Annotated in this window: 56 protein-coding genes (2 of these 56 only partly in view); 19 read left to right on the forward strand and 37 right to left on the reverse strand. The window is 76.0% G+C overall.

Annotated features, from left to right (window positions below; translation table 11 throughout):
* Both ACI8AB_RS05655 and ACI8AB_RS05660 read left to right on the forward strand, forming a co-directional pair.
* On the forward strand, positions 1-269 hold the 3' portion of the coding sequence (locus tag ACI8AB_RS05655; RefSeq protein ID WP_456949287.1) for an antibiotic biosynthesis monooxygenase. 334 nt of this gene lie to the left of the window's left edge; the window shows 269 of its 603 coding nt (coding positions 335-603); its start codon lies off the left edge, out of view; its stop codon occupies positions 267-269.
* A 126-nt stretch (positions 270-395) separates the two neighbouring features.
* A complete protein-coding gene (locus ACI8AB_RS05660; RefSeq protein WP_456949288.1) occupies positions 396-1043 on the forward strand; it encodes a LysE family translocator in 648 nt (215 codons plus the stop codon).
* Between the two features lie 69 nt (positions 1044-1112).
* Here ACI8AB_RS05660 and ACI8AB_RS05665 read toward each other — a convergent pair whose 3' ends face one another.
* The gene (locus ACI8AB_RS05665; protein ID WP_456949289.1) at positions 1113-3068 is read right to left on the reverse strand and encodes an MFS transporter; all 1956 of its coding nucleotides are present in this window, start codon (positions 3066-3068) and stop codon (positions 1113-1115) included.
* A 665-nt stretch (positions 3069-3733) separates the two neighbouring features.
* Complete coding sequence (locus ACI8AB_RS05670; RefSeq protein ID WP_456949290.1) at positions 3734-4591, reverse strand: ABC transporter permease; 858 nt, start codon at positions 4589-4591, stop codon at positions 3734-3736.
* Between the two features lie 70 nt (positions 4592-4661).
* On the opposite strand from ACI8AB_RS05670, the gene ACI8AB_RS05675 reads away from it, so the two are divergent.
* Together ACI8AB_RS05675 and ACI8AB_RS05680 are read left to right on the forward strand one after the other, a co-directional pair.
* Entirely contained in the window at positions 4662-5615 is a 954-nt protein-coding gene (locus tag ACI8AB_RS05675) for an ABC transporter permease (RefSeq protein WP_456902993.1), read from the forward strand.
* Positions 5616-6165: 550 nt separating this feature from the next.
* Positions 6166-6405 (forward strand): hypothetical protein, encoded by a 240-nt coding sequence (locus ACI8AB_RS05680; RefSeq protein WP_387988193.1) that lies wholly within the window; start codon positions 6166-6168, stop codon positions 6403-6405.
* A 33-nt stretch (positions 6406-6438) separates the two neighbouring features.
* On the opposite strand, the gene ACI8AB_RS05685 is transcribed toward ACI8AB_RS05680, so the two are convergent.
* On the reverse strand, positions 6439-6864 hold the full coding sequence (locus ACI8AB_RS05685; protein ID WP_456949291.1) for a hypothetical protein: 426 nt from the start codon (positions 6862-6864) through the stop codon (positions 6439-6441).
* Between the two features lie 105 nt (positions 6865-6969).
* Here ACI8AB_RS05685 and ACI8AB_RS05690 point away from each other — a divergent pair, with 105 nt between their 5' ends.
* The 6 genes from ACI8AB_RS05690 (at position 6970) to ACI8AB_RS05715 (ending at position 12058) form a co-directional block, all read left to right on the forward strand.
* Positions 6970-7746: a glycerophosphodiester phosphodiesterase gene (locus tag ACI8AB_RS05690; RefSeq protein WP_456949292.1), complete on the forward strand. Its 777-nt coding sequence runs from the start codon at positions 6970-6972 to the stop codon at positions 7744-7746.
* Entirely contained in the window at positions 7743-8642 is a 900-nt protein-coding gene (locus ACI8AB_RS05695; protein ID WP_456949293.1) for a lysophospholipid acyltransferase family protein, read from the forward strand. The genes ACI8AB_RS05690 and ACI8AB_RS05695 overlap by 4 nt, the downstream gene beginning before the upstream one ends.
* A 61-nt stretch (positions 8643-8703) precedes the next feature.
* Complete coding sequence (locus ACI8AB_RS05700) at positions 8704-10050, forward strand: MFS transporter (RefSeq protein WP_456949294.1); 1347 nt, start codon at positions 8704-8706, stop codon at positions 10048-10050.
* The gene (locus ACI8AB_RS05705; RefSeq protein ID WP_456949295.1) at positions 10047-10790 is read left to right on the forward strand and encodes a thymidine kinase; all 744 of its coding nucleotides are present in this window, start codon (positions 10047-10049) and stop codon (positions 10788-10790) included. Before ACI8AB_RS05700 ends, ACI8AB_RS05705 begins: the two co-directional genes overlap by 4 nt.
* Positions 10791-10982: 192 nt before the next feature.
* On the forward strand, positions 10983-11327 hold the full coding sequence (locus ACI8AB_RS05710) for an RNA polymerase-binding protein RbpA (protein ID WP_456929647.1): 345 nt from the start codon (positions 10983-10985) through the stop codon (positions 11325-11327).
* Between the two features lie 176 nt (positions 11328-11503).
* Positions 11504-12058, forward strand: coding sequence for a dihydrofolate reductase family protein (locus ACI8AB_RS05715; protein ID WP_456949296.1), 555 nt, complete (start codon positions 11504-11506; stop codon positions 12056-12058).
* 4 nt (positions 12059-12062) lie between these two features.
* Here ACI8AB_RS05715 and ACI8AB_RS05720 read toward each other — a convergent pair whose 3' ends face one another.
* The 4 genes from ACI8AB_RS05720 to ACI8AB_RS05735 all read right to left on the reverse strand — a co-directional run bounded on the left by ACI8AB_RS05720 (position 12063) and on the right by ACI8AB_RS05735 (position 16745).
* Positions 12063-12569: an FxsA family protein gene (locus ACI8AB_RS05720; protein WP_456949297.1), complete on the reverse strand. Its 507-nt coding sequence runs from the start codon at positions 12567-12569 to the stop codon at positions 12063-12065.
* Positions 12570-12608: 39 nt separating this feature from the next.
* A complete protein-coding gene (locus tag ACI8AB_RS05725; protein WP_456949298.1) occupies positions 12609-13400 on the reverse strand; it encodes a polyprenol monophosphomannose synthase in 792 nt (263 codons plus the stop codon).
* Positions 13397-15025, reverse strand: a complete 1629-nt coding sequence (gene lnt, locus ACI8AB_RS05730; protein ID WP_456949299.1) for an apolipoprotein N-acyltransferase — start codon at positions 15023-15025, stop codon at positions 13397-13399. Before lnt ends, ACI8AB_RS05725 begins: the two co-directional genes overlap by 4 nt.
* A 196-nt stretch (positions 15026-15221) precedes the next feature.
* Positions 15222-16745: an amidohydrolase gene (locus ACI8AB_RS05735; RefSeq protein WP_456949300.1), complete on the reverse strand. Its 1524-nt coding sequence runs from the start codon at positions 16743-16745 to the stop codon at positions 15222-15224.
* An 82-nt stretch (positions 16746-16827) separates the two neighbouring features.
* On the opposite strand from ACI8AB_RS05735, the gene ACI8AB_RS05740 reads away from it, so the two are divergent.
* On the forward strand, positions 16828-17361 hold the full coding sequence (locus tag ACI8AB_RS05740; protein WP_456949301.1) for a GNAT family N-acetyltransferase: 534 nt from the start codon (positions 16828-16830) through the stop codon (positions 17359-17361).
* 7 nt (positions 17362-17368) lie between these two features.
* On the opposite strand, the gene ACI8AB_RS05745 is transcribed toward ACI8AB_RS05740, so the two are convergent.
* Entirely contained in the window at positions 17369-18229 is an 861-nt protein-coding gene (locus ACI8AB_RS05745) for a lysophospholipid acyltransferase family protein (RefSeq protein WP_456949302.1), read from the reverse strand.
* 30 nt (positions 18230-18259) lie between these two features.
* Entirely contained in the window at positions 18260-19396 is a 1137-nt protein-coding gene (locus ACI8AB_RS05750) for a carboxylate-amine ligase (RefSeq protein WP_456949303.1), read from the reverse strand.
* A 123-nt stretch (positions 19397-19519) separates the two neighbouring features.
* Here ACI8AB_RS05750 and ACI8AB_RS05755 point away from each other — a divergent pair, with 123 nt between their 5' ends.
* Together ACI8AB_RS05755 and ACI8AB_RS05760 are read left to right on the forward strand one after the other, a co-directional pair.
* A complete protein-coding gene (locus ACI8AB_RS05755; protein ID WP_456949304.1) occupies positions 19520-20353 on the forward strand; it encodes an AMP-binding protein in 834 nt (277 codons plus the stop codon).
* A gap of 165 nt (positions 20354-20518) precedes the next feature.
* Positions 20519-21370 (forward strand): hypothetical protein, encoded by an 852-nt coding sequence (locus tag ACI8AB_RS05760; protein WP_456949305.1) that lies wholly within the window; start codon positions 20519-20521, stop codon positions 21368-21370.
* Between the two features lie 77 nt (positions 21371-21447).
* On the opposite strand, the gene ACI8AB_RS05765 is transcribed toward ACI8AB_RS05760, so the two are convergent.
* From ACI8AB_RS05765 to ACI8AB_RS05785, 5 genes are all read right to left on the reverse strand, one after another.
* Positions 21448-21744, reverse strand: a complete 297-nt coding sequence (locus tag ACI8AB_RS05765; RefSeq protein WP_456949306.1) for a DUF1540 domain-containing protein — start codon at positions 21742-21744, stop codon at positions 21448-21450.
* 224 nt (positions 21745-21968) lie between these two features.
* Positions 21969-23876, reverse strand: coding sequence for an intein-containing Rv2578c family radical SAM protein (locus tag ACI8AB_RS05770; protein ID WP_456949307.1), 1908 nt, complete (start codon positions 23874-23876; stop codon positions 21969-21971).
* 379 nt (positions 23877-24255) lie between these two features.
* On the reverse strand, positions 24256-25140 hold the full coding sequence (locus ACI8AB_RS05775; RefSeq protein WP_456949308.1) for a DMT family transporter: 885 nt from the start codon (positions 25138-25140) through the stop codon (positions 24256-24258).
* A 15-nt stretch (positions 25141-25155) separates the two neighbouring features.
* Positions 25156-25623: an Lrp/AsnC family transcriptional regulator gene (locus tag ACI8AB_RS05780; protein ID WP_387988213.1), complete on the reverse strand. Its 468-nt coding sequence runs from the start codon at positions 25621-25623 to the stop codon at positions 25156-25158.
* Complete coding sequence (locus ACI8AB_RS05785) at positions 25598-26737, reverse strand: M24 family metallopeptidase (protein ID WP_456949309.1); 1140 nt, start codon at positions 26735-26737, stop codon at positions 25598-25600. Before ACI8AB_RS05785 ends, ACI8AB_RS05780 begins: the two co-directional genes overlap by 26 nt.
* 89 nt (positions 26738-26826) lie before the next feature.
* On the opposite strand from ACI8AB_RS05785, the gene ACI8AB_RS05790 reads away from it, so the two are divergent.
* Positions 26827-27744, forward strand: a complete 918-nt coding sequence (locus ACI8AB_RS05790; RefSeq protein ID WP_456949346.1) for a 5'-3' exonuclease — start codon at positions 26827-26829, stop codon at positions 27742-27744.
* Between the two features lie 49 nt (positions 27745-27793).
* Here ACI8AB_RS05790 and ACI8AB_RS05795 read toward each other — a convergent pair whose 3' ends face one another.
* The 8 genes from ACI8AB_RS05795 to ACI8AB_RS05830 form a co-directional block, all read right to left on the reverse strand.
* A complete protein-coding gene (locus ACI8AB_RS05795) occupies positions 27794-28444 on the reverse strand; it encodes a DUF4333 domain-containing protein (RefSeq protein ID WP_456949310.1) in 651 nt (216 codons plus the stop codon).
* A gap of 151 nt (positions 28445-28595) precedes the next feature.
* Positions 28596-31442 (reverse strand): DEAD/DEAH box helicase, encoded by a 2847-nt coding sequence (locus ACI8AB_RS05800; protein ID WP_456949311.1) that lies wholly within the window; start codon positions 31440-31442, stop codon positions 28596-28598.
* 151 nt (positions 31443-31593) lie between these two features.
* On the reverse strand, positions 31594-32481 hold the full coding sequence (locus tag ACI8AB_RS05805; RefSeq protein WP_456949312.1) for a diacylglycerol/lipid kinase family protein: 888 nt from the start codon (positions 32479-32481) through the stop codon (positions 31594-31596).
* 142 nt (positions 32482-32623) lie between these two features.
* Positions 32624-33559: a twin-arginine translocase subunit TatC gene (tatC, locus tag ACI8AB_RS05810; RefSeq protein ID WP_456949313.1), complete on the reverse strand. Its 936-nt coding sequence runs from the start codon at positions 33557-33559 to the stop codon at positions 32624-32626.
* A 20-nt stretch (positions 33560-33579) separates the two neighbouring features.
* A complete protein-coding gene (gene tatA / locus ACI8AB_RS05815; protein WP_456949314.1) occupies positions 33580-33885 on the reverse strand; it encodes a Sec-independent protein translocase subunit TatA in 306 nt (101 codons plus the stop codon).
* 85 nt (positions 33886-33970) lie between these two features.
* Positions 33971-34183, reverse strand: coding sequence for a hypothetical protein (locus ACI8AB_RS05820; RefSeq protein WP_387989699.1), 213 nt, complete (start codon positions 34181-34183; stop codon positions 33971-33973).
* Between the two features lie 23 nt (positions 34184-34206).
* Positions 34207-35172, reverse strand: a complete 966-nt coding sequence (locus ACI8AB_RS05825; RefSeq protein ID WP_456903010.1) for a helix-turn-helix transcriptional regulator — start codon at positions 35170-35172, stop codon at positions 34207-34209.
* The gene (locus tag ACI8AB_RS05830; RefSeq protein ID WP_456949315.1) at positions 35169-36146 is read right to left on the reverse strand and encodes a helix-turn-helix transcriptional regulator; all 978 of its coding nucleotides are present in this window, start codon (positions 36144-36146) and stop codon (positions 35169-35171) included. Before ACI8AB_RS05830 ends, ACI8AB_RS05825 begins: the two co-directional genes overlap by 4 nt.
* 161 nt (positions 36147-36307) lie before the next feature.
* On the opposite strand from ACI8AB_RS05830, the gene ACI8AB_RS05835 reads away from it, so the two are divergent.
* On the forward strand, positions 36308-37366 hold the full coding sequence (locus tag ACI8AB_RS05835; protein WP_456949316.1) for a DUF3866 family protein: 1059 nt from the start codon (positions 36308-36310) through the stop codon (positions 37364-37366).
* 48 nt (positions 37367-37414) lie between these two features.
* Here ACI8AB_RS05835 and pafA read toward each other — a convergent pair whose 3' ends face one another.
* The 7 genes from pafA to dop form a co-directional block, all read right to left on the reverse strand.
* A complete protein-coding gene (gene pafA, locus ACI8AB_RS05840) occupies positions 37415-38773 on the reverse strand; it encodes a Pup--protein ligase (RefSeq protein WP_387989687.1) in 1359 nt (452 codons plus the stop codon).
* Between the two features lie 64 nt (positions 38774-38837).
* Positions 38838-39740 (reverse strand): proteasome subunit alpha, encoded by a 903-nt coding sequence (gene prcA, locus ACI8AB_RS05845; protein ID WP_456949317.1) that lies wholly within the window; start codon positions 39738-39740, stop codon positions 38838-38840.
* A 5-nt stretch (positions 39741-39745) separates the two neighbouring features.
* Positions 39746-40588: a proteasome subunit beta gene (prcB, locus tag ACI8AB_RS05850; RefSeq protein WP_387989681.1), complete on the reverse strand. Its 843-nt coding sequence runs from the start codon at positions 40586-40588 to the stop codon at positions 39746-39748.
* Positions 40589-40745: 157 nt separating this feature from the next.
* A complete protein-coding gene (locus ACI8AB_RS05855) occupies positions 40746-41378 on the reverse strand; it encodes an endonuclease domain-containing protein (RefSeq protein ID WP_456949318.1) in 633 nt (210 codons plus the stop codon).
* Between the two features lie 33 nt (positions 41379-41411).
* Entirely contained in the window at positions 41412-41621 is a 210-nt protein-coding gene (locus ACI8AB_RS05860) for a ubiquitin-like protein Pup (protein WP_387989676.1), read from the reverse strand.
* Between the two features lie 72 nt (positions 41622-41693).
* Complete coding sequence (locus ACI8AB_RS05865) at positions 41694-42677, reverse strand: acyl-CoA dehydrogenase family protein (RefSeq protein WP_456949319.1); 984 nt, start codon at positions 42675-42677, stop codon at positions 41694-41696.
* Complete coding sequence (gene dop, locus ACI8AB_RS05870; RefSeq protein WP_387989670.1) at positions 42677-44182, reverse strand: depupylase/deamidase Dop; 1506 nt, start codon at positions 44180-44182, stop codon at positions 42677-42679. Before dop ends, ACI8AB_RS05865 begins: the two co-directional genes overlap by 1 nt.
* A gap of 43 nt (positions 44183-44225) precedes the next feature.
* On the opposite strand from dop, the gene ACI8AB_RS05875 reads away from it, so the two are divergent.
* Positions 44226-45083, forward strand: coding sequence for a hypothetical protein (locus ACI8AB_RS05875; protein WP_456949320.1), 858 nt, complete (start codon positions 44226-44228; stop codon positions 45081-45083).
* A gap of 58 nt (positions 45084-45141) precedes the next feature.
* Here the strand turns inward: ACI8AB_RS05875 and arc are convergent, their stop codons facing one another.
* A complete protein-coding gene (arc, locus tag ACI8AB_RS05880; RefSeq protein WP_456949321.1) occupies positions 45142-46923 on the reverse strand; it encodes a proteasome ATPase in 1782 nt (593 codons plus the stop codon).
* 100 nt (positions 46924-47023) lie between these two features.
* Complete coding sequence (locus ACI8AB_RS05885; RefSeq protein WP_456949322.1) at positions 47024-47959, reverse strand: tRNA (adenine-N1)-methyltransferase; 936 nt, start codon at positions 47957-47959, stop codon at positions 47024-47026.
* 86 nt (positions 47960-48045) lie between these two features.
* On the opposite strand from ACI8AB_RS05885, the gene ACI8AB_RS05890 reads away from it, so the two are divergent.
* Together ACI8AB_RS05890 and ACI8AB_RS05895 are read left to right on the forward strand one after the other, a co-directional pair.
* Positions 48046-48993: a RecB family exonuclease gene (locus ACI8AB_RS05890; protein WP_456949323.1), complete on the forward strand. Its 948-nt coding sequence runs from the start codon at positions 48046-48048 to the stop codon at positions 48991-48993.
* A 249-nt stretch (positions 48994-49242) separates the two neighbouring features.
* Complete coding sequence (locus ACI8AB_RS05895) at positions 49243-50421, forward strand: amidohydrolase family protein (RefSeq protein ID WP_456949324.1); 1179 nt, start codon at positions 49243-49245, stop codon at positions 50419-50421.
* A 4-nt stretch (positions 50422-50425) separates the two neighbouring features.
* Here ACI8AB_RS05895 and ACI8AB_RS05900 read toward each other — a convergent pair whose 3' ends face one another.
* The 5 genes from ACI8AB_RS05900 to ACI8AB_RS05920 all read right to left on the reverse strand — a co-directional run bounded on the left by ACI8AB_RS05900 (position 50426) and on the right by ACI8AB_RS05920 (position 56011).
* Positions 50426-51148 carry an HAD family hydrolase gene (locus ACI8AB_RS05900; protein ID WP_387989656.1) on the reverse strand — a complete coding sequence of 241 codons (723 nt, stop codon included), beginning with the start codon at positions 51146-51148 and terminating at the stop codon, positions 50426-50428.
* A gap of 103 nt (positions 51149-51251) precedes the next feature.
* Entirely contained in the window at positions 51252-51461 is a 210-nt protein-coding gene (locus ACI8AB_RS05905) for a dodecin (RefSeq protein ID WP_387989654.1), read from the reverse strand.
* 74 nt (positions 51462-51535) lie between these two features.
* Positions 51536-52054 carry a hypothetical protein gene (locus ACI8AB_RS05910; protein WP_456949325.1) on the reverse strand — a complete coding sequence of 173 codons (519 nt, stop codon included), beginning with the start codon at positions 52052-52054 and terminating at the stop codon, positions 51536-51538.
* Between the two features lie 104 nt (positions 52055-52158).
* A complete protein-coding gene (locus ACI8AB_RS05915; RefSeq protein WP_456949326.1) occupies positions 52159-53481 on the reverse strand; it encodes an ATP-dependent 6-phosphofructokinase in 1323 nt (440 codons plus the stop codon).
* A 205-nt stretch (positions 53482-53686) separates the two neighbouring features.
* Complete coding sequence (locus ACI8AB_RS05920; RefSeq protein WP_456949327.1) at positions 53687-56011, reverse strand: transketolase-like TK C-terminal-containing protein; 2325 nt, start codon at positions 56009-56011, stop codon at positions 53687-53689.
* A gap of 89 nt (positions 56012-56100) precedes the next feature.
* On the opposite strand from ACI8AB_RS05920, the gene ACI8AB_RS05925 reads away from it, so the two are divergent.
* Positions 56101-56469 (forward strand): nuclear transport factor 2 family protein, encoded by a 369-nt coding sequence (locus ACI8AB_RS05925; RefSeq protein ID WP_456949328.1) that lies wholly within the window; start codon positions 56101-56103, stop codon positions 56467-56469.
* A gap of 40 nt (positions 56470-56509) precedes the next feature.
* Here the strand turns inward: ACI8AB_RS05925 and ACI8AB_RS05930 are convergent, their stop codons facing one another.
* Positions 56510-56997: the end of an NAD(P)-dependent alcohol dehydrogenase gene (locus ACI8AB_RS05930; protein ID WP_456949329.1), read on the reverse strand. The gene runs 538 nt beyond the window's last position; the window shows 488 of its 1026 coding nt (coding positions 539-1026); the start codon falls outside the window, past its right edge — the gene reads right to left on this strand; it ends in the stop codon at positions 56510-56512.

Here is a 56997-nt window from a genome sequence, read left to right on the forward strand (position 1 = left end):
CGGTCAGCACGGAGGTCGCCACCCCTGCCGGGCCGCCGGCGCCGCCGCGGTGGAAGCAGGCGACGACGATCTGGCTGGTCTTCTACCCGCTCAACCTGCTGGCCACGGTGACCCTCGGGGCGCTGCTGGCCGACGTGCCCGTGGCGCTGCGGGTGCTGGTCGTGACGCTGGCGCTCACCCCGGTGATGACCTACCTGCTGCTGCCGTGGATCACCCGCCGGCTCGAGTGGTGGCTGCACGGCCGGCCCTGGCGCGACCGCCGGCGCTGAGCGACCTGGACCCGTCCGGTCTCGTCATCAACCGTTATCCCCAACTACCTGTACCACACGTAGCTGGGGACGACGGGAGACGAAAAAGCCGGCGACGCCGGGAGGGGTCCCTGCCACGCTGGTCGGGTGGACGTCCCGGCGCTGCTGCTCGCGCTGCCCGCCTTCCTGGGTGCGGTGCTGCTGATCGCCGCGACCCCGGGACCGGCCGTCGCGCTCGTCGTGCGCCGGGCGGCCCTGCGGGGGAGCGCCGCCGCGGTGCCGACGGTGCTGGGGCTCGAGGCCGGGCTGTTCGTCTGGGCGCTGCTGGCCGGCGCGGGGGTCGCGGCCGCGGTCGCCGCGTCCGAGGCCGGCTTCCTCGTCCTGCGGGCCGTCGGGGCGGCGGTGCTGCTGTGGCTGGGCGGCCGGGCGCTGTGGCGGGCGCTGCGCGCCGGTCCCGTGGAGGAGCCCGGCGCCGCGGCGGGGCCGGTGCGCCGGCGCTGGGGTGGGGCCTTCGCCGAGGGGCTGCTGGTGCAGCTGGCCAACCCGAAGCTGGCCGTCTTCATGATCGCCTTCTACCCGCAGTTCGTCCCGGCCGGCAGCTCCCCGCTGCCGACCGCCGCGCTGCTGGGGCTGCTGCAGGTGGCCGTCGAGACGGCGCTGTACCTGGGGCTGGCGGCCGGCGTCGGCCGGGCCGGCAGCTGGTTCCGGCGTCCCCGGGTGCGCCGCGGGCTGGACGCCACCTCCGGCGCGGTGCTCGTGGGTCTGGGCGTGCGGGTGGCGGCCGCCTCCCGCTGAGGGCGGGACGGGCCGGGGACGCGGGCGGGCCGGGGAGCGTGCGCTCCCCGGCCCGCCGTGCGGCGGTGCTCAGGCGTCCGTGCGCTGCAGGGCCGCCAGCTCCCGGGCCACCATCTCCTCGTGCGCCTGCTCGTCCTGGCGTGCCCGGCGCGGGCTCCACCGGCCGGCCATCACGAAGACGAACGGCAGGAACAGCACCTGCCCGGCGACGCACACCCACCACCAGCGCTGCCACTGGTGCGGGTTCTCCTCGGCGGCGGTGGCGACCTCGTCGCCGTGGGCCGCGAGGTAGGCGAGGTCGTCGGCCGGGATCGCGGTGTTGGCGTCGGTGAGCACCGTCGCGTAGCGCTGCACGAGCGCGAGGTCGGCCTGCACCGCCGGGTCGCCGAGGCCGACCAGCAGCTGGGTGGCGGTGCCGGCGTCGACGCCGAGGGCCTGGGCGATCTGCCCGACGGCGGCCGCACCGGCCGCGGCGTCGGCCGGGTCCTCCTGCAGCGCGGCCAGCGTGGCCGGGTCGACCGCCTGCGCGGCGGCCAGCTGCGGCGCCCGGTTCCGCACCGCCTCGGAGACCGCGGCGGCCTCGTCGGCGTCGGCGCCCTGCTGGGTGGCCACGGCGCCGAGGGCGGTGGCCAGCGCGTCGACGTCGGTGGGGTCCGCGGCCAGCGCCTCGGACGCCTCCGGCGGGACGGCCGACAGGACGGCGACCTCCTGCGGGTGCGCCTCGACGATCTCGGTGACCCGCGACCCCTGGTCGACCAGCACCGAGGTGGCCGGCACGACGAGGGTGAAGACCGCCAGCGACGCCGTCACCACGATCCGCAGCAGCCAGCCCCAGATGGCCAGGCCGGTCGCCGTCGCGGCCGGGTTGTGCCGCTCGACGGTCTCGGTGAAGGAGGCCATCCAGGCGACGTAGGCCATGCCGCCGCCGGCCGCCGACAGGATGAAGTAGACCGCGATCGTGTAGTAGCCGGTCTCCGGCTTCGTCGCCGACAGCGCGAAGAGCACCGAGCCCACCAGGCCGACGAGCGTCCCGACGACCATGAACGGCTTGCGCACCCGGAACCGGTCGGTGAGCACGCCGGTGACCACCAGCGCGATCGCGTTGGTCACCCAGTACCAGTTGGCCAGCGCGTTGGCGCGCTGCTCGGAGTAGCCGAACACGGTCGCGAAGTAGACGACCGCGAAGCCGACGAGGATGTAGTAGAGCAGCAGGAAGATGCTGATCGCGAAGGCCGACCCGACGACGTCGAAGCGCAGCATCTGCCGCCAGTGGCCCTTCAGCGCCTGCTCGGTGTCCAGGCCGCGGGCCCGGGCCTCGATGAGCGCGCGGTCGCGCATGCTGACCATCAGCTGGTCGCGCAGGGCGGGGGAGAGCTCGCGCAGCCCGACCAGTGCGACGAGGAAGACGACGAGGCCGGCGATGCCGCAGACGTAGAACTGGAAGCGCCAGTCGGGGTGGTCGTCGAGGGTGTTGCTGGAGACCGTGGTGACCACGAGGCTGCCCAGCACCGGGCCGAGGGTCCAGAAGCCCATGGCGACCCCGCGGCCGACCTGCGGCGAGAAGTCGCGGATCAGCGCCGGGGTGGCCACCAGCACGACGCCCTCGACGAAGCTCAGCACCGCGAACAGCACGGTGAAGGCCGTCTTGCCCGGCGCGTGCGGCAGGCCCACCAGGAGGATCAGTCCGGTGATGAGCAGGCCGCCGACGACGAGGTTGGCGCGGCCCCAGCGGTCGGCGAGGCCGGCGAACAGCGAGGCGAAGGCGCCGACCAGGTTGCCGATGACGGAGACGAAGACGTAGCCGGTGAACGAGTAGCCGAGCTCGGCGATGATCTGCGTCGCGACGGCACCGCCGACGTAGAGCTCGTAGTACAGGACCACCGTGGCCAGCACGGTGATCCCCAGGTACAGCGACCGGGGGCCGGTGTCGGGGTAGCGGTCGAGCTTGCGGTCCCACAGCCGGCGCAGGCCCCCACCGCGGGGCGGTGTGGGCGTCTCGCTCGGTCGGACGTCGGTAGCGGTCACGTGCGGTCCCTTCCCGGCGCAGCGCCGAGCACGGGGAGGAGGCGGCCCGGCCGGGCCGCCGGTGTGGCGCGGAGCACACCGGCGCGGAACGTAGCGGCGAACTGTTGCAGGCGTCAACGGAACCGTCGGGTGCCGTCACCGGACCGTGACCGACGGCCGCTGACCCGTTATCCCCAGCTAACCAATCGAAAAGAAGACGGAACGGAATGCGACAACGAGAGGAGGGGTCCGGGGGCAGGGGCGCAGGAAGCGACCGCGCGAGGGCCGTGACCGACGGCCGCCACGTGCGGACCGGGAGCCCTCGAGGGGCAGCCGACACGCCGTCGGGGCTCGTAGCCCTGGGGTCGCGGCCCTGGGGTCGTGGCCGGGCGAGACTGTCCGCCGCCGGTACCCGGTCGGGCAGGACACCGGCGGCGCGGGCTCGCAGGCGTCGCGGGTGCTCGCGACGGCCGGGTCGAGGCGCACTCCGGGAGGCCGGTCCCCGAGAGGTACCGTCATCCGTTATCCCCAACATATGAAGGACCTCGATCACAGGAGAGCCCGAGAACGGCTACAAGGCGGGAACCCGGTTGCCGTGGGGTCTCCGGGCCTCTCACGCCGACGGGGGAGGGCGGTGTGGTACCCGGGGCCCGGTACGGGGCCGGGAGCCGACCGGGGGAGCGGGCTCAGTGCCCGCGGGCGGCCCGGCCGGCCGCGCGCAGGCCCTCGCCGAGGAGGACGAAGGCGGCCACCGCGACGACGAGCACGAGGCTCGGCGCGACGAGGGCGTGCGGCGCCCGGGACGCCGCCTCGCCACCCTGCTGCAGCAGGATGCCCCAGGACTCGGTGGGCCGCTGCAGCCCGACGCCGGCGAAGGTGAGCACCGCCTCGGCGGAGACGAGGACGCCCGCGTAGGCGCTGGCGAACACCAGCAGCGGGCGGACGGCGTCGGGCAGCACGTGCCGGAGGACCAGCCGCAGCGGCCCGGTGCCCAGGGCGCGCGCCGCGGTGACGTACTCGAGCGCCAGGACCTGCCGGGTGGCGGCCCGCACGACGCGCACCATCGGCGGCCAGCTGAACGCCGTCAGCACCGCGACGACCTGCCACACCCCGCGCCGGTCGGTCGCACTCAGCAGGACGACGCCGCCGAGCACGAGCGGGATGCCCGACCAGACGTCGGTGAGCCGGGAGACGACGCCGTCGACCCAGCCGCCGGCCGCGCCGGCCAGCGTCCCCAGCACGACGGCGAGCAGGCCGCTGAGCACGATGACGGCGACGGCCAGCAGCAGCGACGTCCGCGCGCCGTACATCGTCTTGGCGAGCAGGTCGCAGCCGAACAGGTCGAACCCGAAGGGGTGGTCCCGGGACGGCGCGACCAGGGAGTCGGCCAGGTCGCAGGAGCGGGGGTCGGCGTCGGTGAAGGCGGCGGGCGCCAGCGCCGTCGCGGCGAGCAGCCCCAGCACGGCGACGGCGACGACCAGCGGTGCGTTCCAGCGCCCCGCCGCCGGACGGACCTCCCGGGGGTCCGGGGACGAGGACGGCACCGGCGGAGTCTGACCGAGCGGGTGCCGCGCCGTCGACCGGGATGATCACCGTCCTGCCACGATGTCGCCCGTGGTCGCCTTCGCCGCCCGCCGGTCCGGGCAGATGCTGCTCAGCCTGTGGGCGGCGGTGACCCTGGTGTTCGTCGCCGTGACGCAACTACCCGGGGACCCGGTGCGGGCGCTGTTCGGCTTCCAGCCGCCGCCCCCGGTCCTCTACGCCCGCATCCGCAGCGAGTACCGCCTCGACGAGCCCCTGCCGGTCCAGTACGGCCTCTACCTGCGCGACCTGCTGACCGGCGACTGGGGCCGCGGGCTGCCCGCTCTCCGGGGCGACGCCGTGGTGCCCGGGCCGGCCGTGCTCGACGTCGTCGCCGCGACCGCGCCGGTGAGTGCGACCCTGCTCGCCGGCGCGGTCGTCGTCCAGCTCGTGGTGGGCGTCGTCGCCGGCGCGCTGGCCACGAGCGGGCGGTGGGCGGGCGCGGGCGTCGCCGCGGCGGCCACGGTGCTGGTGGGCACGCCGGTCGTCGTGGCGGCGTACCTGCTGCACTTCGTCTTCGTCTCCGAGCTCGGCTGGGCGCCGTTCCACGGGCGCACGGGGGAGCCGGCGGCCTACGTCCTGCCGGTGCTCGCCCTGGCGGCGCTGTCGACCGGCTACGTCGCGCTGATCACCCGGGCCGAGGTCGGGGACACCCTGCGGGCGCCGTTCGTCCAGGCCGCGCGCGGCCGCGGGCTGTCGCCGTCCCGGGTCGTCGGCGTGCACGCGCTGCGGCCGGCGCTGACGCCGGTGGTGACGTTCGTGGCCGCGAACCTGGGTCAGCTGTTCGTGGGGCTGATCGTCGTCGAGGGCGTGTTCGGCATGCCCGGCGTCGGGGCGGCGATCCTGGGCGCGATCGAGGCGCACGACCGGGCGCTGCTGGTCGGACTCACCACGGTCGTCATCGCCGCGGTGATCGTGGCGAACGCGGTCGCCGACGTCGCCGCGGCGGCGGTCGACCCGCGGGTCCGCCTGAGCCCGGCGACCTGATCAGGTGTCTGGGGAGCGGGCCCCCGCCACACTGGTTGACATAATGTGCATTATCGGCGGTGGTTCGGAGCGCCGGAGAGGGGCTGCTCGGACGGCCGGCGGGGCCTCGATCCGGGTGTCCGGCCTGCCCGTTGACGACGGGTCGTCCCGTGCACCGACGGGTGGCTCGTGCCGCCGCGTCGGGTCGCCGGTTCCCACGACGCCGCGCCGGCCACACCCGGGCGTTCTCCTCGGTCCGCATGTCCCGACCCGGCGCGACTCTGCCGTACCCGTCGCCGCTCGCTCACCTGCACCCGACCGTCGGCCGGTCGCTCGCCCCGGTCCGGCCGGGTCCCCGACGTGGCCCGCCGACCCGACGTGGCCCGCCGACCCGACGTGGCCCGCCGACCCTGCGGGTCCCGGTCGACCGCCGATCCGGGGCCCCGATCCGGCCGGCGCCTCCCCCTCCCCACCCGCCGACACCTGCGTCGTTCCGTCACTGTGACGTTACGCGGGTGGTGTCGGCGGCTTCGACGGGCGCCCGGCCAGGTGCCTGCTTAGGGTCGAGGACATGGAACTCCGACGCCCGATCGCCGCACTCATGACCGCGCTGGCGCTGTTCGGGGGCGGCGCGACGCTCACCGCCTGCAACGCGGCCGGGCAGGACCAGAACGACGGCACCACCGACGACAGCGAGAACACCAGCGGCAACGACCCGTCCGGCGAGTCGCAGGACAACCTGCCGGACAACAGCAACCCGGACCAGGACGCGCCCGAGGACCAGGACGACGACACGCAGGACCCGGACTGACCCGCCGCTGACGGGCCGGCCCGGACGGCGGGATCAGCCCGCGGCGCGCTCGGAGACCCAGAGCTTGTCGAGCCGGCCCGTCGAGTGCACCAGGTCGGCCAGGGACCGCTCGAGCTCGGCCTTGGTGTGCCGCTCGCCGAGCAGCGTCTGGACGTCCTCGAGCGCGCAGCGCAGCTGGAACAGGCGGTCCTGCAGCCCGTCGAGCTCGGCGCGGCGCACGAGGACGACGTCGTCGGAGAGGCCGGCCTTGGCGACCGCCGTGCGCTGCTCGTACGCGCGCTGCCGGCAGGCCTGGCCGCAGTACATCCGGGGGCGGCCGACCGAGCCACCCTGGGGCAGCACCCGCCGGCACCACCCGCAGCGCCGTTCGGCCCCGCTCCCCTGCCGTCCCGTCGTCGTGTCCGCCTTCCCTGCCGTCCCGTCCGTCCCGACCACGCGGTCGGCGTGCTGCTTGCCCACGCCGGGCACGCTAGACGCCGCCACCGACAGTCCCGGCGGACACGCCCGACCCGCCGGGAGAAGGGGCTGGTGAGCGCGTCGGAGCCGCCGGTTAGCGTGTCGCCCGTGCCTCCTGCCCGGTTCGCCTTCCTCGACGCGCCGGCGCCGTTGGCGATGGCGCACCGTGGCGGGGCGATCGAGCACCTGGAGAACTCCATGCCGGCCTTCGAGGCCTGCGTGAAGATGGGCTACCGGTACATCGAGACCGACGTCCGGGTGACCGCCGACGGCGTGGTCGTCGTCTTCCACGACCCGGCGCTGGACCGGGTCACCGACCGCACCGGCCGGATCGAGCAGCTGCCGTGGTCGGAGGTCGCCGCCGCCCGCATCGGCGGCCGGGAGCCGATCCTGCGGCTGGAGGAGCTGCTCGGCGCCTGGCCCGACGTCCGGTTCAACCTCGACATCAAGGCCGCCGGCGTGCTCGCGCCGCTGGTGCGCGTGCTGCGCCGGATGGACGTCCTCGACCGGGTCTGCCTGGCCTCGTTCTCCGACGCGCGCGTCGCGGCCGCCCGGCGCCTGCTGGGACCGAGCGTGTGCACGTCGCTGGGTCCGCGGGGCGTGGCGGCGCTGCGGCTGTCCTCCTACTCCCCCCGCGCGGCCGGGCTGGTGCGCGTGCAGGCCGGCTGCGCCCAGGTGCCGCTGCAGCTCGGCGGCCGGGCGCTGGTCGACGAGCGGTTCCTCGCCGCCGCGCACGCCCGGGGCCTGCAGGTCCACGTGTGGACCGTGGACACGCCGGAGGAGGCGACGGCGATGCTCGACCTCGGCGTGGACGGGATCATGACCGACCGCCCGGCCATGCTGAAGGAGATCCTCGAGGCGCGCGGCCGGTGGGTGGGCCGGTGACCGGATGGCTCGAGCGGCTGGCCACGGGGGTGAGGGAGTGGCGGCCGGCCCCGCCGCCGCTGCCCGACCACCTGGAGGCGGTCCTGCACGACGGCGACCCCGAGTGGTTCGCCCGTGAGCTGGCCATCGCCGCCGCGCCGCCGTGGGACGTGTGGCTGCTCCTGCTGCGCCGGTTCTCCTGGCTGGTCGACCTGTTCGGCCGGGTGGAGGTCACCGGGTGCATCCCCGAGGAGCTGCGCCGCGGGCCGCTGCTGCTGGCGGCCAACCACGTCGGCGACTTCGACCCGTTCGTGATCGCCGTCGCGCTGCACCGGCTGGGCGTGGTGCCGCGGATCATGGCCACCGGCGGGATCATCTCCGCGCCGGTCGTGGGGCCGCTGCTGGAGCGCGCCGGCGGCATCCGGGTGGAGCGCGGCACCGAGGTCGCCCGGCACGCGGTGCGGGTCACCGAGGTGGCGCTGGTGCACGGCGGGCACGTCGTCGCCTATCCCGAGGGGCGGGTGGGGCTGGCGCCCGACGGGTGGCCCGAGCGCGGCCGCACCGGGATGGCGCGCCTGGCCCTCGGCGTCGGGGTGCCGGTGATCCCGGTCAGCCAGTGGGGCGCGCAGGAGGTGCTGCAGTACGGCAACGACTGGGGGAAGCTGCGCACGCTGGCCCGCTCGCTGGTGCAGCGGCCGGTGCTGCGGGTGCACGTCGGCCCGCCGGTGTACCTGGAGGACCTGCGCCTGGGCCGGGTGGGCGACGCCAACCGGGCGCGGACGCGGATCGCCGCGGCGATCACCCGCGGGCTGGTGCCGCTGCGCGCGGCCAGCCGGCCGCTGCACCCGGACCCCACCCGCCCGACCGACGGCGCCGCGGCGTTCCCCGGCGGCGTCGTCCCCGAGGACATCCCGTGACCGGACATCCCGTGACCTCCCGGTGCTGGAACGGACGGGGCCGGGCTGACACCCTGCGCCCGTGACCGCCCCCCACGTCGACGCCGCGCGGCCCGTCGACCGCGCCCTGCGCCGCGAGCGCTTCGGTTGGTACTCCTACGACTGGGCGATGTCGGTGTTCAACACCAGCGTCACCACGGTCTTCCTGGGCCCGTACCTGACCACCGTCGCCGAGGACGCCGCCGGCGCCGACGGCCGGCTGCCCTTCCTCGGGCTGTCCATCCCGCCGGGCAGCTGGTTCTCCTACGTGCTGTCGTTCTCCGTGGTCCTGCAGGTCGTCGTGCTGCCGCTCACCGGCGCCGTCGCCGACCGCACCGGGCGCAAGCGGCAGCTGCTCGGCGGGCTGGCGCTGCTCGGGGCGCTGGCCGCGACCTGCCTGTTCTTCGTCGCCGACGGCCGCTACCTGCTGGGCGCGGGGCTGTTCGTCGTCGCCAACGTGGCCTTCGGCGCGGCGACGGTCGTCTACTACTCGTGGCTGCCCGACCTCGCCGGTCCCGACGAGCGCGACGCGGTGTCCAGCCGCGGGTGGGCGTTCGGGTACGTCGGCGGGGCGCTGCTGCTGGCCGTGCACCTGGGGCTGTTCCTCGGCGCGGAGTCCCTGGGGCTGACCAGCGGCGAGGCGGTGCGCATCTGCCTGGCCACGGCGGGGCTGTGGTGGGGGCTGTTCACCCTGGTCACCGTCTCGCTGCTGCGCGACCGGCCGCCGGTCGCCGGGCACGGCGGCGCCACCAGCGGCTTCCGGCAGCTGGCCGCCACGCTGCGCGGGATGCGGGCGTTCCCGCTCACGCTGTGGTTCCTCGGCGCGTACCTGCTGTTCAACGACGGCGTGCAGACGGTGATCTCGCTGTCGGCCACCTACGCCAGCGAGGAGCTGGGGCTGTCCCAGTCGGTGCTCACCGGCGCGATCCTCATGGTCCAGGTGGTCGCCGTGTTCGGGGCGCTGGGCCTGGGCCGGGTGGCGGCCCGCTACGGCGCCAAGCGGACCGTGCTGGGCTGCCTGGTCGCCTGGACGGCGGTGCTGGTGGCGGCGTACTGGCTGCAGGAGGGCGCGGTCGCGCAGTTCTACGCGCTGGCCGCGGTGATCGGGCTGGTGCAGGGCGGCACGCAGGCGCTGTCCCGGTCGCTGTTCAGCCACCTCATCCCGGCCGGCCGGGAGGCGGAGTACTACAGCTTCTACGAGATCAGCGACCGCGGGACCAGTTGGCTGGGGCCGCTGGCGTTCGGCCTGACGTACCAGCTCACCGGCTCCTACCGGTACGCGATCATCAGCCTGGTGGTGTTCTTCGTCGCCGGGTTCCTGCTGCTGCTGCGGCTGCCGATGCGCCGGGCCGTGCAGGCCGCGGGCAACACCCCGCCGGAGCGGCTGTGAGCGACCCGTCCGTCCCGCCGGCGTCGGTCCCGGCGGCCGGGGACCGGCGGCGCGCCCCGGCCCCGGCGCACCTGCGGTTCTTCCACGGGCCGATGGACTGCGGGAAGTCCACGCTGGCGCTGCAGGTCGACCACAACCAGAGCCGGCAGGGCCGCTCGGGGCTGCTGCTCACCCAGGGTGACCGGTCGGCGCGGCCGCGGATCAGCTCCCGGGTGGGGCTGTGCCGCGACGCCGTCGAGGTCGACCCGGGCACCGACCTGCTGCTGCTGGTGCGCAGCCACTGGGCCGACGGGCGGCGGGTGGACTACCTGATCGTCGACGAGGCCCAGTTCCTCACCCCCGGGCAGGTGGACCAGCTCGCCGAACTCGTCGACGCCTCGCACGTCGACGTCTACGCCTTCGGGCTGACCACCGACTTCCGCGCGCGGCTGTTCCCGGGCACGCAGCGGCTGCTCGAGGTCGCCGACGACGTGCAGCGGATCCAGGTCGAGGTGCTGTGCTGGTGCGGGCTGCCCGGACTGCTCAACGCCCGGGTCGTCGACGGGCAGATGGTGCGCGAGGGCGCCACCGTCGTCGTCGCCGACACCGCGCCCACCCCGGCCCCCGGTGAGGCGGAGGGCGCCGGGGTGGGCCCGGAGCCCGGCCCGGAGGTGCACTACCAGGTGCTCTGCCGGCGGCACCACGTGCTCGGCCAGCTGGGCCCGACCGCGGCGGGCCCGGGGCAGCTCGCCCTCCCCTGAGCCGGCCGCTCTCCCCCGGCCGAGGGGGCGCGCGTGGCCCAATACCACCCCATGCGATGATGGGGAACCGACTCAGCGGAATCTCTCCGCGAAATCCGCCGTTGGTCTCTTTCGACACCCTCCCGCAGTGGGTACCCCCTGCCGCGACGAGGAGTCCTGACCGACACCACCAGCACGAGAGGACGGTGTGCCATGGGCGAGCGTTCCCTGCGGGGCAGCCGACTGGGCAGCGTGAGCTACGAGACCGAGCGGAACACCGCGCCGATCGAGCGGCAGTACGTCGAGTACAGGTGCACCTCGGGTCACCAGTTCACCGTTCCCTTCGCGGACGACGCCGAGGTGCCCGACACCTGGGAGTGCAAGTTCGACGGCTCCTCGGCCAAGCTGGTCGGCGGCTCCGAGCCGGCGCCCAAGAAGGTCAAGCCGCCGCGGACGCACTGGGACATGCTGCTCGAGCGGCGCTCCGTGGAGGACCTCGAGGAGGTCCTGGCCGAGCGTCTCGAGGTGCTGCGCGGGCGGCGGACCCGCGCCAGCTGAGGAAGGACCCGCCTCCCCACCGCTCGCGAGCGCGCGGCGGGCTCCGGGAGGTGGGCCGTTCCAGGACCGTCGACGGCCCCGGTGGGACTCCCCACCGGGGCCGTTGCGCGTCCGGGGACCGATGAGTTCCCGCCCCTCCCCCGGTCAGCCCCGCAGGACCCGACCGAGGAGGACCCGTGGCGCACCTGATCGCCGGCATGACGATGTCCCTGGACGGCTACACCGCCGACCCCGACGGGGACTTCGGCGTGCTCTACGCCGACCTCGGCACCCCGGCCGGCGAGGAGTACCTGGCGGCGTCCCAGGCCGAGACCGGCGCGGTGCTCATGGGCCGGCGCACCTACGACGGCGCGCCCGACCCCGACTCCTACGCCGACGACTACGAGTACCAGGTGCCGATCGTCGTCCTGACCTCGCACCCGCCGGCGACCCCGCCGCGGCGCAACGACCGGCTGTGGGTCACCTTCTGCGGCGACCTCCGCGAGGCGGTGGACACCGCCCGCGAGCTGGCCGGCGAGAAGGCGGTCACCGTCGTCGGCGGCGCGGACCTCAACCGCCAGCTGATCGACACCGGCCTGTTCGACGAGCTGCGCGTCGACGTCGTGCCGGTGCTGCTCGGCGGCGGCCTGCGGGCCTTCGACGGCGTCGCCCGCGGCCGGCTGGAGGTCGCCGGCGTCGAGCGGGTGGGCGAGCGCACCTGCCTGCGGTTCCGGCCCCTCCGGCGGGACTGAACGGTCAGGCGCGAGGGCGGGTGTCGAGCACGACGGGGCCCTCGACGACCTCACCCTCGACGACCTCCCCCTCGACGATCCGCACCGGCGGGCGGGCCGCCGTCGCGCCGGGCACCCGGGCGCTGCGCACCCGCACCGGCGCGGACAGTCCCAGCCGGGCGCCCAGCCCGCGGCCCACGGCGGCGCGCACCAGCGGCCGGGTGGGCGGCAGCAGGCACAGCAGGCCGACGACGTCGCCGAGGAAGCCCGGCAGCACCATCAGCGCGCCGCCGACGGCGACCAGCCCGGCGTCGGTGGCCGCGGTGCCCGGCGCGCGGTGCTCCCGGGCGCGGGCGCGCAGCTCGTCCAGCGCCCGGGTCCCCTGCCGGGCCAGCAGGGTCCAGCCCAGGACGGTGGTGGCCAGCGCGGCCAGCAGCGTCCAGCCCACGCCGATCCACGCGGCGACCAGCGCGAAGACGACGACCTCGGCGAGGGCCCACAGCCCCGCCAGCACCCGTACCCGGTGTCCCACGGCACTCCCCGGCCCGGCTCGCGTGCGGCCCGGGTCCGCCTACCGGACCTCGCTGGACCGCCCGCGCTCGCGGACCCGTCCCGGCACGGGCGGTGGGACCCGGCCCGGCAGGCGGTCGGCCAGCCGGTCCAGCAGGCCCCAGAGGGTGACCCGTGCCAACGCCTCTCCAACGATCGAGGGCGTCATCTTGCTCCTGCCGAACTCGCGTTCGCTGAAGGTGATCGGCACCTCCACCACCCGGGCGCCCTCCCGCCAGGCGCGCCAGGCCCAGTCGACCTGGAAGCAGTAGCCCTGGCTGGCCACGCGGTCGAAGGGCAGCCGGTCCACCAGCTCCCCGCGGACGGCGCGGAACCCGCCGGTGGCGTCGGCCAGGGGCAGCCGCAGCGCGCGGCGGGTGTAGACGTTGCCCAGCCGGGACAGCAGCAGCCGCCGGCGCGGCCAGTCCTCGACGCTGCCGCCGGGCACGTAGCGGGAGCCCAGCACGAGGTCGGCGTCGGCGAGGGCGGCCAGCAGCAGCGGCAGCTGCTCGGGGTGGTGGGAGCCGTCGGCGTCCATCTCGACCAGCACGTCGTAGCCGCGCTCGCGGCCCCAGCGGAAGCCGGCGACGTAGGCCGGGCCCAGGCCCGCCTTCTCGGTGCGGCGCAGCACGTGCACCCGGTCGTCCCGCGCGGCCAGCTTCTCGGCCAGCTCACCGGTGCCGTCGGGTGAGCCGTCGTCGACGACCAGGGCGTGCACGTCGGGGACGGCGGCGTGCAGCCGGTCGAGGACCGGCTCGAGGTTCTCCACCTCGTCGTAGGTGGGGACCACGACGAGGACCCGCGCCGCGCTCACCGGGCGGCCCGGCGGGCCCGCTGCCGGCGGCGCAGCGCCGGGGCGGCGACCGCGAGCACCGCGCCGGCCCCCAGGGCGGTCAGCACCCACTCCGGCGCCGCGCCCAGCCGCTCGGCGACGGTGGTGGAGTCGCGCTGGGCGACGTCCTCGACGAACACCGCGGGGGTGAACAGCTCCGAGCGGCGGGCCAGCGACCCGTCGGGCGCCACGACGGCGGAGATGCCGCTGGTGGCCGCGACGACGACGGTGCGGCCGAACTCCACCGCGCGCAGCCGGCTGGCGGCCAGCTGCTGCTCGCTCTCGTCGGTGTAGCCGAAGGTGGCGTTGTTGGTCTGGACGACGAGCATCCCGGCGCCGGCCCGCACGGTGTCGGCGACCAGGGAGTCGTAGACCACCTCGAAGCAGATGACGTCGCCCACCGGCGCGCCGCCGACGTCGAGCACCCCGACCTCGGTGCCGTGGGCGAAGTCCCGGCGGACCAGGTCGACCTTGTCGCTGAAGAAGCGGAAGAACCCCCGCGCCGGCACGTACTCGGCCAGCGGGACGGGGTGCCGCTTGACGTAGGTGTCGCCGGGCCCGGTCTCGGGGTCCCACACGATGCCGGTGTTGCTCAGGTACCGGCCCGGCCCCTCGACGACCGCGCCCACCAGGATCGGCGCGCCGATCGCCTCGGCGGCGCGGCTGATCTGCCGGGCGGCGTCGGCGTTGCGGTAGGGGTCGATGTCGGAGCTGTTCTCCGGCCAGACGACCAGGTCCGGCTGCGCCCGGTCCCCGGCCGCGACCGCGGCGGCCAGCTGCACCGTCTGCTGCACGTGGTTGTCCAGCACCGCCCGGCGGCGGGCGTTGAACTCCAGCCCGGCCTCCGGGACGTCGCCCTGGATGACGGCGACGGTCCTCGTGGGGCCGCCCGCGGTGAGCGAGGGGCCGGGCAGTGGCGTCCCGGCCAGCGCCCCGAGCAGCGGGACGGCGAGGACGGCGGCGACCAGCGCGGCCGCGGTGCGCAGCGCCGGCCCGCGGGTCGCGCCCTCGCCGGCCGCGCGCCGGGCCCGGGCCAGCGCGAGCAGCGCCGCGGCCAGCAGCGTGCCGGTGAGCGCGACGGCGAAGGACACCAGCGGCACCCCGCCGTAGGCGGCGAGGGAGAGGAAGGCGCCGTCGGTCTGGCTCAGCCCCAGCCGGCCCCAGGGGAAGCCGCCGAGCGGGAGGCGGCCGCGCAGCGCCTCGTCGGCCACCCACAGCGCGGCGGTCCACAGCGGCCACAGCCGCAGGCCGGACACCGCCGCGCCGGCCGCGCCGAGCAGCGCGAGGAAGAGGGCCTGGGAGACCGCCAGGGCCAGCCAGGGGAACGCGCCCACGTAGATGCCGGTCCAGGACAGCAGCGGCACGAAGAACGCCAGGCCGCACACCAGGCCCAGCCACGCGCCGGACCGGGCCCGCTGCCCGCGCACGGCCAGCGCCAGCGCCGCGGGGCCGAGCACCGCCAGCGGGGGCAGCGACCAGCCGGGGAAGGCCAGCAGCATCGCCAGGCCGCCGGCGGCGGCGAGCGCGGTGCGCCACGGCAGGCGGCGGGTCCGGCGCCGGCCGGTCCCCGCGGGCGCGCCGGAGCCGGTGTCCCGCTCCTCCGTCACGGCTGCTGGCGGCACCCACGACCTCCCCGCGACGTCCTGCCGCGGGCGGCGCCCGGGCGTCCGGCTGCACCCGTCCGTGGCGGACGGCGTGCGGGCCACGGTCGTGGCCCATCCACGAGCATCCCACCCCGCACCCCGTCCTCCGGGACGCGACCGGCGCGGGGTCCCCCGGGTGTGCCGTCCCCGGACCGGGTGGTTACAGCGACCGCAGCGGCCGGCCCCCGACCAGCAGCTGCCGGCACGCCGGCCGCTCCCGGCGGTCGAGCACCGCCGACAGGCCGGCGTCCGTGGCCCACAGCGCGAGGTCGGCCGGGGCGCCCGGCGCCAGCGGCCCGGCGGCGGTCTCCGCGCGGACGGCGTGCCAGCCGCCGTGGGTGGCCGCGTCGAAGGCGTCGAACGGGCGCAGCCCGGCGCCGGCGGTGCGGTGGTCGACGGCCGCGTGCACGCCGCCCCAGGGGTCCATCGGCGTCACCGGGGCGTCGCTGCCCAGCGCCAGGGCGACACCGGCGTCGGCGAGGTCGGCGAACGGGTTGCACCCGGCCGCGCGCTCGGCGCCCAGCCGCTCGGCGTACATGCCCGCCGGGCCGCCCCAGGCCGCGTCGAAGGCGGGCTGGACGCTGGCCACCATCCCCCACGAGCGCATCCGCTCGACCGCCTCCGGGCTCGCCATCTCCACGTGCTCGAGCCGGTGCCGGCAGGCCCGCACGGCGGCCGGCCCGAGCTCGGCCACCACCGTCCCGACCGCGTCGAGCACCTGGTCGACGGCGGCGTCGCCGATGCAGTGGAAACCGGCCTGGATCCCGGCGGCGGTGCAGGCGCGCACGTGGTCGACCAGGGAGGCGGTGTCGAACCGCAGCGCCCCGGCGGTGCCCGGCCGGTCGGCGTAGGGGGCGTGCAGCGCGGCGGTGTGCGAGCCGAACGCGCCGTCGCAGAACAGGTCACCGCCGGCGCCGGCCAGGCCCAGCTCGCGCACCAGGTCCAGCCCGCCGCGCTCGGCCAGCTCCCCCCAGTAGCCGGTGACCCGCGGCGCCGGCCGCTGCCGGGCCAGGTCCAGCAGCGCGCGCAGGTCCGCGGCGCCGGACACCTCGGGCCCGGCCATCTCGTGCAGGCTGCCGACGCCCAGCCGCACCGCCTCGGCGAGCGTGGCGGCCTGCGCGGCGGCCCGTTGCGGCGCGGTCACCGCCCCGTAGGCGGCCTGCCGGGCGGCGTGGTGGGCGTCCAGCCGCAGCCGCCCGTCCGGCGAGAAGCCGGGCAGGCCGCGGACGCCGGGCACCCGGTCGAGCAGCGCGGTGGAGACGGTCGCGGAGTGCACGTCGACGCGGGCCAGGTAGGCCGGCCGGTCCCCGACGACGGCGTCCAGGTCGGCGCGGGTGAGCCCCCGGCCCTCGGGCCAGCCGGTCTCGTCCCAGCCGGTGCCCAGCAGGATGCCCGGCGGCGCGCCGCGCACCGCCTCGGCGACGGCGGCCACCGCCTCCGCGAGGCTCGACCTCGAGTGGAGGTCGAGGCCGGTGAGCGCCAGGCCGGTCGCGGTGGCGTGCACGTGCGCGTCCACGAACGCCGGGGTGAGCAGCGCCCCCTCCCCCGCCAGCACCCGGCCGGCCCGCGGCGCGTCGGCGGCCGCGCCGGTCCAGGCGATCCGCCCGTCGACGACGTGCAGGGCACGGCCGGGACGGTCGCCGACGGTCACGTCGGTGAGCAGCAGGTCGGTCGGGGGCGTCACGGCCCCGAGCATGACGGCGCGCCCGGGCCGCTCCGGCGCCGGGTCCGCGGGTAGCGCGGGGCGCGCCGGGTAGGCAGTCGCGATGACCGTGCCGGACGGGGAGCTGCTCACCGACCGGCTGCGGCTGCGCCCGTGGACCACCGGCCGCGACGACCTGGCCCGGCTCGCCGACATCTACCGGCGCGAGGAGGTCACCCGCTGGCTGGGCGGCCCCCCGTCGGTGGGCCCGGTGGAGCTGGTGGGCCGGTGGGCGGAGATCCGGCGCGCGGACCCGGTGCACGGCTGCTGGGCGGTGGAGGTGCGCGCGCCGGAGCCGGTGGTGGCCGGCACGGTGCTGCTCAAGCCCCTGCCCGGCGGCGTCGGGGAGGTCGAGGTGGGCTGGCACCTGCACCCGGAGTGCTGGGGCCGCGGCTACGCCACCGAGGCCGCGCGGGCGGTGGTCGACCACGCCTTCGGCGCGGGCGTGCCGGAGGTCTACGCCGTGGTCCGGCCCGGCAACGAGGCCTCGCGGGCGGTGTGCCGGCGCCTGGGCATGGAACCGCTGGGCCGGCTGCGCCGGTGGTACGACGTCGAGCTGGAGGCGTTCCGGCTCATGGCCCCGGTGGTGGTGGAGTAGCGGGTCCTCAGCCGCGGCGCCGGAGGCGGCGGGCCAGCCGCGCGCGGCGCGGGGTCCGCGCCCTCACCCGGTGCCCGGCGGCGTCCTGCGCGTCGCGGGCCGTGGCCTCCTCCAGGGTGGGCGCGGTCCCGCCCAGGTGCGCCGGCACCCACCACAGGTCCGCGGGCCCCGAGGGCTGCTGCGGATAGGTGCGCTGCGCCTCGTCCAGCAGCGCCTCCATCGCCACGCGGGTGCGGGCCAGCAGCGCCGCGGGCTGCTCGCCGGGCAGGGGGACGACCGGCTCGCCGAGCAGCACGGTCACCGCCCGGCCGCGGGTGAGGTCCACCGGGTGCTTCTTGGTGGCCACCCGGTGCCCGCCCCACACCGCGGCCGGGACGATCGGCACCCCGGCGTCGAGGGCCATCCGGGCGGCGCCGGCCTTGAGGTCCTTGACGGTGAAGCTCTGGCTGATCGTCGCCTCGGGGAAGACGCCGACGACCTCGCCGTCCTTGAGCGCCCGCACCGCGGCGTCGAAGGCGGCCGCGCCGGCCTTGCGGTCGACCGGGATGTGCCGCATGGCGCGCATGAACGGCCCGGCGAACCAGTGCGCGAACACCGAGGCCTTGGCCATGAACCGGACCAGCCGGTGCCGCGGCAGCGCGGCCAGGCCGAGGAAGGTGAAGTCCAGGAAGCTGACGTGGTTGCTGCAGACCACTGCGCCGCCCGACGTCGGCACGTGCTCGGAGCCCCGCACGTCGAACTGCAGTCGCAGCAGCCGGAAGACCACCAGCGCCAGCCGCACGACGAACCGGTAGGGGCGGTCCCGGGGATCGGGGGACGGCCCGAACAGGTCGCGCCGCACGACGTCGTGCCAGCTCGCGGTGTACATGGCGGGACGATATCCGCCCTGCCCGGCAGCTCACCTCCCGGTCGTGAGCTGCACCGCCGCGCGGACGACGGCGGTGAGGTCGCCGGTGTCGGCGTGCACGCGGCGCTGCAGGTCCGCGCCGGTGCCGCGCTCCAGGATCGCCGCCACGCCGTCGGTGACCCGCTGCCGGTCGCCGCCGGCCGCCAGCGCCGGGCCGACGTGCTCCAGCAGCGCCGCCACCACGTCGGCGGCCGGCGCCGGCGTCCCGGTGCGGGGGTGCACCAGGTCGGCGGTGGTGCCCGAGCGCCCGGCCCGCCAGGCGGCCACCCGCAGCAGCTCGCTGCGCACCCGAGGGGCGGGGACGCCCGCGCGCCACTCGCGGGCGGCGGTGTCCACGAGCGCGCGCACCAGCCCGGCGTGGGTGACGGCGTCCTCGACCCGCAGCGCGACGTCGGCGCTGCGCACCTCGACGGTGGGCCAGGTCCGCGACAGCCGGGCGTCGAAGTAGACCATCCCGGCGTCGACGATCGTGCGGGTCGCGACCAGGTCGGCGACCACCCGGTGGTAGGTCGCCGGGTCGCCGAACAGCTCGGTGGGGCCCGACGACGGCCAGCGGTTCCACGCCTGGGACCGGAAGCTGGCGTACCCGGAGTCGGCGCCCAGCCAGAACGGCGAGTTGGCGGTCAGCGCGGTGAGCACCGGCAGCCACACCCGGATCCGGTCGAGGACGGCCACGCCCTCCTCGTCGCCGTCCACCGACACGTGCACGTGGCAGCCGCAGGTGAGCTGGTCGCGGGCGATGAGCCCGAAGGTGTCGGTCATCTCCGCGTAGCGCTTCCCCGGCGTCGTCTCCGGCTCGACGCCGACCGGTGAGGTGGCCAGCGCCGCCACCCGGGTCCCGACGGCGCGGGCGGCGGCGTCGGCGCGTCCGCGCCAGTACCGCAGCTCCCGCTCCACCTCGGCCAGCCCGGTGCACACCCGGGTCCCCAGTTCCACCTGCTGCCGCTTGAGCTCGGGCACCAGGTGCCCCGGGGAGCCCTCCTCCTCCTGCGCCGCGCTCTCGTGCTGCTCGGGGGTCTCCCCCTCCCCGCGCTGGGCGGCCACCGCCAGCGCCTCGGGACCGCGCGGCACCGGCGTCCCCGACGGGTCGACGACCAGCAGCTCCTCCTCGACACCCACCGTGCGCACCGGCACATGGTGGAGGCGGGACGGCACCGCCGCAGGACGGGCCCCGGGCACCCGGGTCGGGCACGATCCCCGCATGACCGAACCCAGGGCCTCCGGCGGTGCCGGCGACCGGCGGGTGGACCGGTGAGCCTCACCGCCTACCTGGACAAGGGCGCCTCCCTCGGCCCGGACGCCCCCTGCCTGACCGGACCGGACGGGTCGATGAGCTACGGCGAGGTGCAGCGGTTCAGCCGCCGGGTCGCCGGGGCGCTGGCCCGCTCCGGCGTCCGGCCGGGCGACCCCGTCGCGGTCCTGTCGGCCAACGACCCCACCGCGTTCGCCGCCGTCTTCGGCATCGCCCGCGCCGGCGCGGTGTGGTGCCCGGTCAACCCCCGCAACGAGGCCGCGGAGAACCGCGAGCTGCTCGACCTGTTCGGCTGCACCACGCTGCTCCACCAGCGCTCCTTCACGCCGCTGGTGGCCGCGATCCGCGACCGCCTGCCGCGGCTGGCCACCCTGGTCTGCCTCGACGGCGACGGCGACGGCGGCGACCCGGCGCTGCAGGACTGGCTGACCGGCGCTCCCGAGGGGGACGACACCGAGCCGCCCGGCGGGCTGGTCGTGCTGGTCGGCACCGGCGGCACCACCGGCCGCCCCAAGGGCAGGATCATCAGCGGCGGCTTCAACGTGTACTCGGCCGAGGTCGAGCAGGCGGTCATGGCCCACCCGGCGGTGCAGGACTGCGCGGTGGTCGGCGTGCCCGACGAGAAGTGGGGCGAGCGGGTGGTGGCCGTCGTCCAGCCGCGGGCCGGGGAGGCGCTGGACCCCGCCGACGTCCGCGCGTTCGTCCGCGCCCGCATCGGCGGCGTCAAGGCACCCAAGGAGGTGCTCGTCTGGGCCGACCTGCCGCGGTCCACGGTGGGCAAGGTGCTCAAGGGCGACGTCCGCTCGCGGCTGCTGACCGCCGGAGGCGCGTGAGGGCCCGGCCCTCCCCCCACCGGGACTCCTCCTGGCACAGCGGCGCGGCGCCTCCCCGGCCCTCGACCCGTCGCCGCCGGCGTGTCCTCTGTCCTGGTCGTCGAGTGGTTTCTGCTGTTCCGGATGTTCGTATGACTAGTTGGGGATAACGGGTATGGTGAGGACATGGCGAAGGGCTGGCAGGGACCGCTCCCGGAGATGCCGTCGCCGCCCGCCGCGCAGGCCTGGGCCCGGCTGGAGCCCCCGGAGGGCTACGCGGTGCAGTGGCGCCGGCTGATCGACGCGGCCCTGGAGCTCGGCCTCGGCCCCGACGAGCTGGCCGAGGGCGGGATGGACGACGTCGCGGCGGCCCGGGGCTGGAAGCCCGCCACCGTGACCCTGTACAGCAAGGTGGCCCGGTACGGCGGGGTCCCCCTGCCGGTGCTCCCGACGCCGGAGCCCGATCCGCGGACGCTGGACCTGCGGCCGCTCACCGAGGTGCGCAGCGAGGAGCCCGAGCACCTGCGCACGGTCGTGTGGTGCGCGATCGCGCTGCGCTGGCCGGCCCCGGTGGGCACCTTCCGCGACCTGCGCCGCGACCAGGTGCACGCCACCGCCCGCCGTCTGGTGGTGCGCACCGACGACGGCGAGTGGTCGGTGCCGGGGGCGCTGACCGCGTGGCACGCCTGGGAGGCGGTGCGCAACCGCTTCCCCGCGCTGGCCGACAGTCCGTGGGTGCTGCCCGCGCTGCGCCGCGGCCCCGGCTTCGCCTCACACGTCGGCGGCCGGTTGTCCAGCCAGGCGCTGCAGGTGACGTTCGCCAAGCACGCGGTGCGCACCGCCCTGTCCCTGCGCGCCACCACGACCGGCGCGCGCCGGCAGCGGGCCGAGGCGCTGGCCGCCGTCTACGAGACGCTGTCCTACGACTCCTACCGCCGGCTGGCCCTGGCGGCCGGCGCCGAGCCGGTGGCCGCCCGGGGTGCGGTGCGGGCCGAGCGGGCCGCCCGCGCGAACAAGGCCGGGGCGCCTCCGGCCTGAGCCCGCTCCTCCCCGGACGGCACGACGGCCCGGGCGGGGGCCCGGGCCGTCGTCGCGGAGAGGTGCCGGGGGTCTCGTCAGGCCGGCGAGTAGGTCATGCAGGTGGCGGTGTCGTGGTCGAAGCCCACCCGGATGCCCTCGGCGTGGCACTCGAGGGCGTCGTTGTGCACACAGTCGGTCCGCTGGCACGCACCCACCAGCGCCTCGGCCCGGGGCAGGCCGCCGCGGACGGTGAGCGGGATGAAGGTCCCGCAGTCGGCACTGCCGTTGTGGCTGCTCACGGTGATCGCGAAGGCGTGGCAGCCGTGGTCGTGGTCGTTGTAGGAGCAGCCGGTGACGGTGCACTCGGCGACGGGGGGCACGACGGCGGTCATCTCTGGTCCTCCGGGCTCGGACGGATCGGCTGACCCCAGTGTGCCGCAGAATGGCGTCGATCTCGACCCCGGAATGCATTCCGCGTGTCGTTCTCCGACCATTTTCTCAGGTGAGCCCGACCTGGTAAGTCGCAGGTCAACGCGTCGCCCGTAGGGAAGGCTCACCTTCCTCGCCGCCATTTCGTTGCGGCACCCAATGGTCAGGGAAGGCTTGCCTGACCGTTTCAGATCAGCGCCAGCTGGCCGGGCACCGCGCCGTCCCGGGACCGCCGTGCGCGGGCCGCGCGACCCCGCGGGGCGTCGTGGCGGGCCGGCGGCAGGCTGCCGGCGGGGAAGGCGGCCTCGTCGTCCCCGGGGACTGCCGAGGGCGCCTCCGCCCCCCGGGCCGCGCCTCCCGACCGGCCGTCGAGGCCGTGCCGGCGCAGCAGCGGCCCGACCCGTCCGGCCAGCCAGGCCCGGTACTCCGGAGGCACGTACGCCCCGCCGCGGTACAGCTGCCGGTAGCGGCCCACCAGGGCGGGGTGCTCGCGCGCCAGCCAGGCGGAGAACCACTCGCGGGCACCCGGGCGCAGGTGCAGCGGCACCACGGTCACCCCGGTGGCGCCGGCGGCGGCGATGGCCTCCAGGGCGGCGTCGAGGTCGGCGAGGCGGTCGGTGAGGCCGGGCAGCACCGGGGCGAGGAACACCCCGCACGGCAGCCCGGCGTCGGTCACCGCGCGCACCAGGTCCAGCCGGGCGCGCGGCGAGGGGACCCCCGGCTCCAGGCTCGCGTGCAGGTCGTCGTCCCAGATGGCCATCGAGACGCCGAAGCCCACCGGGACGTCCCGCGCGGCGTTCGCCAGCAGTGGCAGGTCCCGGCGGGCCAGCGTGCCCTTGGTGAGGATCGAGAACGGCGTGCCGGAGTCGGCCAGCGCGCGGATGACGCCGGGCATCAGCCGGTAGCGCCCCTCGGCGCGCTGGTAGGGGTCGGTGTTGGTGCCCAGCGCCACGTGCTCGCGCTTCCAGGACGGCCTGGCGAGCTCGCGGCGCAGCACCTCGACCAGGTTGGTCTTGACGACGATCTGGGTGTCGAAGTCGCGGCCGGCGTCCAGGTCCAGCCACTCGTGCGTCGAGCGGGCGAAGCAGTTGTGACTGATCACCCCGTTGGCGACGAAGTCCCCGGTACCGGTGGTGATGTCGAACATCGGCATCTCCAGCCCGAGCGCCTGCAGATCGACCACGCGCAGGTCCGCGTCGCTCGTCACCGCGGCGTCCACCACACCGCACTTGCGGCGGATCGCCGGGTCCACGAGGTGCACGAATCTCATGTGCTCCCGTAGCCCGCCACGGACCCGGACGGTGGCGAGGCCGTTGTCCCTCTGCTGGTCCTCGAGCACCGCGTCGAAGCCGAAGGTCGCCAGCGCGGACGAGGTGCGGTCGAGGACCTCCGGGTCGGTGTTCGCCACCCGGAGGACGCCCCGCGCACGACTGCCCTCCGCGTCGAAGATGCCGGCGAGGAAACCGCGCTGCCATGCCGGACTCGGCTCACCGGGCCACGCCACCAGGTCGGTGATCCGCGCGACGGCGGCCGCGGAGGACGTGCGGATCGCTCGCACGGCCCGACGCGCTCCGTCGGCCGCCGAGAACTCGGAGCGGTCCGTGCGGACGCCCTCCTCCGCGAGGAACGCCTGAGTGCGGTCGAGGCCCTCGTCGTCGGTCAACGCGAGGCGGAACCGGTGCTGGTCGCCGTTCACCCGCCCGGGCCGCTGGTAGCGGTAGACGCCGAGGTGCCCGTCCCCGCGGATCATGCCGGCGAGATAGCCCCGCCGGTACTCGGCACAGACGACCGGCGCCACTCCGGTACGACCGAAGCCGAGCAGTTCGTCATTCGTGGTGAGGTGCGGCCGACGCCCCCCGCCCGAGGTCGTCCCCGTGACGTGTTTCCAGCCGCGGCTGCTGAGGAAACGGTGGTCGCCACTGGCCACGAGCGTCGTGCCGTCGCCGAGGGTCACCCGGTGGGCCGGCTTAACCGTGCTCCAGTGAGCGAGGACCTCGGTCTCGACGTAGTGCCGGTAGGCGCCCCGTCGCTCCGTGCCGATGACCCGGTCCCCGACCCGGAGGTCGGCGAGGACCCGCCGGCTGCCGTCGGCCATGAGGATCCGCGTGTCCCGGCCAGGCAGTACACGCACTGGTGGAGGCAGCCCCGGTACGGGTTGATCGTGTAGGCGAACGGCATCCGCGAGCCCTCGGGCACCGCGTTGAGGGCCGACCGGCACAGCACCTCGTGCATCGTCACACCCGGAAACTCGGGCACCTCCACGCTGCGCAGCAGCCCGCGCAGGCTCGGCATCCCCGGCAGCAGCGTCTCCTCGTCGGCGTCGAGGCGCCGGGCGTCCCACCTCACGACCCCGATGCGAACACGTGTTCGATACGTTGTCCAGTCGCACCGCCGTCGTCGCCGTTCCCCTTCCGCGGGACGGCACAGCCAAACGGTTCGTCGAGTAGTTGGGGATAACGGTCGAACGGCGGGCGTCAGGTCCCGACGGCGGGTGCCGCCTCCCGCGGCGGTCCGCTGCTGCGGGTGAGCAGGACGACCCCGACGACGGCGACCACCGCGGCCGGCCCCCACACCGCCGCGTGCCCCGGCTCGAGGTGCTCCCCGAGCAGCAGCCGGGCCGCGGGCACCGCGGCCAGCGGGTCGAACACCACGAGGGCGGGCAGTGACCAGGACAGCGCCCCGCGGCCGTAGGCCTGCTGCGCCCCCACCTGGGAGGCCACCGAGGCCACCACCGCACCCCACGGCTCGGGCCGGGCCAGCGCGCCGGCCACCCCGTCGGCCGCGAGCACCGCGAGCCCGGCCGAGACCAGCACCGCGGCCACCCCGGCGGCCAGGCCCCCGGTGACCCCGCAGGCCAGCGCCGCGCCGCTGCCGCCGCGCAGCCGGGCGGTGAGCGCGACCGCCAGCACCACCAGCACGACGGCGACCACGGCCGCCACGGCCGGCGGCGGGTCCCCCGAGCCCCTGCCCGGGCGGGCCGCCACGACGAAGACCACGAGCCCGCCCACGGTGAGCGCGGCCCCGGCCCCCTCGGTCCGGGACGGCGGGTGCCCGGTGCGGACGGTGCGCACCGCCAGCGCCGCCACCAGCGCGCCGGCCAGCAGCGGCTGCACGATCGCCACCGGCGCCAGCGCCAGCGCCGCCACCTGGGCGACGGTGCCGCTGGTGGTGGCCGCCTGGCCGAGCAGCCAGGTGCGCTGGCGCACCATCGCCCGCATCCGCAGCCGCCCGCCGGCGGTGGCGCGGACCGCCGCCTCGTGCTGCAGCACCGAGCCCAGCCCGAACAGCGTCGCCGCCAGCAGCGCCAGCAGCGTGCCGGGCAGGTGGTCCCCCACCCCGCGGGCCAGGGAGTCGGGCACGCCGGTCCTCCGGGCTCAGACGGGAGGACGGTCCTCGTAGAAGGTGGACAGCACGACGGTGGTGCGGGTGCTCACGTTCGCCGTCGTGCGGATCTCGCGCAGCAGCGCCTCCAGCGCCTCGGGCGAGGCCACCCGCACCTTGAGCAGGTAGCTCTCGATGCCCGCGACCGAGTAGCAGGCCTCGATCGCGTCGAGGTGGGTGAGCTTGGCCGGGGCGTCGTCGGCCTGGGCCTGGTCCAGCGGGGTGATCGAGACGAACGCGGTCAGCCCCAGTCCCACCCGCCGGGCGTCGATCCGCGCCCGGTACCCGGTGATCAGCCCGCGCTGCTCGAGCCGGCGCACCCGCTGGTGCACCGCCGACACCGACAGGCCGACCCGCTCGGCGAGCTCGGTGTAGCTGGCCCGCCCGTCCCGCACCAGGGCGGCCAGCAGCGCCCGGTCGACGTCGGAGTGCGGCTCAGCCGGGGAGGACGACGAGCTCACGGGTGCCCTCGTTGAGCGTGCGGACGCCGTCGTCGGTGCAGACGACGATGTCCTCGATCCGGGCGCCGCAGCGGCCGGCCAGGTAGATGCCCGGCTCCACGGAGAACGCCATCCCCGCCTCCAGCGGCAGGTCGTTGCCCGCCACGATGTAGGGCGCCTCGTGGGTGTCCAGGCCGATGCCGTGCCCGGTGCGGTGGATGAAGTGCCCGCCCCACCCGGCGGCGGCGATCCGGTCGCGGGCGGCGGCGTCGACCTGCTCGGCGGTCACCCCGGGCCGGACGGCGGCGACGGCGGCCTCCTGCGCGTTCCTGAGCACCGCGTACCACTCGGCCACCTCGGCGTCGGGCTCCCCGCCGACGACGTAGGTGCGGGTGCAGTCCGACCGGTAGCCGGTGGCGGTCTCCCCGCCGATGTCGACGACGACCAGGTCCCCGGCCTGCACCACCCGGTCGGAGAGCTCGTGGTGCGGGCTGGCGCCGTTGGGGCCGGAGCCGACGATGGTGAAGTCCACCCCCACGTGTCCCTCGGCCAGGATCGCCGCGGCGACGTCGGCGCCGATCTCGGCCTCGGTGCGCCCGACCCGCAGCCACTCCCCCATCCGGGCGTGCACCCGGTCGATGGCCGCGCCGGCGAGGGCGAGCTCCTCCACCTCCGCGGGGGTCTTGACCATCCGCAGCCGGTCCAGCACCGGGGTGGCCAGCTCCAGCGCGGAGCCGGGCAGCGCCCGGTGCACGCCGAGGGCGTGCTCGGCCCAGGTGCGCGCCCCCACCGCGACCCGCGAGGGGGCGGCGCCCAGCCGGGCGGTCACCTCCCGGGCGACGACGGCGAACGGGTCGTCGGTCTCGTCCCAGGCGTGCACCTCCAGGCCGAGCGCGCCGGCCGGGGAGGCGTCGACCATCGGCGCCTCCAGCCGCGGGACGACCAGCAGCGGCTCCCCGCGGCGCGTGACGACCAGCGCGGTCAGCCGCTCCATCGCGTGGGCGTGGTAACCGGACAGGTAGCGCAGGTCCGAGCCCGGGGTGAGGACCAGGACGTCGACGCCGAGCTCCCCGGCCACGGTGCGGGCGGCGTGTACGCGGTCGATGCTGACGAGGGCCCCCGTGCTGCTTGCCACGCCGGGACACTAACCCCGCGGCCCGGCCGCGCCCGCGCCGGTTTCCCCGGCCCGTCGTCCCCGGCGGCTACGGTCCGCCCGTGACCACGATGCTGCTCGACGCCGCGAGCCTCTACTTCCGGGCCTTCTACGGCGTCCCGACCAGCGTGACCTCGCCCGACGGCCGCCCGGTCAACGCCGTCCGCGGGTTCCTGGACATGACCGCCCGGCTGCTCACCGCCCACGCCCCCACCCGGCTGGTCGCCTGCTGGGACGACGACTGGCGCCCGGCGTTCCGGGTCGAGGCGCTGCCGTCGTACAAGGCGCACCGGCTCGCGCCCGACGGCGGGGAGGAGACCCCCGACGAGCTGTCCCCGCAGGTGCCCGTGCTGGTGGCCGTGCTGGCCGCGGCGGGCATCGCCCGGGTCGGCGCGCCGGGCTACGAGGCCGACGACGTCATCGGCACGCTGGCCACCCGCGCGCGCGGGCCGGTCGACGTCGTCACCGGCGACCGGGACCTGTTCCAGCTGGTCGACGACGCCCGCGGCGTGCGGGTGCTGTACACCGCGCGCGGCATCGCCGACATCGAGGTGGTCGACGAGGCGGCGGTGGCGGCGAAGTACGGCATCCCCGGGCGGGCCTACGCCGACTTCGCGGTGCTGCGCGGGGACCCCAGCGACGGCCTGCCCGGCGTGGCCGGCATCGGCGCGAAGACGGCGGCGGCGCTGGTCACCGAGTTCGGCGACCTGGCCGGCATCCGCGCGGCCGCGGCCCGCACCGCGGTGCCCCGGGCGCCGCTCACGCGCGGCGTGCTCGAGAAGCTGCACGCCGGCGGGGAGTACCTGGACGCCGCGCCGGTGGTGGTGGCCGTGGCCCGGGACGTCGACCTGCCGCCGGTGGAGGGGGCGCTGCCCACCCGGCCGGCCGACGCCGCGGCGCTGGCCGCGCTGGCCGACGCGCACGGGCTGCGGTCCTCGCTGGGGCGGCTGGGCGCCGCCCTGGGCTGGCCGGCCGACGCCCTCGACTGAGGCGCCGGCCGGCCCGGGGCTCAGCGGCCCCCGGTCCAGCGGCCCCCGGTCAGGAGGCGACCTCCCACGTGTAGGCGGCCTCGTCCGCGTCGGTGATCGCGATCTGCAGCGTCACGTCCTCGCCGTCGTCGGTGGTCCCGGTGCACTCGTAGGTGGCGCCGTCCTCCACGACCATCTCGTCGTCGCAGGAGACGTCGACGGCGACGCCGAAGGTCTCCTCGAACTGCTGCGCGATGTCGCTCTCGGCCTGCGCGCGGTCGAGCACGTCCTGGCCGAGCACGATCGGCAGGACGATCGCCGCGGCGATCACGACGACGGCGAGCGCGACCAGGCCGACGACCAGCCCGGTCCGGGACTTCCTCGGCTGCTGCCCGAAGCCGGGCTGGCCGTGGCCCCCGGGCTGGCCGTACTGGCCCGGCTGCCCGTACTGCGCCGGCTGCCCGTAGCCGCCGGGCTGCTGACCGGGCTGGCCGTAGCCGGGCTGCCCGTACGGCACCGGCTGGCCGTACTGCCCGGGCTGCCCGTACGGGCCCGGCTGCTGGCCGTACTGCCCCGGCTGGGCGGCGGGCTGCCCGTACTGCCCACCCGGCTGGCCGTACTGACCGGGCGGCCCGTACGGGCCCGGCTGTCCCGGCTGCTGGCCGTACTGCCCCGGCTGCCCGTACTGCCCCGGCTGGCCACCCTGCGGTGGGTTGGTCATCGTCGCTCCCGTCCGGTGCGGCCCCGCGGGGGCCGGATCGTGTTCCCGCGCCCCCATGACCGTCCGTCACCGGAGCGGGGGAGATTGTGCACCACGGGGGGCCTCCGGCAGCTCCTCCGCGGCGCGGCCCCCCGACCGGGCGGCGGCGGCCTCAGCCGCTGACGGCGACCGCGACCACCCCGCGCCGCACCAGCCCCACCGCGGCCCGCGCGACGCCGGCCACGGCCTCGTCGGCCACCTTCGCCAGCTGGTCGAGCAGGTCCACCAGCTGCCGCGCCCAGCGGACGAAGTCGCCGCCGGAGAGCTCGGTGCCCGCCTGCTCGGCGCCGGCCAGCACCCGGTCCAGCGCCTGCCCGTCGGCCCACCGGTAGGCCGCCCAGGCGAAGCCGAGGTCCAGGTCGCGGCTGGCGGGCAGGCCGCGGTCGAGCTCGACGTCCTGCAGCCGCGCGCGGATCCGGCGCATCTCGGCGATCGCCCCGGCGACCCTGCCCGCGGGCACCGCCGGCTGCCCGGGCGTCTCCCGGCGCGCCTCGAACACCAGCGTGGACACCGCCGCGGCCAGCTCCGCCGGGGTGAGCCCGCGCCACGCGCCGGCGCGCAGGCACTCGGCGACCAGCAGGTCGGCCTCCGACCAGATCCGCGCCAGCCGCCGGCCCTCCTCGGTGACCCGCGGGACGTCGTCGACGGGCGTGGGCTCCTCGGTGTCGGCCGGCACCAGCGGCACCGCCTCGGGCACCAGGTAGCCCAGCTCCTCGAGGACGTCGCAGGTGCGGTCGAACTGCCGGGTCAGCGAGCCGGTGCGCTCGGCCATCTTCCGGTGGGTGGCCTCGGCGTCGGCGACCGCGCGCAGGTAGCGCTCGGCGAAGCGCACCCGCTCCTCCCGGTCGGGCAGCGCGTGCACCGGGTGGTTGCGCACCGCGCGGCGCAGGTCGTGCAGCACCGGGTCGTCGGCGGCGGCCGAGCGCTGCTTGGTGCGCCGGGCGCCCAGGTCGTTCTCCAGCCGCGCGGTGCGCAGCGTGGAGGCCAGGTCGCGGCGGGCGTGCGGGCTGCGGTGGTTGAAGTTCCTGGGCACCCGCACCCGGGCCAGCGCGGTGACCGGCGTCGGGAAGTCCACGCTGGCCAGCCGGCCGGCCCACTTGTCCTCGGTGAGCACCAGCGGGCGGGGATCGGACAGGTCGGTGACGCCGGGGTCGAGGACGACGGCCAGGCCCTGCCGGCGGCCCGAGGGCACCCGGATGACGTCGCCCGGGCGCAGCGCGGCCAGCGCGTCGGCGGCCTCCAGGCGCCGCTTGGCCTGCGAGTCGCGGGACAGCTCCTTCTCCCGGTCGGCGATCTCCCGCCGCAGCCGGGCGTAGGCGAGCACGTCGCCGCCCTCGCTGGCCATCTCCGCGGCGAACCTCTCCGCGTCCCGCTCGGAGCGGGCGGCCTGCCGGGCCAGGCCCACGACCGAGCGGTCGGCCTGGAACTGGGCGAAGGAGGAGGCCAGCAGCTCGCGGGCCCGGGCCCGGCCGTAGGAACCGACCAGGTTGACCGCCATGTTATAGCTGGGCCGGAACGACGACCGCAGCGGATAGGTGCGGGTGCTGGCCAGCCCGGCGACGACGGAGGGGTCCATGCCCGGCGCCCAGACGACGACGGCGTGCCCCTCGACGTCGATGCCGCGCCGCCCGGCCCGCCCGGTGAGCTGGGTGTACTCCCCCGGTGTGACGTCGACGTGCGCCTCGCCGTTCCACTTGACCAGCCGCTCGAGCACGACGGTGCGGGCGGGCATGTTGATGCCCAGCGCCAGCGTCTCGGTGGCGAACACGGCCTTGACCAGGCCGCGCACGAAGCACTCCTCGACGGTCTCCTTGAACGCCGGCACCAGGCCCGCGTGGTGGGCGGCGAGCCCGGCGAGCAGCCCCTCGCGCCACTCCCAGAAGCCGAGGACGTGCAGGTCCTCGTCGGGCAGGCTGCCGGTGCGCTCGTCGACGATCCGGGCGATCGCGGCGCGCTCGGCCTCGTCGGTGAGCCGCAGCCCGGCCGCGAGGCACTGGTGGACGGCCTGGTCGCAGCCGTTGCGGCTGAACACGAAGGTGATCGCGGGCAGCAGCCCGGCGCGGTCCAGCCGCTCGACGACCTCCGGGCGGGCCGGCGGGCGGTAGCGCGGCTTGTGCCAGTCGCGGTCGCGCCGGTTCCCGCCGTTGCCGCCGCCCCAGGTGTCCAGCCGCCGCTCGTGCTCCCGCACGTACCGGACCAGCTCGGGGTCGACGACGCTGGCGCCGCGGTCGCGCGTGGACTGCCCGCGCGGGTCGTCCCCCTGCTCGGCGGCGTGCGCGGCCGGCCGCAGGCTGAACAGGTCGAACACCCGGTTGCCGACGAGCATGTGCTGCCACAGCGGGATCGGCCGGACCTCGCTGACGACGACCCGGGTGTGCCCGCGGACGGTGACCAGCCAGTCGGCGAACTCCTCGGCGTTGCTCACCGTCGCCGACAGCGACACCAGGGTGACCGACGCCGGCAGGTGGATGATCACCTCCTCCCACACCGCGCCGCGGAACCGGTCGGCGAGGTAGTGCACCTCGTCCATCACCACGTAGCCCAGGCCGGCGATCGCCGGGGACTCGGCGTACAGCATGTTGCGCAGCACCTCGGTGGTCATCACCACCACGGGCGCGTCGCCGTTGATCGCGTTGTCCCCGGTGAGCAGCCCGACCTTCGCCTCGCCGTAGCGGTCGACCAGGTCGTTGTACTTCTGGTTGGACAGCGCCTTGATCGGCGTCGTGTAGAAGGCCTTGCGCCCCTCGGCCAGCGCCTTGTGCACCGCGAACTCGCCGACGACGGTCTTGCCGGCCCCGGTGGGCGCGCACACCAGCACCCCGGCGCCCTCGTCGAGCGCCTCGCAGGCCTCCACCTGGAACGGGTCGAGGGAGAAGCCGAGCTCGGCGGTGAAGTCGGCGAGGGTGGGGTGCGCGCTGCGCCGCCGGGCAGCCGCGTACCGCTCGGCGGGGCTGGACATGCCCCCACGTTAGGCGCTCCCCGGACGGCGCTCAGCCCGGACCGGACCTCCCCACGTCGTCGCCCCTCCCCCCGCGGGACGCGCCACCGGCCGGTCGGGGGCTCAGTTGGGGATAACGGTCGACCCGCCGGCGGTGCGCTCCCCGGGGCCGTCAGGGACGCCCGGAGCCCACGATCCGCAGCGCGCCGGGCACCGCCTCGGCGCGCACCGGCAGCGCGGCCACCGGCTCCCCGTCGGCGCAGGTGGTCAGCCCCACGCCGGCGAGCTCCACCCGCGCGGCGCGGTGCACCGTGACGGCGGGGTGCCCGACGTGCGTGCCCTCCGTCAGCCGCGGCCGGGTGCGCACCAGCTCCCGGCGCGACACCGGCCCCACCACGGTGACGTCGAGCCGGCCGTCGGCGGGGTCGGCGGCCGGGCACACCCGCATGCCCCCGCCGTACCAGGCGGTGTTGCCGACGGCGACCAGCGTGACCGGCAGCGTCCGCGCCTCCCCGTCCAGGGTCAGGGTGACCTCGCGGGGCCGCAGCCGGGCCAGCTCGGCGAGGATCGCGACGTCGTAGCGGCGCGGCCCGCGCGGCCAGCGCAGCCGGTTGGCCCGGTCGGTGACCGCCGAGTCGAAGCCGCAGCACAGCACGGTGGCCCACCAGCGCCCGGCGGTGCGGCCGGCGTCGAGGGCCCGCACCACGCCCTCCCGCAGGTCCGCGGCGGCCGCGGTGGCGGCGGTGACCGGCTCGGGCGGCACGCCGAGGGCGAGCGCCAGGTCGTTGCCGGTGCCGGCCGGGACGACGGCCAGCGGCGTGCCGGTGCCGGCGACCGCCTGCAGCGCGGCGTGCACGGCGCCGTCCCCGCCGATCGCGACGACGGCGCCGGTGCCGGCCGCCACCGCGCCGGCCGCGGCCCGCTCGGCCTCGGCGCGGGTGCCGGCCGCGAGCACCGTGGGGGTGAGCCCGCCCCGGCGCAGCGCGTCGAGGACGGCCGCGGACACGGTGCGGGCGCGGCCCCGGCCGGCGGCGGCGCTGACGAGGACGGCGACGTCCACCCGGGTCTCCTCCCCTGCGCCTCCGGCGGGCGGCGGCCCAGGCTACGGCCCGCCCCCGGGGCCGCCGCACCCTCCCCGCGGCGAAGACCGCGCCGGTCGGAGGCCGGTCGAGCCGCCCGGGGCCGCGGGGCCCCGGCGCGGCTCAGCGGCGGGAGGTGTCCGCCGGGGCGGCGCCGGGCAGCAGGTCCTCGCGGCGGGTCGGGGCGGCGTCGAGGTCGGAGGGCCGCGCGTCCAGCGGGGAGGCGTCGTCGTCGGGCACGTCGTGGAAGTGCTGCACCGCCTCCCGGCGGGCCCGGCGCCGGTCCACGAACCGGGCGACCTGGATGGCCAGCTCGAACAGCACCACCATCGGCAGCGCCATGGCGAGCATGGTGAACGGGTCCTGGGTGGGGGTGACGAACGCGGCGAAGACGATGGTCAGGAAGAAGATCCACCGCCGGCTGCGCGCCAGCGCGGCGTGCGAGAGGACGCCGACCAGGTTCAGCGCCACCGCGATCAGCGGCAGCTCGAAGCTCAGCCCGAAGGCGACCAGCAGGCTGATCACGAAGCCGAGGTAGTCCGGCGCGGTCAGCTGGAAGGCCACCTCGTCACCGGCGAGCTCCAGCAGCAGCTCCAGGCCCTTGTAGAGGGTGACGTAGGCCAGCACCGCGCCGAGGGCGAACAGCGTCGTGGAGACGGCGACGAAGGTGATCGCGTAGCGCTTCTCGTTGCGCTTGAGCCCCGGGGTGATGAACGCCCACAGCTGCCACAGCCAGAACGGGCTGGACAGCACCGCCCCGGCGATCAGGCCGATCTTCAGCCGCAGCAGCACCCCGCCGAAGACGTCGAGGACCACCAGCGAGCAGCTCTCGTCGCCCTGGAAGCGCAGGTCGGCGGGCAGCGAGCAGTAGGGCTCGCTGAGGAAGGTCAGCAGCCCGTGGTCGTACCAGAGGAAGCCGACGACGGTGCCCAGCGCGAGCGCCAGCAGGGCCTTGGCGACGCGGTTGCGCAGCTCGGTGAGGTGCGCGACGAGGGTCATCGTCGCCTCGGGGTCCCGCGGCGCCCGCCGCCGGCGGCGGCGCAGGGAGGGACCGCTCACGTCGCTGCCCCGGGAGGCGGTCAGCGGGCGTCGGCGGCGCCGGGCTGCGCGGCGCGCGCCCGCAGCTCGGCGGCGCGGGCCTCGGCGGCGGCCGCCTCGGCCTCGAGCTGGGCGCGCCGGTCCCGGTCGGCGGCGTCGAGCGCGGCCGGCGGCAGCGCCGCGGACGGGCCCGCGGTGCGGTCGTCGTCCTTCATGCCCTTCATCTCGCCCTTGAAGATGCGCAGCGAGCGGCCCAGCGAGCGCGAGGCGTCGGGCAGCTTCTTGTACCCGAACAGCAGCAGGATCGCGAGGATGATCAGGATGATCTCGGGCGCACCGAGAGACATGTGTCCTCCAGGTTCAGCAGGCGTGCCTGATGCTACGCCGGGAGGGGTGCGTCCCCGGGGCGCCCGGCGGACGGCCGCCGTCGGTTCAGCGCGCGTCCGCGGGCCGTTCACCGGCCTGCAGCGCGGCGGCGCGGGCGGCGGTGGCCGCGGCCTGCTCGAGCACCGGCCGCACCTCCCGCTCGGCGGCCTGCAGCTCCCGGCCCAGCCGCCGGAACGCCCCGACCAGGCCGTACCCGATCGAGCCGAGGACGACCAGCGACACGACGACGGCGGCGATCCACACGACGAGCAGCAGCACGGCGCGAGCCTAGGCGCCGGGGCTCAGGCGCCGTACCGGGCGAGGGCCGCGCGCGCGTCGGCGGCGACCGCCGCGGCGAGCTCCGCCGGCTCGTCGACGGTCGCCGCGCCGCCCAGGGACGCGACCAGCCGGCGCGCCCAGGCCAGGTCGTGGGTGCGCAGCGCGACCGCCAGCCCACCCGGCGGGTCCTCCACCTCGCGGACGTCCTCCACCGGGTAGTACTCGGCCACCCAGCGGGCGGTGCGGGCCAGCCGCAGCCGCACCACCGGCGCGCCGGGCGCGGGCTGGTACAGGCCGGACTCCACGTCCCGCGGCGCGGCCTGCGGCGGCGGGGCGGCCGGCTCGTCGAGCACCTCGACGTCGTCGATGCGGTCCAGCCGGAACAGCCGGACGCCGGCCACCTCCCGCGACCACGCCTCCAGGTACCAGCGGCCGTCGACCAGCAGCAGCCGCATCGGGTCGACGGTCCGCTCGGTGCGCTCGTCGCGGGTGGGCACGTAGTAGTGCAGGTGCAGCGCCCGGCCCCGCTCGAGCCCCTGCCGGACGACGGCGAGCGCCTGCTCGCGGGCGTCGACGCTGAGCGCCACCGGGGTGACCCGCTCGGCGGCGTGCCCGGCGGCGGCCGACACCTTGGCCAGCGCCCGGCTCACCGCCTCCTGCTCGGCCAGCCCGGGCAGGTCCAGCAGCGTGCGCAGCGCCACCACCAGCGCGACCGCCTCGTCGGTGGTCAGCCGCAGCGGGCGGACCATCCCGGCGGTGAAGGTGACCCGCACCCGGTCGCCCTCGAAGGACAGGTCGATGAGGTCGCCGGGGCCGTAGCCGGGCAGGCCGCACATCCACAGCAGCTCGAGGTCGCGGCGCAGCTGCCGCTCGGGCACGCCGAAGTCGCGGGCCACCTCGGCCAGCGGCACGCCCTCGGGCCGGGCGGTGAGGTACGGGACGAGCGAGAGCAGCCGGGTCATCCGCTCGTTGGTGGCCGGGCTGGTCATCGCTCCCCCATGGCGGCCAGGCGGGTCAGCCGCTCGACGACCGCGTCGCGGACCGCCGCCGGGGACTCGACGACCACGTCGGGGCCGTAGGCGGTCAGCTGGTCGGCCAGCCGCCACGGCTCCGTGGTGCGCAGCTGCAGCCGGTCCTCCCCGTCCGGGCCGGCGCCCAGCGGGGTCGCCCAGCGGCGCAGCCCGACGGCGGTGCCCGGGCGGGCGCGCACGACCACCAGCTGCTCCTCGCCCCGGCCGCCGAACTGGCCGGCGACGATCCCGGCGAGGTCGAGGTCCGGCGGCGGCTCGAAGGCGTTCTCCGGCCCGGTCGCCCGCGGCGTGCCGACCACCCGGGACAGCCGGAACACCCGCGGGGCCTGCCGGTCCAGGTCCAGCCCCACCAGGTACCAGCGGCCGTGCCAGGCGACGACGCCCCAGGGCTGCACGTGCCGGCGGGCCGGGGCGTCCTCGTCGGGACGGCGGTAGTCGAACTGCAGCACCCGGCGGTCGCGGGCGGCGGCGTAGCAGGGCTCGAACGCCGGCTCGTCGGAGTCCAGCCGCGGCTGGATCGGCAGCCGGGTCGGGTCGACGTCGACGCCGGCGGCGCGCAGCTTCACCAGCGCGCTGTGCGCGGCCCCGGCCAGCTGCGCGGACTCCCACAGCCGCAGCGCCAGGCCGACGGCGGCGGCCTCCTCGCCGGTGAGGGTGATCTCGGGCAGCTCGTAGTCGGCGCGGGCGATGCGGTAGCCGTCCTCGGTGTCGAAGACGCTGGTGCGGCCGGTCTCCAGCGGGATGCCCATCTCGCGCAGGTCGGCCTTGTCCCGCTCGAACATCCGCTTGAACGCCTCGTCGGCGCGGGCGGTGCCGTCGTCGGGCTCGTAACCGGGGACGGTCGCCCGGATCCGCGCCGCCGTCACGTACTGGCGGGTGCCCAGCAGCGCGATGACCAGGTTGACCAGCCGCTCCGCCCGCTTCGCCGACACGCGCCCCAGCCTAGACACAGGACCGCCTGGCCCCCGCTGCTCGCACGCGCGCAGCGGGCCCCTGCGGGGAGCCACGGGGGCGCGGGGGGCACCGGGGTCCTTACGCTCGCCCCGTGGGGGAACGGACGACTGCGCAACGGATCCGCTGGCGACGCGGCACGGTGACCGCGACCGGGAGGAGCTGGCGCGACGCGCTGGAGCTCACCGTCGAGGTGCCCGGCGACGGCGCGGTGCGCTCGCTGGCGCACCCGTCGCTGGTGGGGGTGCCCGAGGTCGGCGACGAGGTGCTGCTCAACACCACCGCGTGGGCGCAGCGGCTGGGCACCGGCGGGTACGCGCTCGTCGTCGCCGTCCCCGACCGGCTGCCGCCGGACCCCACCGGCCCCGGCCACCTGGTCAAGGCCCGGTACACCCCGCTGCAGGTCAGCGTGCAGGGCGTGGACGAGCAGGGCACCGAGCACCACGACACCATCGCCGCGGCCGAGGACCTGGGCGGGATGCCGGTCGTCGTCGCGGACCTGCACTCGGCGCTGCCGGCCGTGCTCATCGGCCTGTTCGCCACCGACCCCGACCTCCGGGTCGCCTACGTCATGACCGACGGCGGCGCCCTGGTGGCCGGGTTCTCCCGGACGCTGCACACGCTGGCGCCGTCGCTGGCCGGGGTGGTCACCGTGGGGCAGGCCTTCGGCGGCGACCTGGAGGCGGTCACCCTGCACACCGGCCTGCTCGCCGCGAGGCACGTGCTCGGCGCGGACGTCGCCGTGGTCACCCAGGGGCCGGGCAACCTGGGCACCGGCACTCCCTGGGGCTTCTCCGGGGTCGCGGCCGGGGAGGCGTGCAACGCCGTCAGCGTGCTCGGCGGGGAGCCGATCGGCGCCCTGCGGATCTCCGACGCCGACCCGCGCCCCCGCCACCGCGGCGTCTCCCACCACTCGCTGACCGCGTTCGGCCGGGTGGCCCTGGCCGGGGTGACGCTGGTGGCCCCGCGCGGGCTGGGCTCGGAGCTCGGCCGGCAGGTCGAGGAGGACCTGGCCGGCCAGCCCGAGCGCAACCGGGTGGTGTGGGTCGACGTCGAGGGGCTGGACGAGGCGCTGCAGCTGTCGCCGGTGACGCTGTCGACGATGGGCCGCGGCTGGCCCGAGGAGCGCGCCTACTTCCTCGCCGCCGCGGCCGCCGGCCGCTACGCCGCCGTCCGGGTGCCCCTGCCCGACGAGGCCTGACCGGGCAGGTCCGCGGACCCGCCCGGGCGGGTCCGCGGACGTGTCCGGTCACATCGACGCGATGAGCTTCTCCACGCGCTCGTCGACGCTCTTGAACGGGTCCTTGCACAGCACGGTGCGCTGGGCCTGGTCGTTGAGCTTGAGGTGCACCCAGTCGACGGTGAAGTCGCGCCGCTTCTCCTGGGCCTTGCGGATGAACTCCCCGCGCAGCTTGGCCCGGGTGGTCTGCGGCGGCACGTTCTTGGCCTCGAACACCCGCGGCTCGTGCGCCACCCGCTCCACCTGGCCGTTGCGCTCGAGCAGGTAGTACAGCCCGCGCCGGCGGGAGATGTCGTGGTAGGCCAGGTCCATCTGGGCCACCCGCGGCGAGGACAGCGACAGGCCCCGCTTGCCCCGGTACCGCTCGATCAGCGACAGCTTGGTGGCCCAGTCGATCTCCCGGTCGATGAGGGAGAGGTCCTCGGTGTCGACGGCCTTGAGCACCCGCCCCCACAGCTCCAGCATCTGCCGGTGCACCGGGCCGAAGCCCTCCCGGTCGACGAACTCCGCGGCGCGCGAGTGGTACTCCCCCTGGATCTCCAGCGCGCTCATCTCCCGGCCGTTGGCCAGGCGCACCTTCCGGCGGCCGGTGACGTCGTGGCTGATCTCCCGGATGGCGCGGATCGGGTTCTCCAGCGCCATGTCCCGGATCGGCACGCCGGCCTCGATCATCCGCAGCACCAGGTCGGTGATGGTGACCTTGAGCAGCGTCGTCGTCTCGTTCATGTTCGAGTCACCGACGATCACGTGCAGCCGCCGGTACCGCTCGGCGTCGGCGTGCGGCTCGTCGCGGGTGTTGATGATCGGCCGCGAGCGGGTGGTCGCCGAGGACACGCCCTCCCAGATGTGCTCGGCGCGCTGGCTGACGCAGTAGATCGCCCCGCGCGGGGTCTGCAGCACCTTGCCCGCGCCGACGATCAGCTGCCGGCTGACCAGGAACGGGATGAGCACGTCGGCCAGCCGGGAGAACTCCCCGTGCCGGCCGACGCAGTAGTTCTCGTGGCAGCCGTAGCTGTTGCCCGCCGAGTCGGTGTTGTTCTTGAACAGGTAGATGTCGCCGGTGACGCCCTCCTCGGCCAGCCGCTGCTCGGCGTCGACCAGCAGGCCCTCGAGGATCCGCTCACCGGCCTTGTCGTGGACGACGAGCTCGGTGAGGTCGTCGCACTCGGCGGTGGCGTACTCGGGGTGGCTGCCGACGTCGAGGTACAGCCGCGAGCCGTTGCGCAGGAACACGTTGGAGCTGCGCCCCCACGACACGACCCGCCGGAACAGGTAGCGGGCCACCTCGTCCGGGGACAGCCGCCGCTGCCCGCGGAAGGTGCACGTGACGCCGTACTCGGTCTCGATCCCGAAGATCCGTCGGTCCACGGACCGAGCCTAGGCGCCGGATGCGACTCCGGCCGGTTCCCGGGCGTCCCTTCGACGGCGCCGGTCAGCTGCTCCCGTCGGTGCCGCCGCCGACGCCGTCGGCCGGGCCCGGCTGGGGGCCGCTGCCCTCACCCGACCCGCCGGTGCCGCCGGCGGTGTCCGGCGCGGCGGGGTCGCCGAGACCGGCCGGGGTGCCCGGCTGCGGCGCGCTGGGGACGTGCGCGTGGGTGGTGCCCTCGGGGGCGGCCTCGCCGGCGCTGCGGTCGCCGAGCAGGGTGCCCAGCGCCGCGCCGACGACCCGGCGGAAGGCCCGCTTGGGCCGGCGGCGGTCCAGGACGGCGACCTCGAGCTGGCCGGCCGGCAGCAGGCCGCCGTCGCCGTTGCCCGACATCGCGGGGCTGGACGCCGACAGCGCGCGGACGCCGGTCATCAGCGCGTCGCGCAGCGCCATGCCGGAGCGGAAGTCCTCCCGCAGGCGGCCGGTGACGGCCTCGGCCTGCCCGCCCATGACCACGAAGTCCGGCTCGTCGACGACCGACCCGTCGAAGGTCAGCCGGTACAGCTGGTCCTGCTCGGCGGTCTCGCCGACCTCGGCGACGCAGAGCTCCACCTCGTAGGGCTTCATCTGCTCGGTGAAGATCGCCCCGAGGGTCTGCGCGTAGGCGTTGGCGATGACCCGGCCGGTGACGTCGCGGCGGTTGTAGGAGTAGCCGCGGACGTCGGCCAGGCGCACGCCGGCCACCCGCAGGCTCTCGAACTCGCTGTACCGGCCGACCGCGGCGAAGCCGATCCGGTCGTAGATCTCGCCGACCTTGTGCAGCGTGGAGCTGGGGTTCTCGGCGATGAACAGCACGCCGTCGGCGTAGGTGAGGACGGCGACGCTGCGGCCGCGGGAGATGCCCTTGCGGGCGTACTCCGAGCGGTCGCGCATGAGCTGCTCGGGCGAGGCGTAGTACGGCATGGTCATGGCGCTCAGCCCTGCCCCTCGGCGGCGGCCCGCTCGTCGACGATGGTCTTCGCGACGGCGGCGACCTCGTCGTCGGTCAGGCGGACGGCGCCCTCGGCGTCGACGCGGTAGACGATCGGGTACAGCCGGCGCACCGGGTCGGGGCCGCCGGTGGCCGAGTCGTCGTCGGCGGCGTCGTAGAGGGCCTCGACCAGGCTGCGGGTGGCGTCCTCGCCGCTCAGCCCCGGCCGCCAGGTCTTCTTCAGCGAGTTCCGGGCGAACAGCGAGCCGGAGCCGACGGCGGCGTAGCCGCGCTCCTCGTAGTTCCCGCCGGTGACGTCGTAGCTGAAGATCCGGCCCGGGCTGGCGCCGGGAGCGGCGTCGAGGTCGAAGCCGGCGAACAGCGGGACCACGGCCAGGCCCTGCAGCGCGGCGCCGAGGTTGCCGCGGATCATCTGGGCCAGCCGGTTGGCCTTGCCGTCGAGGCTGAGGGTCAGCCCCTCGATCTTCTCGTAGTGCTCGAGCTCGACCTGGTAGAGCCGGACCATCTCGATCGCGATGCCCGCGGCGCCGGCGATGCCGATCACCGACCAGGTGTCGGCCGGGTACACCTTCTCGATGTCGCGGCTGGAGATCAGGTTGCCCATGGTGGCCCGGCGGTCGCCGCCCATGAGGACGCCGCCGTCGTAGGTGACGGAGACGATCGTGGTGCCGTGCGGGGTGAGGTCGCCGGCGTGCACCGACGGCAGCGGGCGCCGCCCGGGCAGCAGGTCGGGGGCCGCCTGGGCGAGGAAGTCGGTGAACGAGGAGCCCACCCGGTCCAGGTAGGCGGGCGGGAAGCCGCTCCGGCCGGTGTGCGACTGGGTCAACCCGTCCACCCTCTCCGCGCCCCTCGCGGGGTGCTCCTCGACGTGCCGCGGACGTGCCGCGGCGGCTCGTCGCCGACCCTACCGGCGCGGCTGGCAGGCCACCCGGGGCGCGCGTCAGCACGGCTCCGGGGCGGCGACCCCGCCGGTAGAACGTCCGTCAGGCGCCGCCGGCCGGGCTCCCACCGCCCAGGAGCCGGCGCAGCATCCGACCGGCCTCCTCGTGGGAGCCGGTCGCCTTCCGTGCCCGGACCCGGTGCAGCTCGACGTAGTCGGCAGCGGCTCTCATCAAGGAGGGGTCGTCCCGGAAGAGGCCCAGTGCGAGGTTGCACCGCTCGCACAACAACGCCCGCGTCAGGTTCGTCGCGTGGTCGTGGTCGATGTGGCCGGGCCGGGGATCACCACAGAGGGCGCACCTGTCGGACTGCTTGGCACGCAGGTCGTCGATCCCCGCTCGGTCCAGGCCGTAGCGCTGGGCGTAGTAGCGGTTCATGTCCGCCTCGCGTTTGCAGGGCTTGCACCTGCTGCCGAACCCCGACGCTGTCGTCGCACTCCGCACGTAGTCCTCGTGTGCGACCGCCTTCCGGCAGGACGGACACCACCGGAAGCCGTCGGGCACCCATGAGTGGTCCCGGACCTCGCGACCCTCGCAACGACGGGCGTTCCGGTACCACTCCCTGCTCCGCGCGCGGTTGCAGCTCAGGCAGTAAAAGGAGAGCCCGTCCGGCTGCGTCCGGTTCCGGCCGAACTCCTCGTCCGCCTTCGTCGCGCCGCACTCGGGACAGGTCTTCACCCCGGGCAGCTATGACTTCAGGTAGCCAGACGGCTACTCTCCGCCCTTCTGCACGTAGCTCCTCACGAACTCCTCGGCGTTCTCCTCGAGGACGTCGTCGATCTCGTCGAGGATGGCGTCGACGTCCTCGGACATCTCCTTGTGCCGCTCGGCGACCTCGGTGTCGACCGAGGCCTCGACCTCGTCGCTCTCCTCGCGCGTGCGCGTGGCCCGCTGCTGCCCGCCGGTGTCCCTGGTGGCCATGTGCCCTCCCCTGGTGCGCGCCGAGTGCGTGCTGCTGCCGAAACTACCCGCACGTACCGACACCCGGCGGCCTCAGCGGGCCGCGCCCAGCCGCGCCAGCAGCGACGCGCGGATCGCCGGGCGCGAGCCGAACACGAGCAGGAACACCGCCTCGCGCGCCGTCCGCTCGGCCACGGAGCCGGCGCGCGCGGCGCCGCTGCCCGTCGCCACCACCAGCGCCCCGGCCGCCCGGTGCGCCAGGGCCGCCGCGGCGGCCCGCGCCTCCGGGAGCTCGCCCGGACCGGCCGCGTCGAGCCGGGCGCGCGCGTCGGTCAGGTCGTCGTCCAGGGGGGAGGAGCCGACCAGCCGGGCGCACCGCCGGACCAGCCCCAGCGCCAGCGAGCCGTTGAGCCGCAGCCCGGCCGCGTCGCCCGCCCGGACCCCGGCCAGCGGGGTCGCACCCAGCAGCCGGCCGGCGGGCACCCGGTGGCCGCGCAGGTGCAGCTCGACCGTCGCGCTGGCCTGCACCGCCACCAGCGGCTGCGGCACCGCCGCGAGCGTCGGCCCCTCCACCGCGTCGGCCAGCAGGAACGCGACGTCGTCGCCGTCGCGGGCGGCCACCAGCAGCACGTCGACCAGACCCCAGCCGGTCACCCACGGCACCGCGCCGTCGAGCACGAGGTCGCCGCCGTCCCGGCGCAGCGTCACGGGCGGGGCGTCCGGGCGGGTCGCGGCCTGCAGCGCGATCCCGGCCCGCCGCCGCCCGGCGCACAGGCCGGCCAGCAGCTCCGGGTGCGCCCCGGAGGCGGCCAGCCGCCCGACGACGCCGTGGTGCTGCAGCCACACGAACGCGGTGGCGAGGTCGCCGGCCGCCAGCTCCTCGACCACGGCCGCCAGCGTCGCGCCGTCGCCGTCCAGGCCGCCGGCCTCCGCGGGCCCCACCAGGCCGTACAGCCCGGCGGCGGCGAGCGCGTCGAGGTGGCCGCGCGGGAGGACGCCGGTGGCGTCGACGTCGGCGGCCGCGGGCGCGAGCAGGTCCTCGGCCAGCGCCCGGGCGACCTGGACCGGGGCGGCCACTAGGAGCCGGTGATGGTGTCGACCAGCTCCTGCGCGCTCGCCGTGGACTCGAACAGCAGGCCCACGTGGTCGCGGGTGCCGCGCAGCGGCTCCATCGTCGGGATGCGCACCAGGTTCTCCCGGCCGAGGTCGAACACCACGGAGTCCCACGACGCCGCGGCCACCTGCGCCGGGAAGCGCCGCAGGCACTCGCCGCGGAAGAAGGCGCGGGTGTCGGCCGGCGGGGTGACCATCGCCCGGGTCACCTCGTCGTCGGTGAGCAGCCGCTGCATCGAGCCGCGGGCCACCAGCCGGTGGTAGAGCCCCTTCTCGGGGCGGACGTCGGAGTACTGCAGGTCCACCAGCTGCAGCCGCGAGTCGCCCCAGGACAGCCCGTCGCGGGAGCGGTAGCCCTCCAGCAGCCGCAGCTTGGCCGGCCAGTCCAGCCGGTCGGCCAGGCGCATCGGGTCGGTGCCGAGGTCGTCGAGGACCTCGGCCCAGCGGCGCAGCACGTCGGTGGTCTGCCCGTCGGCCTCCCCGTTCCGGTCGACGAAGCGCTCGGCGTGGTCGAGGTAGACGCGCTGCAGGTCGAGCGCGGTCATCCGCCGCCCGTCGCGCAGCCGCACCTGCGTGGCCAGCGACGGGTCGTGGCTGACCGCCTGCAGCGTGGCGACCGGCTCCTCGAGCGAGAGGTCCTCGCGCAGCGCCCGCGCCTCGATCATCGCCAGCACCAGCGACGTCGTCCCGACCTTGAGGTAGGTCGACAGCTCGGCGAGGTTGGCGTCGCCGATGATCACGTGCAGGCGGCGGTACTCGTCGGGGTTGGCGTGCGGCTCGTCGCGGGTGTTGATGATCGGCCGCTTGAGCGTCGTCTCCAGGCCCACCTCGACCTCGAAGAAGTCCGCCCGGGAGGAGATCTGGAAGCCCTGGGTGCGGCCCTCGGTGCCGATGCCCACGCGGCCGGCGCCGGCGAACACCTGCCGGGTCACGAAGAACGGGATCAGGCCGCGGATGATGTCGATGAACGGCGTCCGCCGGTCCATCAGGTAGTTCTCGTGCGCGCCGTAGCTGGCGCCCTTGCCGTCGGTGTTGTTCTTGTACAGCTGGATCGGCTGGGTGCCGGGGATGCGCGCGGCCCGGCGGGCCGCCTCGGCCATCACCCGCTCCCCCGCCTTGTCCCAGAGGACGACGTCGCGGGGGTTGGTGACCTCCGGCGTCGAGTACTCCGGGTGCGCGTGGTCGACGTAGAGCCGGGCGCCGTTGGTGAGGATGACGTTGGCCATCCCCGAGTCCTCGTCGAGGTCGGTGTGGTCCAGGGCCTGCGCCGGGGACAGGTCGAAGCCGCGGGCGTCGCGCAGCGGCGACTCCTCCTCGAAGTCCCAGCGCGGGCGGCGGCGGGTCGGGGCGTCGGCGACGGCCCAGGCGTTGACCACCTGGCTGGACAGGGTGGTCGGGTTGGCGGTGGGCTGCCCGGGCACCGAGATGCCGTACTCCACCTCGGTGCCCATGACCCGCCGGACGCTCATGCCCCGAGCCTAGGCCGCGGTCGCCGGACGCGAGGATGACCGGGTGAGACCGCCACCCCTGGGCCTGCTGCTCGACGTCGACGGCCCGGTCGCCAGCCCGGTGACCCGGACGGTCGCCCCGGCGCTGCTGGAGGACCTGCGGGCGCTGCTGGCCGCGGGCGTCCCCGTGGTGCTCAACACCGGCCGGTCGGCGGAGTTCGTCGGCGAGCGCGTCCTGGCGCCGCTGGCCGCGGCCGGCCTGCCGGGCGGGGCCCGGCTGCACGCGGTCTGCGAGAAGGGCGGCGTCTGGACGTCGGCGGGCCCGGACGGGGCGGGCGAGGTCCACGTCGACCCCGCCCTCGCCGTCCCCGACGTCTGCCGCGCCCTGCTCGCCGACCTGGTGGGCGACGGCTACGGCGACGCGGTGTTCCTCGACGACACGAAGCGGACGATGGCCACGGTGGAGGCGCGCACCGACGTCCCGGCCGCCGTCTACGCCGAGCGGCAGCGGGCCTTCGACGCCGACCTGCTCGCCGGCCTGGTGACCGCGGGACTCGGCGTGCGGCTGGGCGACCGCGACCACCCCGACGCGGCGGGCCGGACGCCGTGGCGGATCGACCCGTCGGTGATCGCGACCGACGTGGAGTCGGTGCTCGCGGGCAAGGCCCGGGGGGCCCGGCGCGCGCTGGAGCTGCTGCGGGCCGACGGGCCCCTCCCCCGGCTCTGGCACACCGTCGGGGACTCCGCCACCGACTACGCGATGGCCGACCACCTGCACGGCCTCGGGTTCGACGTCGTCCACGTCGACGTCGGCCCCCGGGCGCCGCTCCACCGGCCGTATCCGGTGCGCACGGTGCCGGGTGCCACCTACGAGGCCGCCGGCGGAGCGCACCTGCGCGCGCTGGCCGCCCGGCTGGGCTGACCGCGCCGGTGGCCCGGCTCCCGCGACGGGGAGCCGGGCCACCGGCGGCCGGGCCGGACTACAGGTACTGGCCGGTGTTGGTCGCGGTGTCGATGGCGCGGCCGGAGTCGCTGCCCTTGCCGCTGATCAGCGTGCGGATGTAGACGATCCGCTCGCCCTTCTTGCCCGAGATCCGCGCCCAGTCGTCGGGGTTGGTGGTGTTGGGCAGGTCCTCGTTCTCCTTGAACTCGTCGACGCAGGCCTGCATCAGGTGGCCGACCCGCAGGCCCGCCGTCCCCGTCTCCAGGTTCTCCTTGATGGCCATCTTCTTGGCCCGGTCGACGATGTTCTGCAGCATGGCGCCGGAGTTGAAGTCCTTGAAGTACAGGACCTCCTTGTCCCCGTTGGCGTAGGTGACCTCGAGGAAGCGGTTCTCCTCGCTCTCGGTGTACATCCGCTCGACGGTGCGCTGGATCATCGCCTGGATGGTGGCCTCGGCGCTGCCGCCGTTCTCGGCGAGGTCGTCGGCGTGGATGGGCAGCGTCGGCGTCAGGTACTTGCTGAAGATGTCGCGCGCGGCCTCGGCGTCGGGCCGCTCGATCTTGATCTTCACGTCCAGCCGGCCGGGCCGCAGGATCGCCGGGTCGATCATGTCCTCGCGGTTGGAGGCGCCGATGACGATGACGTTCTCCAGGCCCTCGACGCCGTCGATCTCGCTGAGCAGCTGCGGGACGATCGTCGACTCGACGTCGGAGGACACGCCCGACCCGCGGGTGCGGAAGATCGAGTCCATCTCGTCGAAGAACACGATGACCGGGGTGCCCTCGCCGGCCTTCTCCCGGGCCCGCTGGAACACCAGCCGGATGTGCCGCTCCGTCTCGCCGACGTACTTGTTGAGCAGCTCCGGACCCTTGATGTTGAGGAAGTAGGACTTGGCCTGCCCCTCCCCCTTCACCGCGGAGACCTTCTTGGCCAGCGAGTTGGCCACCGCCTTGGCGATGAGCGTCTTGCCGCAGCCGGGCGGGCCGTAGAGCAGGATGCCCTTCGGCGGGCGCAGCTCGTACTCGCGGAACAGGTCCGCGTGCAGGAACGGCAGCTCGACGGCGTCGCGGATCTGCTCGATCTGCCGGGCCAGGCCGCCGATGTCGGAGTAGTCGATGTCAGGGACCTCCTCGAGGACGAGTTCCTCGACCTCGCTCTTGGGGATCCGCTCGTACACGTAGCCCGACCGCGACTCCAGCAGCAGCGAGTCGCCGACCCGCAGCGGCTGGCCGGTGAGCGAGTCGGCCAGGTAGACCACCCGCTCCTCGTCGGTGTGGCCGATGACCAGGGCCCGCGGCGTCACGCCGTCGATCGGCTCCAGCAGCTCCTTGAGCATGACGACGTCGCCCTGCTTCTCGTAGCCGAGCGCCTCGACGACGTTCATCGCCTCGTTGAGCATGACCTCCTGGCCGGGCCGCAGCTCCTCGGCCTCCACGGCCGGGGACACCGAGACGCGCAGCTTGCGGCCGCCGGTGAAGACGTCGACCGTGCCGTCGTCGTGCCGCCCGAGGTAGACCCCGTAGCCCGACGGCGGCTGACCGAGCCGGTCGATCTCCTCCTTGAGCGTGAGCAGCTGCTCCCGGGCCTCGCGCAGGGTGCCGGCGAGCTTGTCGTTGCGCTCGGAGAGGAAGGCCGCGCGGCCCTCCGCCTCGGCGATCCGCTCCTCGAGCGCCCGCACCTGCCGGGGGCTGTCGGCCACCTTGCGGCGCAGGAGACCGATCTCCTCCTCAAGGTAGGAGATCTGGGAGAGCAGGGCGGAGACGTCACGTTCGCGCCGCGCTCGGAACTCGTCGGGACCGCTGACAGGACCGGGGCCCATCGCGCACCTCCGCACATCGGGGGGAGCCAGGAGGCAAATCTATACACGCCTGCCGACACCGTGCCGGGCACTCGCCGGGGCGCGACTCCCCCCGGCGGGGCTACTTCTGGGGGCGCCGCTGGCGGACCGGAGCGACCACGCCCTCGGCCAGCCGGCGGGCGGTCACGAGGAACGCGGTGTGCGCGACCATGCGGTGCTCGGGGCGCACCGCGAGGCCGACGGCGTGCCACGGGCGGACCAGCGACTCCCACGCGTAGGGCTCGGTCCACACGCCCTGCGCGCGCAGCGCCTCGACGTAGGTGGACAGCTGGGTGACCGTCGCCACGTAGCCGACGAGGACGCCGCCGGGCCGCAGCGCCGCGGCCACGGTGGGGAGCACCGCCCACGGCTCGAGCATGTCCAGGACCACCCGGTCGACGACCTCGTCGGCGGGGTGGTCGGCGAGGTCGCCCAGGCGCAGGTCCCAGGTGTCCGGCACGCCGCCGAAGAAGGCGCCGACGTTGCCGCGGGCGACGTCGGCGAAGTCCTCGCGCCGCTCGTAGCTGGTGACCCGGCCCGACGCGCCGACGGCGCGCAGCAGCGAGCAGGTGAGCGCGCCCGACCCGGCGCCGGCCTCGAGGACCCGCATCCCGGGCCCGATGTCCCCGCTGCCGACGATCTGCGCGGCGTCCTTGGGGTAGATGACCTGGGCGCCGCGCGGCATGGACAGCACGAAGTCGGCCAGCAGGGGCCGGAACGCCAGGTAGCCGGTGTTGGCCGTGGAGTGCACGACCGAGCCCTCCGGCGCGCCGATGAGGTCGTCGTGGGCGATGGCCCCGCGGTGGGTGTGGAACTGCTTGCCGGGCTCGAGGACGACGGTGTGCAGCCGGCCCTTGGGGTCGGTGAGCTGCACCCGGTCGCCGACGGCGAAGGCGCCCGGCACGCGGGCGGTGACGGCGGCCGGCCGCTCCCCGTCCGCGTTGGTGTCCACGGGCAGCGGCCCGGCGGCGGGGGCGGCGCTCGTCGCGTTCTGGCTGGGCTCGGGCTGCGGTTCCACGGGCGGCCAGCCTAGGCCAGCGGCGGGACGGGTCCGTCCGGCGCGGGCGCTCGGAACTGTCGGAGGAGCGTCGTAGCGTCGGACGCATGACGGCAGTGGCGCAGGACCCGGCACGCGGCGGCACGGTCTTCCCCGGCACGGCGTCCGACGGCGGCGAGCCGGCTCCCGCCGGGGAGAAGGCGCCGCGCCGGCCCTCGCTGTCGCCCAGCCGCGCGGCGGACTTCAAGACCTGCCCGCTGCTCTACCGCTTCCGCACCATCGACCGGCTGCCGGAGAGGAAGAGCGCCGCGGCGGTGCGCGGCACGCTGGTGCACGCGGTCCTGGAGCGGCTCTACGACCTGCCGCCGGCCGAGCGGACCGTCGAGGCGGCCCGCGGGCTGGTGGCGCCGGCGTGGGACGAGCTGCGCGCCGACGCCGAGGTCGAGGCGCTGTTCACCGCCGGCGAGGACGGGGCGGAGCCGCCGTCGCTGGAGGCCTGGCTGGACTCGGCCGGGAAGCTGGTGGAGACCTACTTCACCCTGGAGGACCCCACCCGCATCCAGCCGGAGGGCCGCGAGCAGCTGGTCGAGGTGACGCTGCCCGACGGGCTGCTGCTGCGCGGGTACGTCGACCGGCTCGACGTCGCCCGCAACGGCGCGCTGCGGGTCGTCGACTACAAGACCGGCTCGATGCCGCGCGAGGCGTTCGAGTCCAAGGCCCTGTTCCAGATGAAGTTCTACGCGCTGGTGCTGTGGCGCACCCGCGGCGTGGTGGCCTCCCAGCTCAAGCTCATCTACCTCGGCGACGGCGACGCGCTGACCTACGCCCCCGAGGAGGCCGAGCTCGTCCGCTTCGAGCGGACGCTGCTGGCGATCTGGGCGGCGATCGAGCGGGCGGTGGCCACCGGCGACTTCCGGCCCAACCGCACGCGGCTGTGCGACTGGTGCGACCACCAGGCGCTGTGCCCCTCCTTCGGCGGCACTCCCCCGCCCTTCCCCGCCGAGGCCGCCGCCCGGGCCGGCTGGGCGACGCTGCCGATCGTCGAGCGCGACTGACGCTCCCGCCCCGGCACCGGGCCGCTCCTGCCGGCCCGGCCCGCGGGGACGATCGCGGGACACCGGCCCCGGCAGGGTCCCGCCGGTCGCCGCTCCGCCGCCGTGGCACCGACCGGCAGGTCGGTCCGCGAGTTGGGGATAACGGTCAACGGACGGGAGCGGCGCGGCGGAGCGAGACGCGCCGGTCCCCGTCGACCGGCCGGCGCGGCCGGTCCTAGCGTCGGCGTCCCCGCCATCCAGGAGGCCGGCATGCGCGGCTACCGGGCCGACCACGCCTTCGACGGCGAGCGGGTGCTGCGCGACGGGGCCCTGGTGCTGGTCGACGACGGCCGGATCGTCGCCGTCGCGCCCGCCGGGGCCGCCCCGCCCGACGGCGTCCCCGTGACCGCGCTGCCCGGGACGACGCTGCTGCCGGGCCTGGTCGACACGCACGTGCACCTCTGCGGCGACAGCGGCCCCCGCGCCCTCGACCAGCTCCCCGAGCTGGAGCCGGCGCAGGTGGACGCGATCGTGGCCGCCGCCCTCCGGCAGCACCTGGCCGCCGGGGTCACGGCGGTGCGCGACCTCGGCGACGTCGGCTGGGCGGTGGTCGAGCGGGCACCGGCCGACGGCCCCACCGTGGTCGCGTCGGGCCCGCCGCTCACCTGCCCCGCCGGCCACTGCGCGGGCATGGGCGGCGAGGTCCGGGGCGCGGAGGCGTTGCGGGCCGCGGTCCGCGAGCGCGCCGAGCGGGGCGCGGACGTCGTCAAGCTGATGGCCAGCGGCGGGGCGATGACCGCGGGCACCGACATGGCCGCCTGCCAGTTCAGCGCCGCCGAGGTGCGCGCCGTCGTCGAGGAGGCGCACCGGCTGGGGCTGCCGGTCACCGCGCACGCGCACGCGCTGACCGCCGTCCGGCAGGTGCTGGGCGCCGGCGTCGACGGCATCGAGCACTGCTCGTGCCTGACCGCCACCGGCTGGGGCGTCCCGCCGGCGCTGGCGGAGCAGCTGGCCCGCGCGGGCACCGCCGTCTGCCCGACGCTGGGCCTGGCCGAGGGCACGGTGCCGCCGCCCCGGGTGCAGGAGCTCATCGACCGGCTGGACATGACCGAGCAGGCGCGCGCCGCCGACGCGGCCCGCCTGCACCGCGCGGGCGTCCGGGTCGTCAGCGGCGTCGACTGCGGCATCGCCCCGGGCAAGCCGCACGGGCTCCTGCCGCGGGCCGTCGCCTCGCTCGCCGACGGCGGGGTGCCCGCTCCCGAGGCGCTGGCGACGGCGACCTCGGTGGCGGCCGCCGCCTGCGGCCTCGGCGGGCGCACCGGGCGGCTGGCGCCCGGCCTGGACGCCGACCTGCTGCTGGTCGACGGCGACCCCACCGTGGACGTCGCCGCGCTGGCGCGGGTGCGGGTGGTGGTCTCCCGCGGCCGGGAGGTCGTGCCGGCCGGCTGAGGGGTCAGCGGCGCGGCGCGGTGTCCCGCCCGAGCAGCAGCCCCTCCAGGTCGGCCAGCCCGACGCCGGCCAGCGTGTCGCGCAGCACCAGGCCCGGCGCGGGCTCCAGCGGCTGCAGCGCGGGCACGCCGAGGACGGTCGCGCCCGCGGCCAGCCCGGCGGCCACGCCGGCCGCGGAGTCCTCGACGACGACGCAGTCCGCCGGGTCCACGCCGAGCGCGGCGGCGGCCTGCAGGTAGGGCGCCGGGTCGGGCTTGCGGGCGGGCACCTCGTCGCCGCAGACGGTGAGGTCGAACGGCGGCACGTCCGGGAACGCGCCCTCGACGTGCGCGATGACCACGTCGGCCAGGCGGCGCGGCGTCGTCGTCACCAGGGCGGTGGGCAGCGCGGCGGCGCGCACCTCGGCCAGCAGCTCGCGTGCGCCGGGCCGCCAGTGCAGGTCGGTGGCGAGCAGGCCGGCGACCGTCTCCTCCACCCAGGCGACGTCCGCGCGGGTCTGCTCGGCGGTGCGCTCGATCCCCAGGTCGGCCTGCAGGATCCGCATCGACGTCGCCATGCTGGTGCCGACCGTGGCCTCGCGGGCGGCGGCGCTCAGCTCACCGCCCAGGCGCCGGGCGAGGGCGAACAGAGCGTGCCCCCAGTGCTGCTCGGACTCCACCAGCGTGCCGTCCATGTCGAAGAGCACCGCGCGCAGGGCGGATCGGGTGTCGGGTTCAGGGAGGATCACGGCAGGTCTCTCGGGCAGACGGCAGGAGTGCGACGGCCCGCGCCGGCCGACGTCCCCAGTGTCCCACCGCGCCGGACCGGACCGGTGCCCGCACGCGAGGCGGTCAGTCCTCGACGCGGAACCCGATCTTGAGCGTCACCTGGACGTGCGCGACGTCGCCGTCGACGACCTGGCCCCGCACCTCCTGGACCTCGAACCACTCGACGTGCCGGATGGTCTGCGACGCCTTGCCGATCGCGGTGCGGATCGCGTCGTCGATGCCGGTCGGGCTGCTGCCGACGACCTCGGTCAGCCGGTACACGTGGTTGGCCATGGCGGTCTCCTCCCCGGGACGGCGGCGCCGTCCCGGGGTGATCCTGGCCCGGCCGGGGCCGGGCGCGGGAGGGCTCAGGCCCGGCGGCGGGCCCGCCGCAGCACCACCGCGCCGACCCCGCCGGCCACCGCGACGCCGATCGCGAGCCCGGTGCCGTTGCCCTCGGCCGGCATCTGCGTCGAGGGCGGGCACGCCGCGTCGGCCTTGCGGGCGGCGAGGTCGGTGCTGCCCAGGTGCCACATCGGGCCGCCGCCGTTCTCGACGGTCACGGAGAACACGCCGTGCCGCACCCCGGGGGCGAAGGTGGTCGGCTGCGGCTCGCCGAGCGGCGCCGGCGTCACCCGGTTGGCCGGGCCGACCGGGATGTCCACCGTCTCCCCGGTGCGGTTGTCGTAGCCGAACACCGCCGTCCAGCTGCCGTCGGCGTGCCGGACGACGCAGTCCACCAGCGGCACCACGTCGGGCGGGTCGGCGCGGTTCGGCGCCGCCCCGGCGACGCCGGGGGTGAGGGCGACGGCCGCGCCGACCGCGGTGGCCGCGAGTCCCCGCGCCAGGCGGCCCCGTCGCGTCGTGGAGCGTCCCGTCGTGTCCATGCCGTCCCTCGTGTCGCTGGTGAGCTGCACCTGACACGGGTCCATCGGCAGACGCGGGGGCGGCGGGGAGCCGGATCCCGGGATCCCACCCGGGCGGGTGAGCCCTACTCGAAGCGCACCGGCTGCCCGGTGGCCTCGAGCACCGACATCCACAGGTCGCCGAGCGGGTCGACGTGGTTGCGCCGGCTGACCGCCAGCGCCATCGGGAGGTGCACGAAGCGCCGGCGGCGGCGGGCCACGATCACCTCGGTGCGGCCGGCCATCGCCGCGTGCACGGCGGCGTGCGCCAGCCGCAGGCAGTAGGCGCTGTCGTAGGGGTTGGCCGGCACGCTGCGGATGGCGTAGCTGGGGTCGAAGTAGCGGACGTTGTTCTCGACCTTCGCGTCGTCGAGGTGCTCGGTGATCAGCCGGCGCAGCAGCCGCCCGATGTCCCCCAGCCGGACGTTGCCCGACGCGTCGCGGCCGGGCTCGTGCTCCTCGATGTGCTCCTGCCCGGCGCCCTCGGCCACCACGACGACGGCGTGGCCGCGCTCCTCGACCCGGCGGCGCAGGTGCTCGAGGAAGCCGTGCTCGCCCTGCAGCGCGAACGGCACCTCGGGGATGAGCACGTAGTCGGCGTCGTCCTTGGCCAGCGTCGAGTAGCAGGCGATGAACCCCGAGTGCCGGCCCATGAGCTTGACCAGGCCGACGCCGCCGGGCGCCGACCGCGCCTCGACGCTCGCCGCGTGGATCGACTTGGTCGCCTCCGACATCGCCGTCTGGAAGCCGAAGCTCTGGTCGATGTAGGGGATGTCGTTGTCGATGGTCTTGGGCACCCCGACGACGGCGATCTTCAGGCCGCGCTCCTCGATGACCCGCACGACCTCCATCGCCCCGCGGATGGTCCCGTCGCCGCCGATGACGAACAGGACGTTGATCGCCAGCCGCTCCAGGGCGTCGACGATCTCCTCGGGGTCCTGCACGCCGCGGGAGGTGCCGAGGATGGTGCCGCCCTCGTCGTCGATGTGCTGGACCACCTCGGGCGAGAGGTCGACGACGTCCTCCCCGTAGTGCGGGATGAAGCCGCGGTAGCCGTTGCGGAACCCCACGATCCGGCGCACGCCGTAGTGGCGGCACAGCTCGAGGACCAGCCCGCGGATGACGTCGTTGAGGCCGGGGCACAGCCCGCCGCAGGTGACGATGCCGACCCGGGTCTTGGCCGGGTCGAAGTAGATGCGCTTGCGCGGCCCGCCGGGCTCCAGGCTGGGCAGCCGGTCGACCGGCACGCCCCGGGTGCCGGCCATCGACAGGGTGTCGTCGAAGAGGATCCGGTCGTCCTCCTCCACCGAGTGCTGCGTGGTCTCCCGCGCGGCCAGCCGCTCCGCCAGCGGCGAGTCGATGCGGCACGGACCCAACGTCCGCACGGCGAGGTCCTCGTGTCCGATCACGAGGGTCAACGCTCCCACACCGGGGCACCGCCGCTGCGCGCGGCACCCCGGTCGTCAGGACGTCATGTCGACCGGTGACGGGCGGGAACGGCTCCGGTGCAGGGGCCCGCGCCGAGCGGAGCGAGGCGTGGCGGGCACCGGGCGGCCCCGCTGCAGGATCCCGCCGCGAGCGTGCGAGTGGCCGGGGGGGCAGCGGGGCCCTTCCTCAGTCGACGAGGTCGAGCGCCGCGCCGACCAGCGAGTCGACGTCGAGGCCGTGGTGGCGGTACACGCTGTCGAGGTCGCCGCTCTGGCCGAACCGGGTGACGCCCAGGTGCGCCGCCGGCACCCCGCGGACCCCGGCGAGGAACGCCAGCGTGTGCGGGTGCCCGTCGAGCACGGTGACCAGCGGCGCGGCCCGGTCGGCGGGGAACGCGCCGTCGAGCACCCACGGCGCGGCGTCGTCCAGCCCGCGACGGGCCTGCACGGCGCGGAACAGCAGGCCGGGACTGGTCACCACGACGACGTCGGCGGGGAAGCCGAGCCCGTCCAGCCGCTCGGCGGCGGCCAGGGCCTCGGGGACGACGGCGCCCATCGCGGCCAGCGTCACCGCCGGGCGCGGCACCCGGCGCAGCGGGTAGGCGCCGGCCACCACCTGCCGGCGGCGCCGCTCCCGGGCGGCCGGATCGGCGGGCACCGCGGCCAGCGCCTGGTCCACCGGGCGGGTGGACAGCCGCACGTACGCCGACTGCCCGCCGGGGCGGCCCATCCGGCCGAGCGCGGCCAGCAGGCACCACTCGGTGTCCAGGGCGAACGCCGGCTCGTAGGACAGGCAGCCGGGCTGCTCCAGCCCGATCGACGGCGTGGTCACCGACTGGTGCGCGCCGCCCTCGGGCGCCAGCGTCACCCCCGACGGCGTGCCGACCAGCAGCGACTGCCCGCCGGCGTAGATGGTGAACGACCACGGCTCCAGCGCCCGCTCGACGAACGGGTCGTAGAGGACGCCGACCGGCAGCAGCGGCTGGCCCCACCGCGACCAGGTGGCGCCGAGCTCGCCGATGGCGCCGACCAGGTTGGTCTCGGCGATGCCCAGCTCCACGTGCTGGCCGGAGGGCTTCTCCCGCCAGTGCAGGATCGTCTCGGCGTCGTCGGCGAACCAGTCGCGGCGGTCCTCGTGCGACCAGACGCCGACCTTGTTCACCCAGCCGCCGAGGTTGGTCGAGCTCGACACGTCGGGGCTGACGGTGACCACCCGGCGGCCCACCTCCGGGGCGGCGCGGTTGAGGTCGAGCAGCGTGCGGCCCAGCGCCGCCTGCGTGGTCGCGGTGCCCGAGGGGGTGCGGCCCAGGTCGGCCGGCACGGGCGGGGCGACGGCGTCGTCGACCGGGGGCCGGGCCAGCCGCCGCGCCGCGGCGGCGAGCAGCCCGGCGGGGCGGCTGCCGGCCGGGAACCCGGCCCACGGCTGCGCCGGGTCGACGCCGACGCGGGCGGCCAGCTCGTGCAGCTGGGCCTCGGTGAGCAGCGCGGAGTGGTTCTGCGGGTGGCCCTCGGTGGCCAGCCCGTAGCCCTTGAGCGTGTAGGCGATGACCACGGTGGGGCGGGTGTCGTCGATCCGCGCGAACGCCTGCCGCAGCGCGGTGAGGTCGTGCCCGCCGAGGTTGCGCACGGCGGCGACCAGGTCGGCGTCGGCCACGTCGGCGACGAGCCCGGCGACCGCGGCCGCGCCGGGCCCGTCCCCGGGCAGCTCCCGGCGGACCTCCGCGGGCGTGCGGCGCAGCAGCCGCTGGTACTCGGCGTTGCTCATCCCGTCGATGCGGTCGCGCAGCGCGGCCCCGCCGGGCCGGGTGAACAGCTCCTCCAGCAGCGCGCCGTACTTGACGGTGAGCACCTGCCAGCCGGCCGCGGTGAACATGCCCTGCAGCCGGGTGGCGCCCATGGTCGGGACGACGCGGTCCAGCGACTGCCGGTTGAGGTCGACGATCCAGTTCACCTCGCCGAGCTCGGCGACCATCGGGTCGAGCACGGCCTCCCAGACCGCGCCCTCGTCCAGCTCGGCGTCGCCCACCAGCGACCACTGCCGGCCGGTGCCGCCGGCGCCGAACTGGGTGTTGACGTAGCGGCGGGCCAGCGCGCCCCAGATCGGCGCGGTGGCCCCGATGCCGACCGAGCCGGTCGAGTAGTCCGCCGGGACGGGGTCCTTCGACCGCGACGGGTAGGACTGCAGGCCGCCGAACTCGCGCAGCGTGGTCAGCCACGAGGCGTCCAGCTGCCCGAGCAGGAACTCCAGCGCGTGCAGCACCGGGCTCGCGTGCGGCTTGACGCTCACCCGGTCGTCGGCGGCCAGCTGCTCCAGCCACAGCGCGGTCATGATCGTGACCATCGAGGCGCTGGACGCCTGGTGCCCGCCCACCTTGAGCCCGCTCGGGTTGGGGCGCACCCGGTTGGCGTGGTCGACGATCGCCGTCGCCAGCCACAGCACGCGCTGCTCGATCTCGCGCAGCGCGGCGTCGTCCGAGCCGGTGGCGGGGGGCCGCGGGGCGGCGAGCGTCATGGTCACTCCTGTCGGGTGGGCGGACGACCAGCATCGCGCGGACGCGCCCTCCTCCCGGTGGGAGGTCCGGTGTGCCACCGTCGCTCCCCGTGACCACCCCGGACCGCCCCGCCCTGCTGCGCTCGCTCTACCGGGCGTTCACCGCCCGCGACCTGGACGCGGTGGTGGCCGCCATGGCGCCGGACGTGGACTGGCCCAACGGCTGGGAGGGCGGCCGGGTGCACGGGCACGACGGCGTGCGGGACTACTGGGAGCGGCAGTGGGCGCAGGTCCGCCCGCTGGTGCGGCCGACCGGCGTCGAGGAGCGCCCGGACGGCTCGGTCGCGGTCACCGTGGCGCTGACCGTGCGCGACCCGGGCGGCACCGTGCTCTCGCGGGAGACGGTGCGCCACGTCTACCGGTTCAGCGGCGACCTGGTGGCGCGGATGGACCTCGAAGAGGTGGGCGGGGAGGGGTAGACGCGGCCCCCGGCCGGGGCGGGCCGGGGGCCGCGCCCGCTCACGGCACGAGGATCGCGCGTCCCCGTACCGTCCCGGCCTCGAGGTCGCGGAGCGCGTCCACGGCCCGGTCCAGCGGGTACTGCTGGGTGTGCAGGGTGACCTTCCCGGCCTGGGCGAGCACCATCAGCTCCGCCAGGTCGGTGTAGGTGCCGACGATGTTGCCGACGACGTTCTTCTCCCCGGCGACGAAGTCCAGCGTCGGGATGCGCAGCTCGCCGCCGTAGCCGATGACGTAGTACGAGCCGGCCGGGCGGGTCATGCGCCAGCCGTCCATCTCCGCGCCCTGCTCGGCGACGAAGTCGAAGACGACGTCCGCGCCCCCGCCGGTCAGCTCCTGGACGGCCTGCACCTGGCCGCCGTCGGCGACGACGGTCTCGTCCGCGCCGATCCGCCGGGCGAGCTCCAGGGCGTCGGGGTTGCGGTCGACGACGACGACCCGGGTGGCCGAGAGCGCGGCCAGGCACTGCACGCCGATGTGGCCGAGGC

The organism is Geodermatophilus sp. SYSU D00698, from assembly GCF_054050335.1.

What these genes read in the sequence shown, in the direction of transcription:
- ACI8AB_RS05680 (WP_387988193.1), top strand. Translation starts at nt 6,166, where the DNA reads ATGGAACTCCGACGCCCGATCGCCGCACTCATGACCGCGCTGGCGCTG.
- ACI8AB_RS05710 (WP_456929647.1), top strand. Translation starts at nt 10,983, where the DNA reads ATGGGCGAGCGTTCCCTGCGGGGCAGCCGACTGGGCAGCGTGAGCTAC.
- ACI8AB_RS05740 (WP_456949301.1), top strand. Translation starts at nt 16,828, where the DNA reads ATGACCGTGCCGGACGGGGAGCTGCTCACCGACCGGCTGCGGCTGCGC.
- ACI8AB_RS05745 (WP_456949302.1), bottom strand. Translation starts at nt 18,229, where the DNA reads ATGTACACCGCGAGCTGGCACGACGTCGTGCGGCGCGACCTGTTCGGG.
- ACI8AB_RS05760 (WP_456949305.1), top strand. Translation starts at nt 20,519, where the DNA reads ATGGCGAAGGGCTGGCAGGGACCGCTCCCGGAGATGCCGTCGCCGCCC.
- ACI8AB_RS05765 (WP_456949306.1), bottom strand. Translation starts at nt 21,744, where the DNA reads ATGACCGCCGTCGTGCCCCCCGTCGCCGAGTGCACCGTCACCGGCTGC.
- ACI8AB_RS05770 (WP_456949307.1), bottom strand. Translation starts at nt 23,876, where the DNA reads ATGGCCGACGGCAGCCGGCGGGTCCTCGCCGACCTCCGGGTCGGGGAC.
- ACI8AB_RS05790 (WP_456949346.1), top strand. Translation starts at nt 26,827, where the DNA reads ATGCTGCTCGACGCCGCGAGCCTCTACTTCCGGGCCTTCTACGGCGTC.
- ACI8AB_RS05795 (WP_456949310.1), bottom strand. Translation starts at nt 28,444, where the DNA reads ATGACCAACCCACCGCAGGGTGGCCAGCCGGGGCAGTACGGGCAGCCG.
- ACI8AB_RS05800 (WP_456949311.1), bottom strand. Translation starts at nt 31,442, where the DNA reads ATGTCCAGCCCCGCCGAGCGGTACGCGGCTGCCCGGCGGCGCAGCGCG.
- tatA (WP_456949314.1), bottom strand. Translation starts at nt 33,885, where the DNA reads ATGTCTCTCGGTGCGCCCGAGATCATCCTGATCATCCTCGCGATCCTG.
- ACI8AB_RS05825 (WP_456903010.1), bottom strand. Translation starts at nt 35,172, where the DNA reads ATGACCAGCCCGGCCACCAACGAGCGGATGACCCGGCTGCTCTCGCTC.
- prcA (WP_456949317.1), bottom strand. Translation starts at nt 39,740, where the DNA reads ATGACCATGCCGTACTACGCCTCGCCCGAGCAGCTCATGCGCGACCGC.
- ACI8AB_RS05860 (WP_387989676.1), bottom strand. Translation starts at nt 41,621, where the DNA reads ATGGCCACCAGGGACACCGGCGGGCAGCAGCGGGCCACGCGCACGCGC.
- dop (WP_387989670.1), bottom strand. Translation starts at nt 44,182, where the DNA reads ATGAGCGTCCGGCGGGTCATGGGCACCGAGGTGGAGTACGGCATCTCG.
- arc (WP_456949321.1), bottom strand. Translation starts at nt 46,923, where the DNA reads ATGGGCCCCGGTCCTGTCAGCGGTCCCGACGAGTTCCGAGCGCGGCGC.
- ACI8AB_RS05890 (WP_456949323.1), top strand. Translation starts at nt 48,046, where the DNA reads ATGACGGCAGTGGCGCAGGACCCGGCACGCGGCGGCACGGTCTTCCCC.
- ACI8AB_RS05895 (WP_456949324.1), top strand. Translation starts at nt 49,243, where the DNA reads ATGCGCGGCTACCGGGCCGACCACGCCTTCGACGGCGAGCGGGTGCTG.
- ACI8AB_RS05905 (WP_387989654.1), bottom strand. Translation starts at nt 51,461, where the DNA reads ATGGCCAACCACGTGTACCGGCTGACCGAGGTCGTCGGCAGCAGCCCG.
- ACI8AB_RS05910 (WP_456949325.1), bottom strand. Translation starts at nt 52,054, where the DNA reads ATGGACACGACGGGACGCTCCACGACGCGACGGGGCCGCCTGGCGCGG.
- ACI8AB_RS05920 (WP_456949327.1), bottom strand. Translation starts at nt 56,011, where the DNA reads ATGACGCTCGCCGCCCCGCGGCCCCCCGCCACCGGCTCGGACGACGCC.